The organism is Nostoc sp. UIC 10890, assembly GCF_054786515.1.
This window is the reverse complement of record NZ_JBSGKF010000004.1, coordinates 173,015-230,685: the sequence shown is the minus strand read 5'-3', so window position 1 is coordinate 230,685 and position 57,671 is coordinate 173,015. Positions and strand designations below refer to the sequence as shown.

Below are 57,671 nucleotides of genomic sequence, written 5' to 3'. Positions count from 1 at the left end.
TCAACAAACAGAATCGTTCGCCAAGAGTGAAACTTTCGCTGTTGCTGTGCGGTTTCTATTGCCGAGCGAATTTCTTTTACTCCTGATAGCACTGCATTGATGGCAATAAAATGAGCGCTAGTTGTATTCGCTATTACACGTGCCAGTGTTGTTTTTCCTGTCCCTGGCGGGCCACAAAAAATCACTGAGGATAACTGGTCTAAACTAATGGCGCGTCGTAAAAGCCTGCCTTGACCAATAATATGATCTTGACCAACAAATTCATCCAAGGTTCGTGGACGCATCCGCGCTGCCAGTGGTGCTTGGGTTTCTTCTATTTTCTTTAGATGTTGATCAAACAAGTCCATCTCTTATTCGGTAGTCATCTTGGGTAAATCATTGCACTAACTCCTCTATTCTAATTTTAACGTGACTGCGATAACTCGTCTGGCACTTTGAATAACCATTACTTAGGGCAAGATTTTTTCGCTAACAAAGCCTTTTTAGACGCACCAATACAAAGTTAAGCTTGCACCTGGGCATGGGACATTACGCCTTTACAAAGAGTGCAAAGGCGCAAGCTCAACTTTAAAGAAACTCATGGGTTGACTGAAGCTTGAAGGGGCGCTTAAGTCTCGGACTATTCTATAGTTTTCTGGATGCCAACAAGTATCACTTAAATGTTTTATTTAGCCATTCTTTTAGCTGATTTTGTAGCTCTAAATAATTCTGAATCAACTCTTTTTGTTCAGTTGTCCATTCTTTTCCAATCGCGTCAGAAACAGCTTCAAAAATGGAGTAGTCTAATTGTTTCGGATTCATTTGGATGTATCAGTTTAAGAATTTTCACTCTCTTATTCGCAAAGCGATGGCGTAACCGCCTACTGGAGATGATCGCCCAGAAACTTGTGTAAAATACGCTCAATACACGGGTACAACTTAGTCCAATGCTCGATTACGTCAGTGCAGCAATGGCATTTTATATCACAATGCTTCCAGTGCAGGAGTGGATATTGGAATTCCGCCTTGGTTATTTGGGACGCTACTGGAGTTTGATAAACGCTGCTGGCTTATTTTATTAATCGGCTTCTTGGTCTGTGCGCTGATATTTGTGCCACTGATTATCAACATGACATTAGATCCGTTCAAGTTCCCAGATCATATTGTCATGAGTGCGTTCGCGTACTCGCGTGCCGGAGGCAATCGCTGCGGTGATTTTTGGTGCAATACTTTGGCTAGGACAGTGGCTAATACTGCGACAGACTGAGATAACCCCCAGAATTTTCGCGCTCATAAATACAGTAGCTGGAATTTTTGTCTATTCTTTGCTGGTGTGGTTTAATCAAAAAAGTTTGGAGTGGAGCGGTGGCCCTATCCGAGGCTGGAAAACTGGACTCATCTTTCTAGTGGGTGGTGCAGTTACTGGAGCCGCAACGGGCAAAGCTTTAGATTTCTACTGTTGGCAAATCGAGCAGCGATTAATCAGAATTGAGAAAGAGAAGATAGACCAAGAAACCCAAGAGCGAGAAAGGCTGGAGCGAGAAAAGTTTGAGAAGGCAAAGTTAGAGCAAGAAGCAATAGAGGCAGAAATTGCGGAAAGAAAAAGAATACAGCGAGAGGCGGCTCAAGAAGAAGAACGTTTGTGGTACGAGCAACACGGGAAAGACTATGCAGATTATGAAGAGGAGGAGGAGGATGATTGAAGGAGGCAGGAGGCAGGAGGCAGGAGGCAGAAGGCAGAAGGTTTTTTCACTTATAGGATTCAAACCCCTCCTGAAAAAGAGCCACCAAATTGAAAATTTGGAGTTCTTGTCTTAAACCCTTGCTCCCTATGGTCGCGGGCTGTTACAGAGAGCAGTTTTCCTCCTGCCTCCTGCCCTCTGCCTCCAACATCCTCGATAACTTTTGTGGTTTGAACAAGAAGATGAGTACGATTCGTTAAATTAGGACGGTGTTAATTACTAAAAGCCTTGTAAGTATATTGATTTATACTCAGCACTGGCTCAACGCCCCGCTACCGCTAACAGCACTCAAAACTTTGCTATATCTATCGTTTGCTAAGAATCTTTCCATTGAGATTAACAGTGTAAGTCAGTGATTTCTGAAAATTTGTCACCGTGACGTTCCAAGCATCAAGGCGCTGCGTCGGTAAACAAGGTTCATTGGGTGCAGCTGTGGGACTGCGGAAACAATTGAAACTTAGTGCAACTTGGGTAATGCTGAGATTGGCAATGGGTTGCTGCAAGTCTGATTGCGCCGCGTTGAATACTGTGCGAGCGATCGCAGTTGGTAGCTCATCAGTGCGGGTGGGAAGTCCGGCGAGTGCTTCGGTGCGAATATGAACTTGATCATTGCTAATGCGATATATTTGCCGTGCTTGCGATTTTCCCGCCACCGTCACCCGATAGCCCCGGATTGTTTGTTGAGGGCAGGATTGGGCTAAATTCCCTAATCCTAAACAGCTATCAGTAAAAGTCTGAGGCTCGATTTTAGTAATGAGAACAATTGAGGGTAAGATTTGCAAGTGATAGCTTGCGATGCGCTTGATTTCGTTACCCACCTGAATCGGTAAGCCGCGTTCAATAACAGGATTACTACGTGCAATCAATTGTAAATCGTCGGCTGTTTCACCTTGAAACACCCAACGCGAGCGTTGGTGGGGAATGGTAATTTTCCAGCCTTGGCGAACAATGGGATCGCAAGCATAAGGAGCCGAAACATTCTCACAACCGCTTGCCCAGGTTGTCTTTTCAGAAGAAATATTAGTTAATAAGGGTTGTCCAGGATAGCCCCATTGTTTCGCCTGGTGAATCGCTGCTGTCACCATTGCCGTTGGCGGAACTTTTTGGGCAGGTTTTTCCAGAGAATGGATGTTTTGCCCGTTCATTTGCATCAAGACTCTAAAGTTACCATTATCAGTGGTGAAATAGGCCAAGCTTTGACGTTGATCGGCGATCGCAATTTTCCAGTAAGGTACAGGATTGTACATCAAGATATCGCCCTTAGCAACTTGCTCAACTTGAATGACTTTTGCAGTGTTATCGAGTTTCTCTTTGGCGATCACATCTTGAGGCACTTGTTGAACAATCGTTTGAGGGTTTGCTGGTTGCGTGGTCAAAATTTGCGGATTGGCGACCGTAGATTGTAAAGGAATTATGGAAATAGAAACAAGCAGACATCCAAAAATAGTTGATTTTACTAAAGCTTGATGGGAAAAGTGTTGCAGCATAGAATATTGATTGAGAAATATAAGTAAATCTTGCAGTCTCAAGTTAGCCAATAAATACTAAGACTCAGGATTGAGTTACAGATTTGGAAACAAAATACACAAAGGTGGAAATTCCGACCATCGGATGCTATTAAGTGATTTAGTTATTTAAAAATGGTGATCATGCAGACGAAACTATTTCCAGAAGGAAATCAAATTGTCATTAGGATAATACTCTTGTTTTTCTTCTCCAAATTTGACATGGTTTATTTACTATAGTTGTAATTATTTATACTAGAGAATAGTTAATTTGAACTCAGGTTGGTTGAGTAAAGCACTTCATAGATACCCTATCCGTGTAAAAATAAGAGACTCTGACTTACTTTGCTGATAAAAAATCGTGCAATCTTGTAATTAGTCATCATAAAGGTTTCGATGCTTGCTTGGTGTATTCTTGTAAAGCACTTTTTTTTCCATCCGCTCTAACATGAAGCTCTATCAACGTCAAATTTTCTTGTAACTTTAATCCAGATGCCTCTAACGGTGGATGACCATCATTGGTTATAGAACTACGTACTGCCGAGCAATAATCTTCAATAATGTTTGCCAAATCCTTATCTTCATTGGTAACACTACGTTCAATGTCTCGTAATCCTCTAACTTTTTTCTTTAATTCCTTTTTTGCATGTCGATCCGCCTCATATATGGGTTTATAAGTGAAAAAACCTTCTGTCTCCTTCAATTTAGTTTTCAAACCATCTTGTGATCGCGAATATTTATCATTCGGCAACTAAGTTATTAAACTAAGAGTCTTATTCATTATCTAATTGACTTTGCTCTATGAATAATTTGTATGAATCAAAAATGGAGAAATTGCCACAAGTCGCATTGAATCCTTTAATAATGTCTGATTTGCGTTCTCTGTTTTCCTCACAATCGGAGTTTGGGGAATAGCTGCATTAATAATTTATAAATATTTTATAGGAAATAAGGAAATCACATCATCATGGCGAAATTTAACTACAAATCATCTCGTTATCTCTTCAAGACAATTTTTCTGATTTCCCTTACTGCTTTGGGAACAATGGTAATGATACCATTTGCTGTTGAATCTAAGGTAGCAAAGAAAACCTTTAATTCCATCTCTCCTTTTTGCAAAGTATTATCGGAAAAATTTAGTCCCTTCGGTGCTGCTCCCGATTTATCAGTAGCATTAGGTAAGGCGATCGCCGAAGGAGGTAATCTGAATCAACCTTGCGATATCTTTGGTGAAAAGTGGCTACCGCTCAACGTTTTACTATCCACAGACGAAGCACTGGCTCAACGTTTAATCCAAACTGGGGTAAATGTAAACGCCAAGGATGGGAAAGGAGATACTCCCCTACATTATTTAGGAAAATCTGAGAAAAATGCGCGATTACTTCTTAGTAGAGGAGCAAAGGTCAATGTCCGCAACCAAAACGGTAATACCCCACTCCATAATGTTTTTGGTGAAAAAACCGCTGCTGTAATCAAACTTTTGATAGATGGGGGTGCTAAGGTTAATGCTAGAAATCAAGAGCAAATGACACCGCTACATCTTGTTCCCAATTCAGGAAAAGCAGATATTACCGAGCTATTGATTCGCAGTGGTGCGGATATAAATGCCCGTAGCAATCAAGACTGGACACCACTGCACTACGCAGCATCTCATCTAGAAATCGCCAAGAAACTAATCGAAGCAGGTGCGGATCTAACTATCCAAAATCGTCAAGGGGCTGTGATTCACTCTCAGGGTATTGAACCAGCAGTAATACAACTCTTACTAGATCGGGGAGTTGACGTTAATCTCCTCAATGCTCAGGGGCAAACTCCTCTCCACGTACATCGCTTCCAAGCCACTTTAGTTAAACTGCTTTTGGAGCGAGGAGCAAAAGTTAACTTACAAGATGCTGAAGGTAAAACCCCTTTATATGATGTTAATCTGGAAGTAGCTCAGTTACTGGTTGCGGCCAATGCAGATTTAAATGTTCAAGATAATTCAGGAAGAACACCTCTGCACCAAGCAGTATTAGAAGAACAAAGTTTTTTTGGACCGGAATTGGTAACACTATTTCTCAGTAAAAATGCTAGGGTTGACCTCAAAGATAAGCAAGGTAAGACTGCTCTAGACTTGGCTCGACAACTTAATAAAACCCAAATCATTAATTTGTTAGAGCGACATATCGCAACTAAAAATTCTGCTGGTAGCGGAACAACCACAACCAAAGCAACAGCAAAACTCCAGCAGTTGCTCAATTCTAAAAACTGGAGTGCTGCCGATCAAGAAACCCGCCGTCTCTTATCACCTCAAAAAGACCTCTTTGGGCCGAACGCTGCCACTATACCTCTAGATTTAATTCAAGAGATTGATCTAGCTTGGTTAGTAGCTAGTGATGGACGATTTGGACTCAGTGTCCAAGCAAAGATTTGGCAAAAGGTAATAGCATCTCATCCGAACAAAGAAGAAACTGCCGCCAATACCTTTGGCGATCGCGTCGGTTGGAAACTCAAAGTTCCTCGAACCGAAAACGATTTTATTAGCAGCGACTGGCTGAATGAATCCGAACTCAATTATTCACTGCAAGCTCCTGTCGGACACTTACCCTGGGCTGGTGTTTCAGATGCAGCTGTACTATCGGTTGCAGTTCCTCCCCCTGGAGAACACTGTGGTAGCTGTACCATCGATGCAATGTTTCTGCGAGATGGGCGATTCTATAAATATCTGCCTCAACTCTTTGCACGGGTTAAAATGGCATTGAATATTTCTGTGCCGAAAAAATAATCTTCCGCGTGCAAGTAGCAATTGAGCTTGATAAGCGTTATTGGCTTATTAATTGGCTTTTTGCTCTGTGGGCTGATATTTATGCCATTGATTATTAACAAGCAAGAAACCCAAGAGAGAGAAAGGCTTTTGAGAGAGCGGTTGGTAAAGGAGAGATTAGAGCAAGAAATCCTAGAAGCAGAGGTGGCAGAGCGGAAAAGGATACAGCGAGAGGCAGCTCAAGAAGAAGAACGTTTGTGGTACGAAAAACACGGGAAAGACTATGCAGATTACGCAGATTATGAGGAGGAGGATGAGGATTATGAGGAAGATTGAAGAATACTTTAGAAGTAAGAATGGTCTACATTGCGATCTCGGTATTCTTGGTTTTGGCGAAAATATGAGCAATCCTTTACTTTTTTATACAAGTAATTCTGTGATAGTTATCGGTGCAGAATGTGGATTATTAATTCTGTCCCCTCCCAATTATTTCGATCAGCCTTAAGTTAATCGCTTCTAAGCTGTTTAAAGCTGCGTTAGTAGTGCGTTGATGCTCTAGAAAATCACGTCTATGTTCTGACAAAGTACGTTGATGTTCTGCAAAATTACGCTGAAATTCGTTGAAATTAGCTTGCATGAGTTGCTGATTTTCTTGTAGTTGTAAAACCACATCATCAAACACAGCACTGCGAGCTAAAATACGATTTGTATCACTAGTTAATTCTTGTACAGTAGCGTTTGTTTCTCTTACTGCTTCCTGTGTTGCTCGGATTTCTTGCTGCGTTTGTCGCATCTGTTCTTGTGTTTGTAATTGACTCCGGGTAAGTTCTGCTAGTAGCGCTCTCATCTCATCGTTACTATTGTTTGTGTCGGTCATAGTTTCCACTTACTTTTTGATTATTAATATTATTTAGTATAATTCGTTAGTCAAATTTTCTTATCTGGAATTTTTGGCGTTCAGTTTTAATAATTAAGCCTCTTTCAGATTATTTAGTCTGATTAATCCCTCAATTCTATTTTTCAGAATGTTTAATTCGGTTTGGGAAGTATCGCATTCCTTATCAATACCCAAACCAAGAAAACATTTCAGGGCTTTATTAATTATGTCTGATTCAGATATATCTAACTCGGTTGCCTTATCTTTTAAAGCCTTGATGACATCATCAGAGGTTCTAAAAGTTTTAGGTTGCAATGCCATTTGAAAAAAATCCTTATAGTTACTACTTGGCACTGTAACACAAAAGCGAATACATTCGTAAGCGCTAAATTACTTACTCAATTGCTCCCGCTCCCAACCCGGATTTCTCACCGCATCTCTCAAAGCCTGTGCTTGTGCAGGGGTGCAGGGGAGTAGAGGAGCAAGGGAGAGTTCAAATACTAAGTTCTTTCTCCTCTGCCCCTCCGCTCCTCTGCTTGATCAAACGCCTGAAGGTTGTGAGAAATGCGGGCCAAGAGTCCCAACCTCACACCACCCACTCCGTCCACTGGGGCGCATCTGTCACCAACTGAGCAAACTTTTGAGGGTCAACATCCTCAAACTCCAGCATCACGCCGCAACGCTCATCACTCGTTAGGGTACTGAGTAATTCTTTGACCGGATCAACCCCGTATTCAACCCGTTCAATATTATTTAAGGATAATGAATCATGTCTGCAAGAATATTTAGTAAAACACGAGATAGCTTGACAATAATGTATTTGATGAAAACTATTTTTATCTGTACAGTTACAATCTGCACAATTTGCATTTACCTGATTAGCAGGGTAAGCGCATTTAATTTCGTAGCTAAAAATAGAGATTATTTTACTAAGATATGCATATTTGAGTATTCAAGACGTTAGGTAGTACTCTAACAAGCAAAGCATTTATTATACATCAGGGTCAGTCTCATGGTATTGGTTTCAAGTCTGCTAATAATTCTCTGGCTAAAAGCTCAAAGGCTTTAATTATAGCGAATGCGACTGCGTTAACAGAAAAGATGTCATCAATTTTTAGCGATATCAAAGACCCTCGTGTAGAAACAAATCGTGTGCATTTATTAACAGACATTTTAATCATTGCCATACTATCAGTAATCGCAGGAGCTAAGGAATGGGAGGACATGGAGAATTATGGATTAAGTAAATACGAGTGGTTGGAGCAGTTTTTAAAATTACCTGAAGGTATCCCTTGTGCGGATACATTTTGTCGGGTGTTTGAGCGTATTAATCCAAAAGTATTTGAACAATGTTTTAGACGTTGGGTTGAATCGATAGTTGAGACAGTGGGAGCGCAGGTAATCCCCATTGATGGTAAAACCCTCAAAGGTTCAAATGAATAGAGTGCTAGGAAAAACAGCTTTACACCGTATTAAATTTAACTCTAATTCCACTGCTTAATGTTTCGTCACAGACTTGGGAATTTTCCCACCCACCTACTTAGTAGTGATCGCTATTAACCATCATCCTATTAAAAAGTTTGCTATTGCTTCCAGTTTATTTGCCTGACATTGCATTGCTATACACAAATTATCTCCATCTAGAGGACGATAAGAAACCATAGCAATATCGATACCATAATTTCTAAGTGCGTATGTCATGTAACCCCAAATAAGCTCAGTTGTCTGCTGAAGCTATCCATCAAAAAAATAATTTGGATACAAGATTTCTGCTCTTCTGCATAAATATTTTCTCGTGTTTTGTGGTATCTCAAAACACAAGCTATCCATTTCTGTCTGAAATATAAACCTCATGAATTAGGAGTACTTACCATGAAAGCAGTTGTTTTTCACGGGATCGGAGATATTCGATTAGATAACGTACCAGAACCAAAAATTAAAGAACCAACCGATGCCATTATTCGGCTGACCTCTAGTGCAATTTGTGGCACAGATTTACACATGATTCGGGGAACATTCACAGGGATGAAACCCGGTACTATTCTAGGACATGAGGGGGTCGGTATTGTTGAAGAGATTGGCTCTAATGTAAGGAATCTTAAAGTGGGCGATCGCGTTGTCGTTCCCTCGACAATTGCTTGTGGTTACTGTTCTTACTGCCGCACAGGTTATCATGCCCAATGTGATAACGCCAATCCCCACGGACATAACGCCGGGACAGCTTTTTTCGGAGGCCCAAAAGCAGCAGGCCCCTTTGATGGATTGCAGGCGGAATATGCTCGAATTCCTTATGCCAATGCAGGGTTAGTAAAATTACCAAAAGAGGTTACAGACGACCAAGCAATTCTGTTGTCTGACATCTTCCCTACGGCATACTTTGGAGCCGATATTGCAGAGATCACACCAGGAGATACAGTTGCCATCTTCGGTTGTGGCCCCGTTGGGCAGTTTGCGATCGTTAGCGCCAGATTGTTCGGTGCAGGACGCATCATTGCAGTGGATACAATTCCCTCACGTTTAGAAATGGCACGTGATTTAGGTGCAGAAATAATTGATTACAATGCCGAAGATCCAATTGAAGCAATCCGCGAACTGACTGGGGGAATTGGTGTAGATAGAGCGATCGATGCAGTTGGTGTAGATGCGAATGCTCCTGACAGTGGCCCAGCAGCCGAAAAAGCACGACAAGAAGCACAACAATTTCAACAACAGTTACAACAAATTGCCCCTAAAACCAATCCTCAAAACGGGAATTGGCATCCGGGTAATGCTCCATCTCTTGTATTAGAGTGGGCAGTTCAAGCATTAGCCAAAGCTGGTACACTCTCAATTATTGGAGTTTATCCCCCCACGCATAATTTTTTTCCCATCGGCACAGCAATGAACAAAAATCTCACAATCAACATGGGCAATTGTAATCACCGCAAATATATTCCTACGTTGGTGGATTTGGTTCGTAATGGCACAGTAGACCCCACAAAAGTCTTAACACAAGTCGAGCCGCTAATGTCAGTTATTGATGCATATAAGGCATTTGACCGACGACAACCAGGTTGGGTGAAGGTAGAATTAGTCCCTGGAGCAGCTTTAGCTAATGTTTAGAGTCTTTACCAAGGTTGTATTGTGAACTAAAAACTTTTTTGATATCAGCAAGTTACCCTACTTGCTGATGGTTTTTGATTTTAATTATAGGAGGTTGTACAGCACGACTTAAATTTTTTATGCAAGAATCTTTGCCTATTACTATTTTGATCAGTGTAACGGTTGTAGCTGGTATTGCTGCTCAAGTTTTAGCTGGTTATTTTCACATTCCTAGTATTGTCTTGTTACTTCTGTTCGGGATTCTTCTGGGGCGAGATGGTTTTGATTTTTTAGATCCATCATTATTGGGTGTTGGTTTAGAAGTTCTGGTTTCGCTGTTAGTAGCGGTGATTTTATTCGAGGGTGGTTTAAATCTACAGTTAGGAGAGTTAAAAGAGGTTTCTAGCAGTCTTCGCAATCTTGTCACTTTGGGAGTAATGATTACCTTAATGGGTGCTGGAATAGCTGCACACTTGTTAAGTGAATTTCCTTGGCCAATTGCTTTTCTTTATGCCTCTTTAGTAGTTGTGACAGGCCCAACAGTTATTAATCCCCTCCTCAAACAAATTAGTGTAGAAAAACAAGTCTCAACACTTTTAGAAGGAGAGGGGGTTTTTATCGATCCAATTGGTGCAATTTTGGCTGTAATCGTGCTTCATTTTGTGTTGAGTGGAAATGTGGAGCCTCTCATTTTAATTAAGGGTCTAGTTTTACGTTTGGGTCTAGGCATAGTTATTGGTGTAGGCGGAGGCTGGTTGCTATCCCAACTCCTCAAACAGGATCAATTCTTGTCTCAAGAGTTAAAAAATTTAGTTGTTTTAGCTAGTGTCTGGGGTTTATTTAGTTTGGCACAGGCGCTACGTGGTGAGTCTGGTCTAGTGGTTGCTGTAGTTATGGGGATAGTTTTAAGAGCTAGTAACCTGCCTTCGGAGCTTTTACTGCGTGGGTTTAATGAACAGTTGAGTATTTTAGCCAATTCGGTTTTGTTCATTCTATTAGCAGCAGACTTATCAATTGCAAGTATTTTCGCTTTGGGTTGGGGTAGTGTTCTGGCAGTTCTAGCGCTGATGCTGATAATACGTCCTATTAACATTTTAATATCTACCTGGAATCAAGATTTAAACTGGCAACAGCAGTTATTTTTATCTTGGGTTGCTCCCCGTGGAATTGTAGCTGCTTCTTTAGCTTCATTATTTGCAGTTTCACTTACAAAACAAGGTATTAATGGCGGTGATTCAATTAAAGCCTTGGTATTTTTAACAATAATGATGACAGTTTTGCTCCAGGGATTGACGGCTGGGTGGGTTGCCAGTTTACTCAATTTACGTTTAACTAGTCAAAGTGAACAGGAGTGTTTGCAACCACTAAATAATGATATTAGTACGCAAGAAAATGGAAAGGTAAGTAGGATTAATTCAGAGTGATTTTAGTCATAATGAATTAAATTTTGTTATCCGCTACTTTTATTGTTGCTTAATATAGTGTTTCAAGTGATATATAATGACTAAACCTATAAAGAAACAAACTGTTTGGCTGAAATTGGCTTTGAGAATTTTTAGTATAGGGTTGCTACCTACATTAACTGCAAATCAGGCTTTAGGTGCAGAGCGGATAAGATTTAATTACGGTGTTTTAGAAAGGTCTATCCCAATTAGTTCACTCGAAACCTATGCTAGAACAGGCAAAGTGGACAATAATTTAGCTGCATATAGAAAGTATCTAGGCAAAAACCAACTAGCTCAACTGCGGAAAGTTTTATTAACTCGCATTCCCCTAAATCAAGTAGAAGTTTCGCAGTTCCTTTATACACCCATTGGCGAACGATTATTAGAAAAGTTAGGGAAAGTTATTCAGACAGAGTCTAAATTATCAGGGTTTTATGCAATTCGTGCAGCACTGATTTTGTCAGCCGCAGATCAAAAAGATTTTACGCTTTTAAATGTATTAAGCAAGTTTCCAGCAAGTGCAATTTCAATTAACTTGAACCAGAGTTTAGCAATTGCAGAGGCATTACAGAATTTAGTCAATCAAACTCAAAATGCAGTAGCACTAGTTAATCAGCAATCTCAACAAGAGGTAATTACAGTTTCTACACTTAATACTGTTCCATTGATGGATTTAGGAAAAAACGGAAGTTTTCATTTCTTAAAGCAAACAATCACACTCAATGACCTATCGCGTAAGAGGATATTTCCTGCTGATATTTACCTCCCAATTGCTCAAACTCCTCGTCCAATAATTGTCATTTCGCACGGACTTGGTTCCGACAGAACAAGTTTTGCGTATCTAGCTGAACATCTGGCTTCTTATGGTTTTGTGGTTGCTGTTCCAGAACATCCTGGCAGTAATTCAAAACAACTACAAGCATTATTAGCAGGTATAGCAGATAGAGTTACCAATCCTAGAGAACTAATTGACAGACCTTTAGATATTAAATTCTTGCTAGATGAACTCAGTCGTTTATCAAAGTCTAATTCAACATTTAGGAAACGCTTAAATTTAGAACAAGTTGGTGTAGTAGGGCAATCATTTGGTGGATATACGGCATTAACATTGGCAGGTGCAAAGATTAATTTTGAGCAACTGAAAGCCGACTGTCCAGCTTTGGAAAATACGTTAAATGTTTCGCTTTTACTTCAATGTTTGGCGGTCAATTTACCAAACGCTCAATACAACTTATCTGACTCCAGGATAAAAGCAGCAATTGCCATTAATCCAGTTAATAGCAGTATTTTTGGTCAAGCTAGTCTCAGCCAAATCAAAATTCCGGTGATGATTGTATCTGGTAGTTCTGATACTGTTGCTCCAGCTTTAACAGAGCAAATTGAGCCTTTTACTTGGCTAACAACTCCAAACAAGTATTTAGCACTCATCAATGGCGGCACACACTTTTCTACTATTGCAGAATCACCAAATGCCGCCGTACCCTTTCCTACACAGGTAATCGGTTCAAGTCCAGCCTTGGCACGTCGTTATGTTAAAGCTTTGAGTGTTCCTTTCTTTGAAACGTATGTTGCCCAACAGTCAAGTTACCTTCCCTACTTGAGTCCAGATTACGTTAATACAATTAGTCAGCAACCACTACCGTTAAGTTTAATAAAATCTTTGACATCTGAACAGCTACAAGAAGCGTTCAAATAAGGATTTTGAAGCTAGGTAAACCTACAGAATGATGAAATAAACACTAAATACTATTAATCTGAAAAAAAAGGGGTTAATAATTAGCAATAATTATGAATACAGCAACTCGCAATGAGCCAATTTATGTATTTCGCTTAACTCCAGAAATATCACTGATTTGGACTACTTTAGGTTTATTGCTGTTAATATTGTCAGCAGCAAGTGCAAGCTGGTATCATAGCATCATTCACAAACAAGCAGTAATTTTTAGTGTAGAAAGTGCTGGAGGTGGAGCTTGGGAAGGAATCCTTGCTTTTGTAATTTTACTGGCCATTACTTTTGTCACCATCATTGTTCATGAATTGGTGCATGGAATAACGTTTGCTGCCTTTGGTGGTTCGCCACGTTATGGATTTAAATTTAAGTATTTTTTACCCCTTGCTTACGCCACTTCACCAGGTGACTTGTTTCGCCGGAATGCTTTTATTTTCATTGGTTTAGCACCATTAATAGTCCTTGATGTTTCCTGTTTGTTACTGCTAGTAATTTTTCCGCAAGCAAGCTGGTTAATTTGGGTAATTGCATTCAATACAAGCGGTGCAATTGGAGATATCTGGATAGCAGTACAATTGCTACGTTGTCCACAGTCAATTCGAGTCGAAGATAGAGAAGAAGGCATAGCAATTTACGCACCTCCTAGTGTGACTTGCCGAGAACTTCCTTTTGCTGTAACTGATAAAACTCGTAAGCGTTCAGGTGTAAAATATTTGTTAAACTTCGCCTTTATGGCTTTGGCGTTGGTGCTGATTTCTAGCTTTTTACTAATACCAGTATTGAAAACCTTAGAAGTTCCTTCATTTATTATCGGTAATAATTCTTTCTGGATTTTCCGTTGGATAAATAACACAAAAGGATTTAGTATTGAATTTAACTGGATATCTTTTGTGATAGTTATTTTTACATTATTGTTACTAAACTTTTTAACTAATATGGTTCGGCGAAGGAACATTTAATAATTAAAGAGCTAATAAAAGAATTGCATAGCCGAACGCACCGAATGTAAACGCCCAAAAGCGGCTTTCTCGCTGTTCTGGTAATTCTTCCTTAAGGACATTGAGTACAATACCTCCCGACAAAAAGGCGAAGAGAACCGCAACAGCCGCCTGATGAATTACCGTGCCAATGCCAATTACCCAACCAACAATGATCGCAGCTACTAATAACCACCGCCCAATCCGATCATATATTTGTTTGTGGTTTTCGCGTAAACCATTATCGTTGACTACAAAATGTAGTGCCATCGCAAAAAAATAGAACAATAAACTCTTGATACTTGATTCTTCTCGGTGTACTAATAAGTAGCCAATTAAAGCGTTATAAACAGCAAAAGAAGCAATATGTATCCAAAAAACGTCTAAAGCAGTAACATCTCCCTTCCCTGCTTTTTGATTGCGTTGACGCGACTTGCTTGCAAATCGCTCTAAGCCATAAAACACTGCTAAACCTAAAAGTGCCACCAAGTAAACGTGATGCTCTAAAAAAGTGAGTCCAATATCCAAACTGTTTTGGAGTGTTAGTTGGGCTTTACTCAGTTCTGGCAAAATGTGGACGAACACATAAGCAACAGATACCCCACTGCCAAATGAGAGCCAACGACTACGCGGTTTAGCATTGAGGAATCTTAGTTTACCTGAAAATAAATGTATGATGGCTAAGGCGATCGCACATATTGCAGTGATCATGCTTTTTATTTAACGCGAAACCAGCGATAGCCGTATGCTTCTATTGGGATGGAAGGCAAATTAACATCCAGAGGTTCATTAATGGCAAAATAACCAGCTTTACAAATGCAGTAAAAATTAGCGATGTCTACAACGGGCTACGCCAACGCGTTAAAAATTATAAATTAGCAATATGCCGATAGCGAGCCTCTATTCCTGAATAGATGCCATAAGCAATCAAACCCAAACCCACTATACCCAGAAGCCAAAGACCAAAGGGGTGTTGTGTCAGAACTGCTAATGCACCACCCAACCCTCTAGCCTGAGTGCCATCAGATTGGATTGCCGCCAGCATCAAAAAGATGCCGATAATGCCAAAAACAATGCCACGGGCAGCAATGCCAAATCTACCCATACGCACTGCCCAATTTTGCTCAGTTAGACTCATTTGAGAAAGTTTTAAATGGTAACGAAATTTGCCTTTGTACGCTCTATAAAGGTAAAAAAGACCAACACCAACTACCATCATCCCTGCCAGTGCTACTAGCCATCGCCCAAGGGGTTGAGCCAAGATATATATTGTCCAATCTTCAGTTGAATCGCTATCGCCAACGACTGAACCCATAATCAGCTTTACAGATGTCAAAGCCAAACCTGTATAAGCTAAAGCACTGATAGCATAACCAATCCGTTGGGCAATTCGTTTAGCATTAATTGGTTTTCCATTTTTTTCAGGATCAAAAAACGTCTGAACTAAACGCCAAAGTACGTACCCAATAATTCCGAGGGTAACGATACTTAGCAAAAATTTTCCAAAAGGTTGGACAACAATTGCCTTTAACGCACCAGTTGTATTTGTGGTTTTACCACCAGAACCAATGGCTGCTTGGGTTGCTAATAACCCAATAATAAAGTAAACAACACCTTTTGCTGCGTATCCTAATCGTGCTAGTCGCTCAAACCAAGGGAGAGAAGTTATTTCTTTACCTGGTTGTTTAATTGGTTCTAAGGGTGAATTGGGTAGTGTCACGTCGCTTCTCTACGAGACGCCAAGGGCGAACGCTCCGAATTCAAAATTCAAAATTAATAATCTCCATAAATAAATTTATTTACTCTGGTTCATGAGTCTGTTTTGGTCATACGGCATAGTAATTATCTAGAATTCAGAAAGATGAAACTGCTCTCTACACTATATTTATTAACCTGAACCGCCACCTGAGCCAATGATACCAAGCAGTTGCAACAGATAAATAATTGCAAATACACCAAAAAATATGCCAGCGATCGCTGTTCCACCAAAGATTATTTTTGATGGTTGCAGTTCCTTGGGTAACATTTTGATTTGTTAGAAAGCACGACGACGCACGGGTGGTATACTACTGCGTAAAGCTTGCCATGTTAGCGCTCCTACCCTACCATCACCAACCAATCTTTGCGATCGCTGAAAGGTAGCTACTGCTGTAGCAGTTCTAGGGCCATAGATACCATCAATAGCTCCTTTATAAAATCCTAAATATTTCAGGACAGCTTGCACGTCTCTCACAGGCTGTCCGCGAGATCCAGGCGTAAGAAAAGGAGCTCTCACAGGAGAGTATTTTGAAAGCCTACCTGTAATTGAGGTTGTATTCGCCTGAGCAGGTGCAAAACTAAAGGGTAACATCCCCAAAAAGAATGCAGAGATTAAGCCCAATGGTAAAATTATTGAGTGCATAAATCGAGTATTCATAAATTTATCATCCTCTGATCAAATTTTTGCTCTGTTTGGATTTCTCCCATTTCTCAGGTTTTCTTCATAGGTTCTGAAGTTGGGATCGTTCAGTTCGTAAAAGTAAGGCTCTAGCGTGTAATTATAAAGAGCAGGAGTACCTAACATAGCCGGCATTATTGATGGCACTAAAGGTCGGTAAACCCCTCTAACTTTCTCTTCATAATCATTATCGATTGCTAAATCTTCGCTAAATTCAGGTAGATTTTTTACTTGCTCTTTGGTCAGTTTAGGAACAAAAAGATGTTTTTTATCATAGTCAAGACGAGCTAAACCCACCGGGAGCAATACTTTTTTGCCAAAAATCCAGAAGCCTGTATCAATGATGAAATACCGGAAACGTCCATCATTTTCATCAACTAATATATTGACAACAAAACCAACCCTGTCATCATCAGCGTAAACATCAAAAGTTTTAATGCCATTGCCATTAAAAATTTCATCGTTGTAGTTGGGGTTGTATTCGTCAAGTTTGTACAAAGCCATGTTTTTTCCTCCTGTAAAAACTGTTTAATTTTATTAGTAACTAACTTAAAGGTTGAATTTTTGCCTCATAAGCAGCATTGTTTAAACCGCCACCTCTATAAGCTTTTTGAGAATTAATATCACTTCTTAAGGCGGTAATGCGATCGCTTGTTGCGGGATGAGTACTCAAAAATGTCGGCAGCGATCGCTGTTGGAGTAACTTTTGCATAAAAGCAATCATGGCAGACTGAGCATAAGCAGCACGTCCTAAAGTCCTCAGTCCTCTTTGATCGGCTTCAAATTCATCTTGGCGACTATTGGGACGCTGTAATGCCAAATCCACACCAATCTGAACTGCTGTACTGCGTTCTAATCCGGCTACTGTGGCAAAACCACGAGCGATCGCTGTTTCTCGCATCTGTTCTATTGAATGCCGACTAGCAATATGACCAATTTCGTGAGCGATAACGCTGGCTAATTGAGCTTCATTATCTGCGGCTTTCAGCAATCCGGTAGTGACATAAACATAGCCACCCATTGTGGCGAAGGCATTTATACTCTCATCTTGAACTACCTGAAATGTATAAGGAATATCAGGGCGAGTGCTATTTGCTGCCAATTTCTGACCAACTTGGTTGACATAGCGATTCACATTTTGATTACGATAAAGCTGAATTTCACTATTAACTAACTGTTGATTAATCTGCTTGCCTAGTTGGACTTCTTCTCGATCAGAAATAGTGGATAGCTGAAATATTTGGATTCCTTGATTCAAGAGATCAAACAATGAAATTGCCTGTGTCTTTTGGGGTGAACCCACACCAATACCAACTGCTACTAAAACTGACATAAATAAATACAACCAGCGACGATAAATAAAAAATAAAGAATCTAACATAAGCTGATTCAAGTTAACTACGATGTTCAAAACTGGTGAACACTCCCTGCTACGGAACTTGCTCAAACTGCTCTATATCCAAGCATTCCAGACTTGTTGCGGCTTAAACCCGTGGAGGGATAGTTGAAAAGCTAAATGGCAATCTCCATAAAACCTTACAGAAAGTACAGCATTTAATACGGTCATGACAAACTGATAATTTCTAATTAGGGTATACAGTTTCAGCAACTAAAATAGGTCTGTTGCCGTACTCAGCCTCTAACTCTCTTTTGACATTTAGATCCCAGGTGAAATTATATTCTTGCTCAATTTCAGCAATTACAAAAGGACGAACTTCGCCAGTTATCGATACTGTCTGATCCTGATTTATTGCTACTTTGGGTGGTGCTTTGAATAAAACTAGCAAATCTTGCCCACCAAACAATTGGTTTTCATCTAGTGTTAGTAAAACCGGACTGCGGATATTGTCCACTTCCCCCGTAACTGTAACTTGACGACGATAATATTTTTCGGGACGTTGTGTTATCTGGCCAGGTTCAGGCGCTAATACAAGGTATCGAGCAATGATTGCAGGTTTATTGATGTAATCTTTGTAATATTCATCCTGCATATTGAGATTAAACTCTTGCTCAATCTTGGGAATTACTAAATTACGAACCTGACCAGTAACTTGAATTTTGATATTTTGGTCAGATGGCAGATTAAAAGGCACACCTGAAGCATTGACAACTACAAGAGGTTCACCGCGAAAGAACCGTGCATCACTAACTGTGAATGAACTCGAAGCAACTTTCTGAATTACTCTGCTTTTAATTGTTACAGAGTTACCCATGAATTCGTCGGTGTTTTCAGCAATTTCAGATGTATTAGTGATAGTTGCCTTTTCGTCAAAAAAGCTACAACTTCTCACTATTAGAGCCATGACTACCAGGAAAACTAATACCCCTGCTTGACCTAATGCCTGTAAGAAATTTCCCCTTTGAGAATTGTCACTCATTACCTTTATTCTTATTTATCTTGAGGCTATTCATGAAAAGTTTTCCTGATAGACAATGCTGTAGAATCCCTTATTGCGGAATTGCTGAGGGATAAACCTCTGTTGCAACTAACACAGGTTTATTGCTGTATTCTGCTTCTAGCTGCTTTTGTAAGGTTAAATCCCATTTCAGGTTATATTCTCGTTCTAGTTCAGCTACAACAAACGGACGTAACACACCCGTGACTGCAACTTTCTCACCTTCATTGACAACTCCTTTCGGAGTACCAGCGCGGATCACTAACAAGTCCTGCCCACCAAATAATTTGTCTTCATCTAAAGTGAAGGAATTGGCATTTCTGATGTTTTCCACCTCTCCTGTCACTGCCAATGTTTTACCGTAGTATAGTTTAGGGTTTGTGGTAAGTTCACCTGGTTTAGGAGCAAGTGCAAGCGATTGAGCAATAATTGCGGGTTGGGTTTCGTACTCTTTGTACAAGTTTGGATCTAAGCCCAAGTTGTAATCTCGATTAATATCTGCAATCACAAAGTTACGAACTGGGCCTGTCGCTTGAATTGGTGTATTTGGGTCAGTAGGCAGGGTGAAAGTTTTACCCGAAGCATTTACAACTAAAATTGGTTTAGCACTAAAAAATTGCTTATCGGCAATTGTAAAAGTTGACGGGCCCAATTTTCTGACGGGTGTACTTCTAATTGTTACAGTTTTACCAATTAGTTCGTTTGTATTGTCTGCGACTTCTTCTGTAGTCACATTAGTTTCTGGTACTCCGGCTTGTTGATCTAAGTTGTTGGTACAACTTCCAAGCAGCATTGTAGATATTGCTAGAGCAATTGTTCCTTTAGAACTCCATTTATTTTGTATAAAGTTGATCATTTCAAAATCTCCATCTGGGTTGACTAATTATCAGGTTCAGATGATGAGTTATTATGCAAAACTCTCTACGTTTTTATGTCAGTCTTAGTGATGATTTTTCAACTGAACCTGATATTGTTGAACGACTAAAAAACTTTTTGTTTGTTGTAATCAGCATTTAAAGCATTCACCATTTTTGTGGTGAATTATATTAATTCAAAAAGACTTGACCATCTTTTTGAATTCTCAATACGCCTTGATTGTTATCAAAATTGGTTGTTTCATCTAACGAAACTGCGAGTGTCCCTTCAGAGGTAGATGTGGGCATAACTTTAAGCAGTCCACCATCTTGACGTACCAAGGTAATACTGATAGGTGTTGGTAAGTTTCGTAAGACAAATTCTTGTCCACCTGCAAGATATCGAGGTTGGGTCTGACCAATTGCTTGATAAGAAATACCAGCGTTAGTGTTATTTTTCAATTTTACATCGACTGTACCTGCTGTTGGTGTAATAGTTGCAATCGCACTTTGCCGACTTTCTGGAGCAGGTGGTTGTATAACATTAACATTTGTGCGTCTTCCATTCATAGGATAGGCAGGAACCATAATACTCTGGGAACCAGTAGTTCCCTGTTGTCCTCCGAATCTTAAAGTTGCAGCATTCGGTGGACATCCTGCTGGAACCATAACTCGATTACGGTGTGGTTCTTCATAGAAAATACTAGGGCAAGGATTAATTTGAGAAATTCGCGGCTGTGCTACTGCTGATTGAGTAATTGCAGAGAACCCGACTAGCAAACTTCCAAAAATTGTTCCTACTAATCCAATTTCTTTTAAAGAAGAATGATTTAACTTGTACATAAATACCTCCTGAGATTTTCATTTTGCTTGTTATTTGAAAATTCCAATAGTGACATCTACTGAAAGATTAGAGAATACTTTTAGTTAGCCTCTTACTTTTCTTGCAATAATCCAAATTTTTGAGCGTGTATTTTAGGTTTAGGGAAAGTTGAGCTGCTCAACCAAAAGAGGAGAATGAAAACAGACTGTCTGTATTTTGAGGTTAAATCTCAATGGTGGAAAAGTCGAGGAGAATTCTAATACATTTGGCAAACACTACTTTAGATATAGGTTAGTACCTCTATAGCCATAGGTGGCAAAATCAAATCAATACTGCGCTTATTACTCTTCTAACCAATAGAGTAGACCTAGAGAAGTAACTCCCCCAAAAAAGTGAGCGCCAATCATGTTGACGTTTGCTAACATTACAAAAATGTCTAGTGAACGAATTACATTTTCTGGCTGATAAATTGCGACACCTTGAGGTTGTGCTACTGCTTTACCCAAAATGATTGAAACGGTAACTTCAGAAGCAATAAAAGCTATTAATAACCCTACCAAGCTCACTAGTAATCCAATTCGTAAATTTTGAATTACGTCTTCTTTCTTGGGATGGTTTTGAGAATTTGGTGTTTGTAAAAGTTTAGCCATTTTTCGATAACGCAAAGCCCAATAGACTCGAAAACACAGCAATAAAATACCAACAATAGCCAAAAATATCCCAAACCCTATACCTGCATTGCTTGTCTGAGTAGTAATGTTACGACTAAAACACGCCAACAATACAGCAATGCCAGAAATACCACCAAGTATTAATTGCACCCAAAAACTAATTCGACTTACTAAACGCAATGTAGCAGCAAATTTTTGTTTGCTTGGTGGATGTGAAAGTGATTCTAAATTATTTATCATATATACTCTACTCCCTAAGTAGATATTTTAAGTAAATCTAGTAAATTAGAGTTTGATTTCAATCTATATGATAAAACTCACCTCACCAATTAATGTATTTACTTCTTGAAATATTAGTTGCTTTACTGAAAAGAATTTATCTTGACCTCAGAACTAATATTTATTGATTTAGTTATAAATTTAGAGAGTAAAAGTGGAAAACTAGTGGAGAATATGTATTTTCGGAAAAAACTACGACTTCAGAAAGAGACTACCAAAACTATAGATAGACTTTTTTCTAAGCAAATCTATCCTAAAGTGGAGAGACTACAGTAATCCTATCTCTGTCACCTAAATTCCCATCAATAATTTAGGAATAGCTAAACTGGAAACACCAGATTTTGTAATATACTTTAGCTCAAGGCTGCTGCTACTTGAACAGCTAGTTTCTGAGGATTAAATGGTTTACTAATTATGCCTTTGACACCTAGATTACTGAATAGACGTTCGTTATTAGTGCGTCCTCTAGCTGTAAGCAAAATTACAGGTATATGTTTAGTTGTTTGATTAGCCTGTAGTTTTTGAAAAGTTGTCAAACCATCCATATCAGGCATCATTACGTCTAAAAGGATAGCATCGGGTTGAGATGACTGAGCTAAGAATAATCCTTGATTACCTGAAGTAGCAGTCAACACCTCCCAGCCCCCCATTATTTCTAGACAAGTCTGAATCAATTGACGGATGTCATCTTCATCATCAATAACTAAGATTTGCTTAGAGTCCATCGTTATTATTTTCCTGTTTTAAATTATTATTACTTAGTGCTTTAATTCTTCCAATGTAATGAGGGGTATTGTTTAAAGCTACCATCCTCTTAAGATTAGTTTTTAATGGTAAAACTTGAAAGTGGAAAACTAGGGTAGAAGTTTAATAAATAGATGGCATAACCAGAAGTAATAGACCAAAAGTAATAGAAAATGTGGAGATTGACACGATGGGCTTTGCCCCACCTTCCCTACGGAACGCTCCGGGAACGGCGATTCTCGCAACTACAACGCTACAGCATTGCATTCTTAACGGTTTTACTAGCTTTACTGTTGACATTGCTTCTATGGCAGCTACACAGGCTGAATTCTATTTATCCACTGTTTTTAGCTGCTGTCATGGTTAGTTCCTGGTATGGTGGCTTAAACCCAGGATTGTTGGCAACTTTTTTGTCTGCCATAGTCTGCGCCTACTTCCTTTTGCCCCCTTTTTATTCTCTGGCTATTAGTGGGTTCAGTGTGGTGGGGTTGCTTCAGTTTGTGCTAGTAGCATTGTTGATTAGCTTACTTAACTCCGCACTGCGCCAGGCGCGATCGCAAGCTCAGAAAAACGCACGAGCCGCCCAGGATAATTATGAGTGTTTACGTCAAATTCAAGACAGTCTGCGTCAAAGCGAAGAACGTTATCGATTGCTAGTAGAAGGAGTAACTAATTACGCAATTTTTATGTTAGATCCAAACGGTAACTTTACCAGTTGGAACATTGGAGCCGAGCGTATTTTAGGCTATCAAGAAGCAGAAGTGATTGGTCAACCTTTTGAGCGAATTTTTTCACCCGAAGCAATTGAGCGCGGACAACCACAACAAGTATTAACAAAAGCCGTAACTGAGGGGTTTTCTAAAGAAAATCGTTGGCATCTCCGTAAGGACGGTAAATTTTTCTGGGCGCATTGTGTAATCACACCTTTACGAGATGAAAATGGAAATCTGCGTGGATTCTCTAAAATTATGCAAGATATTACTGAGCGCAAACAAGTTGAAGAAGAAAAAGAACAACTGTTGCTACGAGAACAAGCTGCACGTGCCGTTAGCGAAGCGGCACAAAGTGCAGCAGAAGCCGCAAACCGTTCCAAAGACGAATTTTTAGCAATAGTTTCCCATGAATTACGTACTCCCATGACTGCAATTATTGGTTGGGCGGGGATGTTGCAAACGGGTGCGCTAGATGAAGCTAAAGTAACTCTTGCATTAGAGATAATCGAACGCAATGCTAATTTGCAAATGCAACTTATTGAAGACTTAATTGATATTTCGCGGATTGTTAGAGGAGAACTTTCACTCTCTATTGATTTGGTAGATTTAGTAGAAGTAATTACAACTGCGATCGAGGTTGTACAAGCACTGACAGATGCAAAGGATATTGAAATTGAAACTATATTTGATACTTCAATAGAAAAAATTTCGGGTGATTCAGACCGCTTGCAACAAGTTGTGTTAAATCTACTTACCAATGCAATTAAATTTACACCCAACGGCGGACGGATTAAGGTGCGGTTGTCAAAGGAAGTGGGGAATAGGGAGTGGGGAGTAGGGAGTGGGGAAGAGTTTTCCCAACCCTCAATTCCTAACTATGTTCAAATTCAAGTCAGTGACACGGGTAAGGGTATCAGTGCTGACTTTCTACCTCATGTATTTGAGCGCTTTTGCCAAGCAGATAGCAGTCATACTCGGTCAGATAAAGGACTAGGTTTAGGGCTAGCGATCGCCCGTCATGTGGTAGAACTGCATGGTGGCATAATCCAAGCCCAAAGCCAAGGAATAGGACAAGGTGCAACATTTACAGTCAAGTTGCCCATTTTAGAAGAAAGCAAAGGAGAAAGTCTTTCCCCTTCATCTCCTCCATCTCCCTCATCTCCCTCATCTCCTAACCTCCTAACCAACTTGCGAATCCTGGTTGTAGATGACGAGGCGGATGTGCGACAGTGGATTACCGCAGTACTCGAAGAGTGTGGAGCGAAAGTTAGTACTTTTAGCTCTACAAGACAGGTACTTGAAGCATTAGAAGAATTACATCCAGATGTTTTGATTAGCGACATTGGGATGCCAGGCGAGGATGGCTATGCGCTGATGCGTAAAATCAGAGAAATTGAAGCAGAACGAGGTGGGCGGATTCCTGCTGTTGCATTGACGGGGTATGCCAGGGTAGAAGATTACAAAGAGGCCTTAGCAGCAGGGTTTCAGTTACATGTTGCTAAACCAGTCAGAGCAGCTGAGTTAATTGCAGTTGTTGCCAGCCTGGGTAAAATGTCTGGTAAAATCTGAGTAATTTTAAAAATATTCTTCATATTCACAACCACAAGTTTTCCAATTTCTCAAGATAACTTCAAAAGTGTAATTCAGACAAAAAATGGTGTTATCTATGCAGTTGTGCAACTTAGATTGCATGACAGATGAACACCAAAATTCCTATTTTTTATGTGACTAAGGGCGAGGAAACTGAGAAGGTTGCTTGAAGTTCTCGACTGGTACATTTTTAAGTGCATTTTGCATAAAATCACGCCATATAGGAGCAACCGTACCACCACCTGTTGCACCGTGACCTAATCTTCTGTTGTCGTCTCTTCCTACCCAGATAGCAGTTGTCAACTGTGGTACAGTACCCACAAACCAAACATCTCTTTCTGATGAAGTTGTTCCCGTCTTCCCAGCAGCCGGACGACCTATAGCAGCAGCTCTAGCTGTACCGTTATTAATTACAGACTGCATTACATTAATCACAGATGCAGATGCCCAAGGATTTAAAACCAAACGAGGTTTAGGTGTATTGTCTATCAAAACATTGCCATTGCTATCAGTGACACGCATGATTAATGTAGATGGTGACTGCCAGCCATAATTAGCCAAAGTAGCATAGGCACTCGCCATTTCCAGAGGTGTTATACCAATTGCACCTAAAGGCAAAGAAGTTACAGGTTGCATCGGGCTCGTAATACCCAAAGTCCGAGAAGTTTCAATAACTTTATTTAAACCTACAGTTTTGCCAAGTTTGACTGCGGGAATATTCCGAGATAGTGATAAAGCTGTGCGAATTGGTATCGCTCCCATGAAACTATTATCATAGTTGCGTGGAGAGTACCAACGGTTGCCATCACGATACTTGACTGGAGTATCTTGCACTATTGTATTGGGTGTGAACTTGCCACTAGCAAAAGCAGTATAGTAAACAAACGGCTTAAAAGAAGACCCTGGCTGACGATGTGCTTGGGTTGCTCGGTTGAACTCGCTAGTTTTAGCATCTACGCCACCGACTAAAGCTTTAATAAAATGGGTGCGCGGATCAACAGCTACTAAAGCTATTTGATTATTTTTTAACCCTTGAGATGTCAATTTTTTATGCCAACGCTTGACAGTTTTTTCTGCCATCATTTGGAAATTAGCATCAACGGTTGTTTGCACCCGCATTCCCCCTGTGAGCAGTGCATTACGTCCAAACTTTTTCGCCAACTCCTGCGCTACGGTATTAGTTATATAAGGTGAAGCGCTACCTTGTAATGATCTATTTTTATTCAGTTTAATCTTTTGCTTGAAAGCTTGATTGTAATCCTTCTGGTTAATCCAGTTTAATTCCATCATCCTAAAAAGCACTTCTTTCTGCTTTTGTTTTGCTAATTCCATGTTAATAAAAGGACTGAAACTTTCTGGTGCTGGAAGCAACCCTGCCATCATAGCTGATTCAGCCAAATTTAAATTTGTGGCTGACTTGTTAAAGTAATAACGTGCCGCCATCTGGACACCATAATTGTTATCACCCCAATAAACTTGATTTAGGTACATATCCAATATCTCATTTTTATTGAGAACTTGTTCTAAACGAATTGCCAGCACTGCTTCTGCTATTTTCCGTGTAAAAGTACGTTCTTGAGATAAAAACAGGTTTTTCACCAATTGCATGGTGACAGTCGAGCCGCCTTCTTGCACTTCTCCGGCTTCCAAGTTAACTACTAAAGCACGTGCCACGCCCACTGGATTGATGCCTGGGTGATCATAAAAAGAACTATCTTCAGTGGCTAATACTGCTCTTTTCAAGTGAGGAGAAACTTTCTTTAAAGGGACTACTTCACGATTGGCTTCCCCGTGAATACTTGCCAATAGCCTACCTTTAATATCATAGATATAGGTTGTTTCCGCAGGTACAAAGTTCTGTATTTGTCTAACACTTGGCAAATCACGGAAACTAATAGCTAAACCAACCAGGCCTCCAGCTAGGACAGAACTTGTCAGCGTGGTAATTGATAAAAGGGTACAACTGGTAACTTTCCCCACGCCTTTCAAAAACTCTAAACTAGGAGAAGTCTGGATTTGCGGCTGCTGATCTTCAAAATTTCTTAACGAAGACACGGCAATTTTATTTCCTCGTTGATAGGTGTAACTACAATTTATTCAGCAAAGCCAAGCAGATAATTTTCGGCTGCTGATGATAGTTTGATAGTTATGAAAATTGATATATAGGAATCCGCTTTGATTTTTTAACTTACTTGTGTAGATAGGCAACAGTCAAGAAAGCTTTTTGAGTTGTACGGAGTTTGTTCAAAAATTAAATATGAGTCCTATATTTCTAGAAAACATAACTCAATCAATTTCTAAATTATACAGAATACTGAGTAGCGCAGCTTCTACTAAGAGGTATAATTTTGCTACACCGCAAGCTTGGATGAAATACAAAATATCCATCAGCAGCATTCACGCTACAGCGCTTCCGGCTATTATGCAATATAGTTTTATCCTTGCCCCTCTCCTATCATTGCTTTCAGCTTTTAGGATGTACCTCATAGCTGCCGGAAGTGCTGTAAAGAATGTGGAGAGAGGCAAGCAAGGCTTGTTTTCCCCACAAAGCTGATGCGGATTTATTTATATACTAGGACTTATTGACAGTCCGACACTACTATATTTCAACCTCTAAAAAACTTTTATCTTAGCTGAAACTCTCTTGGGACAGTTTTTTTACTACCTTTTAGCCTAAGTATAGTATTGCCTTTGATAGATGTCATAAAAAATTGAAAATGGCATAACCTAAGTTATATAAATTTGATTACAGCGCTCAGGGTCGCTTCTACAAGCAAACATTTTCATGAGAATTCTGTTGGTTGAAGACGATGATTTGCTTGCTCAAGCTGTAGCAAGATATCTTACCAAACAAAATTATGTGGTTGATATTGCACCTGACGGTGAAGCTGGTTGGGAGTTAGTTAATGTCTGTCACTATGACCTGATTGTGTTAGATATTGTTCTGCCAAAGCTAGATGGCATAAGTCTTTGTCGGCAATTACGGCAGTCAGGTTATCAAATGCTGATTCTGCTTTTAACGGCAAAAGACACTAAAACTGATAAAGTTATTGGTTTAGATACTGGAGCAGATGATTATGTAGTCAAACCATTTGATTTTCAAGAGTTATCAGCTCGGATTCGTGCTTTATTACGTCGAGGAAATACTTCTTTACCTCCTGTTTTGGAATGGGGAGCCTTGCGTCTCGATCCTAGTACTTGTGAAGTGACTTATGCAGACATTGCTCTAAATTTAACAGCGAAAGAATTTAGCCTTTTAGACCTTTTTTTACGCAACAACCAGCGCATCTTTAGCCGGAGTGCCATTGTAGATCAACTTTGGAGTACTGAAAAAGATCCACCTGAAGAAAATACGATTAAATCTCATATCAAAAGTTTACGGCAAAAGCTAAAAGCCGCAGGTGCTAACTATGATTTTATAGAAACTGTCTATGGAATGGGTTATCGTTTAAAAGCTTTAGATCATGAGGAAATTTGTCCGAAACCTGAGCCGGAAATAGATTTAAAACAGCAGCAAATTCTACTAACAGCCATTGCTCAAGAGCGGGAAAATTTCAAAGCTAAGGTTGGTTCGCGTATTGCAGTATTGAAACTAGCAGCTGATGCTTTAAGAAAAGGTAAACTTGACGCTCAATTGCGGCAAAAAGCAGAGCAAGAAGCTCACAAACTAGCTGGTTCTTTGGGTAGCTTTGGCTTTCCAGAAGGTTCGTTATTAGCCAATGAAATAGAAGATTTATTTCAAACTCAAAAATTTATTAGCCAAGCTAAATGTTTTTATTTAGATAAGCTCTTGATGGAGTTGCAACGAGAGCTAGAAAAAAGCACAGTTGAACAAACCCAAAATCTACTATTAGTAATTAGCAACGATCGCCAAATAGTTGAGGAATTGATCGAGGAGGCTGAGAATCAAAAAATACAAATTAAAGTTGCTACTAATCTCACCGCCGCCAGAAGTATAATCTCATCTTTAAATCCCCATGTAGTGCTACTCGATCTTGATATTGAGAAAGACAGCTTGAAATTAATAAGAGAATTATCTCAGCGATCGCCTACGGTAGGCGAAACGCCAACGTCACAAATACCTGTGTTAGTTTTTACAGAGCGAGATAATTTTAGCGATGCCTGCGGCGGGCTTCGCCTACGCCTAGAAGTTGCACGATCTGGCGGACGTGCTTTTTTACAAAAATCCATGCCTCCTAACGAAATTTTGGAGTCAGTCACCCAAGTATTACAGCAAACTCGTATTACTAAAGCGAGAATCATGGTTGTAGACGATGACGCACAGACATTAATTGTCATACAACAATCTTTAGAAGCTTTAGGACTTACTCTAAAAACTCTTGAAGATCCACGCTACTTCTGGGATACTCTGACAGAATTCTCTCCAGATTTGCTAATTCTAGATGTGGAAATGCCTAATATCAATGGCATTGAACTTTGTCAGGTAGTACGTAACGATCCGTACTGGAAGTTTTTACCAGTACTGTTTCTGGTTGATAATTTATCAGCAGATATTGTTGAGCAACTATTTGCGGTCAGAGCCAATGATTGTGTGAGCAAAACTGCTAAGAACTCACACCTAATCACCCGTATATTGAACTGTCTAAAACTAAGATAACTAGTTAGAAACATAGCTTTAGTAAATAAAATAACCAAATATATGAATAACCCACAACAACAGCCAACTAAAAAAACTTTCTGGAGCAAATTTAGTACTAATACACTAGTCCGTTTCTTACTGTTTGCTGCTTGTAGTTGGGTATTAGTAAAAGTTTTTTGGTATTTCAAGGATGTAGTTTTTATATTTACCTTTGCGACAATTTTAGCACTCATTCTTAACTATCCTATACGCTACCTGGAACGTTTTTTGAGGCGAGGTTTTGCCTTGGGTACAGTCATAGCTATCAGTTTATTAACAATCATTCTTCTATTTGTATTTGTTGGTAATATATTGATTACACAGCTACAAGAATTAACAGGTTTGTTATTACAAATAATTAGTTCTACAAACAATCCTATTAATCAATTACAAAGCGCATTAGCTACTCGAAATGTTCCAATAAATTTAGAGGCAATAGAAACACAAATTCGCAACTGGTTTGTGTCTGGTATGAACATGATTTTAGGCTTTTTACCCAATATTTTAGAAAGTTATGTCGGATTTATCATTATTATTGTAATTGCCTTTTTCATGCTGACTGATGGAGAAAAAATCTGGCAACTGATTCTTAAGATGATTTCCCATAATCAACGCGATCGCTTTTCAACAGCTATTCAGAAAAACTTCATCGGTTTCTTACGAGGTCAATTGCTAATCTCATTTATTCTGAGTATTGCCACTTTTTTAGTTTTCGCACTTTTTGGTGTTCCATTCCTATTTCTGCTAGCTATAACTGTGGGAATTTTTGACTTAATTCCTGGGATAGGAGCTACACTAGGAGTTACTTTAGTTTCTCTAATTATCTTAATACAAAGTGGTTGGATTGTTGCTATTAAAGTATTAATAGCTTGTATAGTTTTGCAACAGATTCAAGATAATTTACTTGCCCCTCGTGTAATGCAGAGTACAGTGCATTTAAATCCTATAGTAGTATTTTTTGCTCTTTTAATTGGTACAAAAATAGCTGGTTTATTAGGAGTATTTCTTTCTATACCCATTGCTGGAGTTATTGTAAGCTTGTTGGATATTGAGGAATTGCAAGCTAATTAGAAATTCTAGTATTGATTTTGCACTGTAGATAGCAAAAAATGGGGGTGCATTATGCGCTTCGGACAATTAATTGGATTTCTGGCTCTTGTTATCTCTCTTTACATTCTGTGGCAAATTCACCAAATCCTTTTGCTGGTATTTGCAGCAGTAGTTTTAGCGACAGTATTAAATCAACTAGTGAGTTTTTTTCAAAGATTTCGTATTAAGCGAGGAATCGCAGTTGCCATAACAGTTGTTCTTTTATTGGCCATTTTGGTCGGTTTTTTTGCACTGATTGTGCCACGTCTTATTGACCAATTGCAACAATTTGCTAATATTATGCCTATGGCATTAGAGCGGTTGCGATCATGGAACAACTGGTTACAAAATGTAATTCCTGACCAACTGTTAGAAAATATTCGCGGGCTTAGATATCTAACTCAAGGTTTGCAAGATTGGTTAAATCAGTTAATAAATAACTTTTTTAACTTGGTCAGTAGCTCGCTTTCTATTATTTTAGGCTTGCTGCTCTTCGTAGCTCTCACCATCATGTTATTAGCTAATCCCTCGCCGTATCGACAAGGATTTATACTGCTATTTCCTGCCTTTTATCGTCGGCGAGTTGATGACATTCTAAACAAGTGTGTAGTCTCGTTGACTGGCTGGATAAAAGGCACGCTCTTAACTATGCTATTCATTGCAACACTGAGCTATATTGGACTGTTAATTTTGGGAATACCACTGCCATTAGTTAATGCTATTTTGGCAGGATTATTAGAATTTATCCCAAATGTTGGGCCAAGTTTGAGTGTAATTCCGCCTGCACTGCTAGCATTGAATGAAGAACCTTGGAAAATCGCCGCTGTTATAGCTTTGTACTTTGGAATTCAGCAGATTGAGAGTCTAGTTTTAGTGCCTTTAGTGATGAAAAGCCAAGCATCTCTTTTGCCAGCAGTTACTTTAATAGCAGTGGTCTTTTTTGGCAGATTTTTCGGGTTTTTAGGTGTATTTCTCGCTGTTCCATTAGTAATTGTGTTTCAAACATGGATAAAAGAAGTTTTAGTCGAGGATGTACTCAACAACTGGCAAGAAAACAATCATTGATAATCAACTTTTACCATAAAAACTCATTTTATAATGTGTGAGTTGGATACTTGCTTGCGCTCTATCCGATATAAATTACTAAATTTATATCGCTTGGAGGACTATTTTCTATTTCTTAAAATAGATGCTCTTTTCTAAAAATTATGATTACCTATAGTTAGATGCAACTATATACAGCAGAATAGCCTACTACAAGGTCACGGCTACAGGAGTCAGAAGTTAGAATAGCTTTTGCTACGCAACACTATCGGAATGGCAAAGATACTCTTATAAGGTTATAACAGCGTTAATCTTTGTCACTCAAATCTAATTTGTTACTTCACTGAGTTGCAAACTGCTGTAGATAGTAATTAGCAATATTGCAAGGATGTGATCATGAAATCTAATCATAGTTATCGATGGCAAAAATTACCTATTGTTTCAACCACGCTTTTGTTAGCAGCAACGCTTTTTGCAACTCCTACTTTCGCCAATGATATAAACCAAATTCCAGGTTATGAATCTTCTGGTTTACAAGAAAGTAGCTATCTATTAGCACAAGTGCCTGCTAGCTGTCGCCAAGTGAGTGCTAGAGGTGGTCTTCGTGTTCGGGAAAAGCCTTCGGCCAACAGTAGGGTTGTAGGGACTGTACAAATTAACCGCAACGTCACAATTCAAACTGATGTAACAAATAATGGTTGGGTGCCTATTTCAACCCCGCTTCCAGGTTATGTCTATGCTCAATATCTTGGTATGTGTGATACAGCAGCAGCACCACCCCCAAGCAACTGTCGCCGTATTATAGCTAGTGCTGGCGCTCCTGTGCGACAACAACCATTAGATACTGCAACGAGTGTAGGAGTAGTTACAAATGGGCGGAGAGTCATCATTGATAGTTTAGGATTTGATGGTTGGGTGCCGATTACAGTTCCTATGCAGGGATATGTGCAAGGAAGTTATCTTGGTTACTGTCGTTAGTTGATAAGTTATTGTGCCTTGTTGCAATTCCCAAAGACTCTTTGAAGCTGCTCATCCAGCTTCAATAAAGTTTACTAGCAAATTGATAATTGTATGATGAATTTCAATTAATTGAGTGTTAAGACTTAAGGTTGGATGTTATTTGGAGATGGCAATGCTTCAGGTTGTAGTGTTAATTGTAAGGTCTGTCCGTTGCGTAGTACTTGGATTTGTAAGTTATTTAAGGTATTTTTTTCGATAACTGCTGAATTTCTTTAGATGGGGTAACTAATTGATTGTTAATTGCTTGAATAACATCAGCCTTCATAGTTTCCTACCCAAGTATCGAAAATTATGTAATCTAAATGTATGTCTCAGTTTGTCCATTAGTTGCATCTGTATGACGATTAGTCCATTTTTGCAATGCCCAAAGGCTAATTAAAGCTGCTAATCCAGCCCCCAAAGAGTCCATCATTAAATCAATAATGGTGTCATCCAAGCTTTCAATTACTTGAGTATTGAGAATTTTACCAGCAGACCATTCTGTGACTTCCCACAAAGCACCAATAGCAATTCCAAAACTAGTAATTGTCACTAAATACAAAACTGTATGATTCCGAAATATATTCAACATTGAACCATAGACTAAAAAACTAAGTGCTAGGGTAATTGCAGAAGTCGTATAAGCATGAACAATCTCGTCATAGGGGCCTGGCATACCAAATAAATTCCATACCCAACCAGTAGCATTGAGCAATGCAGCCAAGACAAACAAAAAATCAAATAAAGTGGGTAATTTATCATCTCGGATGACAAACACAAAGGATACAACAAGGAAAAAAGCGAGACCTAAGCCATTTGACCATTTACCTTGAACTGCTGCGGCTATGACAAAAATTGTTAGTAGAGCCTGTCCTATCCATGCGATAATTCGATAACCTTTCCAATTCAGAATTTTCATAGTTATTACCTCAAAAATATTAATTTAAAATGCCATTCTTCTGATTAATCCCAATCCTTATTAATGTCATCATTATTTAAATTTTTAATGACCTGATAATAATTTTCTTCTACATCTTTGCGGTCTTGTTCTTGTGATAGTCCTTCACGGCTATCTTGTAAAATCATGTCAGCATGATGGCGCAGGCTTGCTTGATATTTAGAATTATTGGTGTAAGTGGCAATAGTAGCTATAGCTTCTAACAAACGAATAATTACTCCTGCATCCGACTTTCCATACTGCCGAATTTGGTTAAAAGCACGATCAACCAATTCTTGAAAATCTACTCCTTCGGCAATGAAGCGCAATTTTTTATTTTTATCGTAGCGGTAGGGCGAAGGGAAATCTCGTTGAACTAAATGGCACAGCCCAGCGCTAATTCGGTCAATACAGCGAATTGCAGTAAATGGATCATTTATTCCAGGGGAAATGGCACGTAGAGCAATTTCTACTAATTGATCAATTGGAAACTTTATATCCTGTTGTTCTGTACGTTCTTTGCCCAAAATAAAAGCATCATTGATTTGTTTGGTAAGTTTTTTATTTACTTTGTTTCCAGGAAAAACCAATGCTAAATCGCTACCTTGAATTAGAAATTTCCCTGGTCTAATCTTAAGGCATACTAGTAAATTATGTTTACAAGCAATTTCCATCAATTCTTCGTCATCAATTGCTTGTAAATAACCAGTTCCACTAGCTCGAATTGGTAAAGCTTCCTCCTCAAAAGACATGGGAATTTCTTCAACTCCTTGTCTATCTTCTGGTTCACCATGGCCAATTCTTTCTGGAAATAGCCGCTTAATTGCTGAATGTAAATCCTCACTAACATTTTCGATTACGTAAGATGCCTGAATTATGGTTGAAGCATGATGGATAAAATAAATTAATACACCAATGCTAATAATTGCCAGTAAAGTGCCGACTGTAACTGAAAGTTGTGGCACATATTGTTCGTATCCATCTCCTTCTCCATGAATTGTCCGCAGTACAAGCAAGCAGTAGATGAACGTACCAATAAATGTGCCTAGTACAACTTGATTACCCGTATCCTGCATAAAATTACGCAGAAGTCGCGGCCCGAAATTGGAAGCAGCCAACTGAAGCGCCACAATTGTAATTGAAAAGGCTGTAGCAGCAACGCTAATCATCGAACCTGCAACCGATCCGAGAAGCGATCGCGCTCCATCTGCTCCACCACCGTAAACCCACCAATAATCAATGTCTACTTTGCCTGTGCGGTCAAGAGAAAGCATTGTGAAAGCTAAAGCAATAGCTAACACCGCCATAACCGCTGGTATGAACCAGTAACTTGAGTGGAGTTGATCCCACAATTTGCTTATCTTGACATTTCTCATTGTTCGTTGGTTTGAGAATCTACTTTACCGTTGTTATCTTGTGAGGAGCGTGCTTGAGCAAGTAACCTGAGTGAATCGCTGATGCGGCGAGGCTTTGGTACTTCACTTTTACCCGATGGCCAACCTTCACGCTGACGGGAACGGTTTCCATCTGTCTCTTCTGTCTGGTCGTGGAACAGAATTTGTTGAGTTGGGAAGGGCAAATCAATGCCGTTTGCAACGAGCATTTTCTTAATTGCAGTAATCACTTTATCCCGTGATTGCAGATCATCTGCCCGTCGTGGTGGATGAACCCACCAACGGACACGGATGTTAACAGTGCTTTCGGCAAGTTCCATTACCAATACATCAGGAGCCGGATCTTTTAAAACTTCATTTACACTGAGCATTGCGTCTAGCATTAACTGCTTGGCACGGTCAATGTCGTCGTTGTAGCCAATGCCGACATCGTATTCTAATCGCCGATTTTCAAAGGCAGTGTTTACAGTTACCGAATTAGTAAACAATTCCGAGTTCGGAATGACAATCCGCCGACCGTCATAAGTTCTAATTGTTGTTGCGCGTGTTTCAATATTTTCGACCGTTCCTTCAAAGCCTTTAAAAACAATTTGGTCATCAATTTGAAAAGGTTCAGTCAGCAGAATTAAAATTCCAGCTAAGAAATTTTGTAAAATATCGCGGAAAGCAAAACCAATTGCAACACCACTAATTCCTAAAAGTTGTATCAAATCACCGGCTCTAAATGTAGGAATCACAATAGAAAGGGCGATAAACAACCCAATCAAAATTGTTAGTCCTTGTGCTAACCTTCCTAATACTAGTCCCAGATTTCGTGCAGAACGACGATTGCGAGTTAACCGCTTGACCAGTATTTTAATTCTGCTAGCAATAAACAAAAATAAGATAAAGACAATTAATCCTAAGACAATGTTTGGTAGCAAAGCTATGAAACCATTTATCATGCTTTGAATATTATCCCAAGCTGTCGAGATTTCTGCATTCATGAACTTTCTTCACTAAGTAATTTTTGCTAAAGTCAACGCTCAGAATTTTGATGCAATAATTCTTGAATTTCCCCGCGCAATGCTGCGATTTCACTCTGAAGCATTTGAATCGATTTCGCTCCAGCTAACTCTGCTTCGTCATCATCGGCATCACGACCAATAAAAAACGTTGCCAGAGTTGCAGTGACATAACCAAACACGGCAAACGCATATAACGCTAAGAAAAAACAAAGCACCCGACCTTCGGGCGTTTTGGGCGAATAGTCAGAACCCATCGTTGTCATTAGCATTGCTGTCCACCAAAAAGCAGTGCTGTAGCTGTGCAGCCCTGATTCCACAGGAACTTCGTTTTCAAATGTATACATCCCTGCTGCTCCTACTACGGTAACGATCGCAGTTAACGCCACAACATAGCCAAACCCTCGACGGCTAATACTTGCTCCTAAAACCCGCATCCCTCGGTTAGCACGAGTCATAACTCGCAACAGTTGTAGCCCTCGTACAGCCCGTGCTGTTCTTAGTATCCGTAACACCCGTATAATCCGAAAAGTACGCAGTGCCGGTAACACCAAAGAAATAGCTGTTAGCCAGTTGCTTTTGATATATGAAGGTTTATGAGGAGCGATCGCTAGTTTAAGTAAAAAATCTAATATAAAAATAATCCAAATAGTGATGCTAAAGGCTTCCAGTAAAGAGTTTAATCCCCAGATGATCTCGATGATGAATAGTGCTAGCCATACAAAGCCCAGCACTAGCATGGGAATTTCTAGCCAATCTTCCAACTGGTGCAAAACTTCATTACGTTCTTTTTCTAGGGCTTGTTTTTCTGAAAGCTTTGAACTACTCATAAATGGGCTTATTGTTTACTAGCAGGGGTTTCTAGCACGTTGACATCAACTAGAGGTGTTACATTTAAGTCCTGTTTTAATAATTGGGTTTGAATTGATTGGGTGAGGCGTAAGCGAATTTCTTCACTAGACGCTGTAACTCCCGGTTGACGCTGCACATAAACAACAGATAGCAGAGTATCCTGCCCTTCAATATTGGATCGTGTAAAGCGTACATTCGACTCGACTAATTTTGCTAAACCAACTTGCTCTACAGTTTTCTGAACTTGGGCGTTGGCACGTTGAGCAAGGCTAGAGCGTTGTAAATTGGGAGAATGAGAAAACTGCCAAGTCAGCAAAAGAGCCAATGCGATGACAGTGATTGCTAAGGCAGAAAAGAATACCCGTTTTTTACCACGCCCATAGCGAGTTCCTTGAGCAGACAGCCCGAAGACTCGGAACAAAAGGGATGCTGAAAAGTTGATGCCGCATAGTTGCAAAAACAGTAAGAATAGCCCCGAAATTGCCATGTCCCATCTGCCAATTGCACCAGCCATACCTATGATTCCCGCAGGTGGGGCTAAAGAAGCGGCAACTAACATTCCTGTTGCTGCCCCAGATACTAAACTACTCCGTTCTGATTGAACTAAGTTCAGCGCCCCTGCTGCGCCGGCTGCCAATGGTAAAATCACTGCTACTGCTGAAACCTGGCTGCTGTCTAACATTAAACTGGTGGGAATTTCTTGCCGTAATATCAGGCTAAGTAGCCAAGTAGTGGCAATTGTGACTGCTAAAGCTGCAAAATATCGTAAGATACTCCGCCCCAGGAGTTTGCGATCGCCCCATGCAGTAGCGATCGCTGTATTCATTGCCGGGCCTGCAAACGGAGCTATCAGCATTGCCGCCACCAGCAAGTAAGCTGTATTGGTATACAAGCCAATCCAGACTACAAAGCCTGCCAGTGCTGCATAACTAAGAAAACCTCGCCAAGAGCCAACACTTTGCAAACCAGAAAGAAAAATCTCAATCGGACTGCGTTCTTCCACATCTACAACTTGTTGCGGCGCTTGAGATGCAGGGGGTTGCAGAGTCATCACACCAGTTGGTATGAGCGTGATCTGTACTTTGGGCAAGTCTTGCAACTTCTCCAGAACTTTGCCAACTTCTCCATTAGAAACGTGAACAATCACCACATCAATCGGTTCTTCTGCATTTCCTTCTAATCGAGCCAGATTTGTACCGTTATGAGATTTAGCAATATCGATAACAGCTTTTCCATTTCCCCGTGGTACTTGAATAATGAGTTGACGCATTCTAGCCTCCTACCGCTAACCATCTTGTTTTTTCAGACAAAAACTCTACTACCCAAAGAAAGATTTTTGGAAATATGTATCTCATACTCAATTAACACTTAATTTTTATTAGTAAAATTGCTGCATAGTAAAATAATTGCTACTTAAGCTAGTAAAAAAGGTTATATAAGGAAAATCTCATTAATTTATCGTTTAAGACTTAGATTAAATCTAAATAGTGGAAAAGCCGTGGAGAACTCCGCTATATTTTTCTTCTCAAAAACAAGCTATAAATTTTATGGCGTTGCATAAATGCGGGATGAATCATGCAAACACAGGTATTTCTCTATACTTTAAATAATGAAGTAACAATCGAATTGAATGTTTAAGCATATCTACGGATTTAGAATAGCAGAGTGTTTTTCGGTGTAGTCTTGCTAGGTAATGGCGCAAGCGGGTATTTTCGCCCTCGACCCTAGTCATATAGGTTTTGCTGACGATATGGTCTCCTGGGTCAATAAAGCAAGGATAAACCTTCCAACCGTCTGTGACGTAGAAGTAACATTGCCAATAGGAAACAATGTCCCACAAGAATTTAAATGTTTCTGAGCTGCGATCGCCGATTACCCAAGCTAAGATACCCTCTTGAAAGTGATTTACCGCCGTCCACAACCAAACTTTGTTTTTTTTGAACCGATGAATGTTTCTAGTTCATCTAATTCTCCAACTTCTGGTATGTCGTCGCTAGGCGGTACGTCAGGGAGTTGAGAGCCTATTTGTTTTAACCAATAAATTACGGTTGTATGGTGAACTCCTTTATCCCGCTCAATTGCGCGAAATCCCATGCCATTGACGTATGACCTTAAACATTCTTGCTTGATTTGATCTGAGTACCCTTTTGGTGGACTGTAAACATCGATAAATTGACGACCACAATTGACACAAATGTGATTTTGTTTACCTCTTCGTTTACCATTTTTTCTAATTTCGGTAGAGTCGCAGTATGGACATTGCACAGTAGATTACCTCAATTCATCCCTCTATTATGCAACGCCAATTTTATTACTTAAATTTATAGCAGTTCTAAATCATTCGTGACAATTATATCTCTCTTTCTTCTTTCCTTGGCGGTGGGAGCATCTCACCTTTGCAAATATATTAGGTGATTAGAAATCGCGGCTACACAAACAAAGTCCGCCTACGCGGACTCAAAGGATTTGAAACCCAAGGAGGTGGGTTTTGTCTGTATAGCCGCGTTCGCGTCAGCGTGCGGGAGGCTCTATTCCATTCGCTAGGGCAAACGTGTTTTTACAAAAGTGAGATGCTCTCTTGGCGGTTCGTTTCCTAATCTATATTTCGCACCACTAAAATCAGATTGCTATAAAATTCTTCTATTAACATAAGCTGTTACTAGAACATTGACATTTTTGAGATTTTCATTATTGCGTTATCTACATCTAAAGTAATAAGTCTAGTCAGTCTTTAGTAGTACTTCAAGCTGTAGGATAAATTTCTCCACTAAATCTCCACTATTTGTTAATAACTATTGAAGTATTAGAAATAATGAATAATTGAAAAAACAGGGGGCATGGATCATGACACAGTTAACTAAGTTCATTTCAGCAGGTGTATCTTTACTAACTTTAAATTTAACAGTACTAGCAGTTGGAGCATTGGATACCTATGCTCAATCTTCCCCTACAACTACCTTTAGTGATGTTCAACCTAATTACTGGGCACAGCCATTTATTCGAGGTTTGGCTGCAAGAAATATTGTAACTGGATATCCTGATGGTACATTTCGACCAGAACAGCCAGTAGACCGAGATGAGTTTGCAGCAATTATTCGTAAAGCTTTTGATCAACCAGCAATTCGCCAGATAGAAAGTGGTGGTGTATATAAAGATATTCCTACAAACTATTGGGCTAGTCGTCCCATCGAAGAAGCATATCAACAAGGATTTATGGCAGGTTATCCTGGTGGATACTTTCGTCCCAATCAATCGGTTTCTAAGGTTGAGGCTATAGTTGCTTTAAATAAAGGTCTGAATCTAACTACTGGTACATCAGCAGTTACTGTACCCACAGCCATGCAGAGAGTAGTTCCTCAAAAAACCGCACAAAAACCTGTAAAAAGGCGTATGATGCCACTAGCATTTACTACTTTAATGCAGCCTTTATTAATATCAAAAGCCCCAGCCGTAGCAGCTAATGCTGTAAGTCTTAACCGTCCTGCGTCATTTATTATTACTAACACTTACGCAGATGCCAATAATATTCCGCAATATGCAGTTGGAGATGTAGCAGCCGCAACTAAAGCAAATATAGTGGTCAACTATCCAAATCCTAAAGTTCTTAATCCAAATAAATCTGCAACTAGAGGAGAGATTACAGCTTTAGTTTATCAAACTTTAGTTTCCCAAGGAAAAATAGAACCCATTGCTACTAATTCACCTACCAATCAGTATATTATTGGTACTCCTATCAACAAGCAAAATGCTCAATAAGTGCGAATTCCTCAAAGACCTTTGCTGATTGCAGGTCTAACAACTTAGTTATAAGCCTCTATAATATTATGTTATGCAGAGGTTTACTTTTGGTTTAATTAACCCGAAATTTTTAAAACCATTAATTCCATAGGAATGATTTTTTAGACATTAATATCTTTCTTGAGAAAGAAGGAGTAAAAAATTACATCTTTACAATTGAAAATATAGATGTTGGAGGAAAAAGAATATGGCTTTATATAAACTCGAAGACTTTGCTGGTAACTATAGTGATGCAGATTTTGATAACTATGAAGTTAGGGATTTTGATGTCTACTCAGACATAGATGACGATAAAGTTGGGAGTGTTAAACACATCTTGGTCGATGATTCGGGTCATTTCCGCTATTTAGTTGTTGACACAGGTTTTTGGTTCTTTGGTAGACAAGTATTGTTACCAATTGGACGTTCCAGAATAAGCTATAGCTATCGACGTGTCTATGCTATTGGGCTGACGAAGGAGCAAGTAGAAAATTTACCAGATTTTAATGATTTGGAACAGATTGATTACGATTATGAGGAACAGGTGCGTGGAGTTTATCGGACTCCAGTAAGACAAGCACCTTTAAGTACCTCAACACCTGTAGAGACATCAACACCTGTAGATGCCCCACCAATCTCTAGGGATCGCAATGCATACAGGTATGAAGATGAACCAAATCTTTATGATATGAATCAGCAGGATCATCAAAACCTGAAACTATACGAAGAACGTTTAGTTGCTAATAAATCTCGTGTTAAGGCAGGAGAAGTATCTATTGGCAAACATGTTGAAAATCAGACGGCAAGAGTTTCTGTACCAGTTGAAAAAGAACGCGTAATCATTGAACGCACTACTCCAAACGAAGGTGGTAGAACTGTATCGCCTGCTGAGGCAAACTTCCGTGAAGGAGAAGTTACTCGGATGGACATTTATGAAGAAACCCCTGATATTCAGAAGGAAGCCGTTTTGCGTGAGGAAGTGAAAATTAAGAAAGTAGTTGAACAGGATACAGTTGAAGCCGAAAGTACTGTTCGTCGTGAGGAATTAGACGTTAATACGAATGATGAGCGGTTGCATGAGAGAAGAAGCTAAATGGCTTTGAGATAACTGCTAATGAAATATCCCCGCATTTATAGAAGCTAAGTGCGGGGCAATTTTTGACATTCAAATGTTTTTTATTTTCCGATGCCACTTGATGACTAACTCGCCTTGATTCACTCATTACTTTAAAGCATTGCGTGAAGCACGGGGCTAATCCCCTTTCTTTAGCCTTGCCAACTTCCTTTGACGATTACAAATCAAAATCAAGGCTGAATGTTTCCCCACCATAATCTTCTTCTTTCTCCTCTGGAAATGGAGTTGGAGTCCAAGAGGTGAGTTGGTTATCTTCAGTATTAATGGGTGTAGAAGCTAAAAGTTGTGCAGGTAATCCAGCCTTGATGAAAACAAAATAGCAATCAACTATAAAGTAAAGGGTGTCCAGGTAACTTTTATCTAGTTTTTGCGATTCTGCAAATATGCGCTCTCGGTAATTATCTTTGAGGCGAACTTTTTCCGGTGCTAAGTCTTTTTTATCTGCCATTGTTATAACTTTACTTAAGAGATGTAGTAGTTGGGTTCTTGGCAAAAATGGTCTTTGCCATCTCTAAAAGCCCAGAGACATTGGCTTCTACCGGATTGTCCAGGATTTTGAAGCCGTTTTTCTCCAACAGCTTCTTAAATCCTGGTAACAGACAGCCTCCACCAATCGCCCAGATTTCATCCCCCTGGTGCTTGGCATCAAGTGTCAGATTCACCACTTTCTTCAAGTATTTTTCATACCAATCTTTCAAACAAGCGCTGTATATATCTTTGATATCGATGTCACGGCTGTACCTGGTATGCCCCATTTCCAGACAAAATCGGATTTTGGAGGCATCCCCGATTTTTCCGCCATTCAAATGTTTCATCTTTTGGGAGATATCATCGATGAGAACTTCTACACCTATAGGGTAAGCAGTGTGAACTTCTCGCTGACCCCGGTTGTAACGAGAATACAGGGTCGTACCATTGCCAAAGTCTAAAATGGTTAATTTTTTTGGTAGTGGATGCCCAAACAATGCACCCATACCCTCTAGTACAACTTTCAGCACTTCTACTTTCACGTCTGATTGTTTGCCAGCAAGTATTGGCTGATATTCTCCATTGAGTACTTTTTGTAGTTCTGATGCCAGAGCAACATCATGTAAACTGACGACTAATTTTAAGTGCCAAGCTTTACGATGTGGCAGATGTGCCAATGCACCCAATAAAGTCAATAATGCGTTGTTGACTTTATTTTCATTATTGTCTGTGTTGCGGTCAAAATAATTTCCTGTACGGTAAGCTGATTCTCCAACGGTATAAGCAGTACCGTTGAAAACTACACGTCCTGGCACATCTTCCATCTCGGCATTGGTTATATAGCTCGGCACACGAACTACTTCAAACCCTTCGACTAAAAGTTTGAGACTTCCGTAACCGTTGTCGAAACCCGCAGGAAAAATTTTTTGTAAGGTGTGAATGTTTGACATAGGCTCCAAGTAATACACTTTAATTTGTGAAAATTATTTGTTCAAGTGATCTGCAAGAGCAAGAAAAAGAAGAATAAAATAACTTCACCCTTATTTTCCCAACTCAAGAGCTTATCATAACCCCTTGGGGGCTAAATGGGGTATAAAATGTCAGTCAGTCAAATATACCCCATTTAGCACCTATATGCACCCTATATAGGGGTCAAAATGTCACCAAAGTCCTGAGCTATTGTTGGGGTATATATAGCCCCTATAAAGCCCCCATCAGGATTTTTTGAAATCTTTTTTATCAAGGCAGCAGAAATTAAATTAGATCGTTGTTAACTCTTTGATTTATACTCTACTGTCAAGGTCTAAATTAGCTTTACGCAACGCAAGATGTCTAGCCAAAGCTCTGATACACTTGAAATTTACCTACGAGAAATTGGTCGCATTGATAGGCTATTACCTGAACAAGAAATTTTCTATGCAAGACTTGTAAGGTCTATGCTGGCAGTTGAGCAGCAAAAGAATCTTCTTGTGCAACGGCTAAAGCGTTCTCCAAATGGGTCTGAACTCTCTGCCGAGGTGAATAAAACAGAAGCAGAATTAACCCAAATGCTTGAACAAGGGCAACTGGCAAAACATTTAATGATTACTGCCAACCTCCGTTTAGTGGTTGCAGTCGCTAAAAAATATCGTTGGAGTAATCTAGAATTATTGGATCTGATTCAAGAGGGAGCAATAGCCTTACTTTCATGCGGTAGAAAAATTTAAGCCGAATCGCGGCTATCAATTCTCTACTTATGCAAAAGGCGTGGATTCGGCAGTCAATTATTAGAGCAGTTGCAGAACAATCTCACACTATTGGCCTATCCCATGACCGAACAATTCGCAATTCGTAATTTGCAATTGTGGAGAAAAGTGTCAATTGACTTATTTAGGGTACAAGCCCCCACTAATTTAATTGCGAATTGTCAATTGCGAATTGGAGATGACACATCACCTAAACAAGTTTCCGAATGCCTAAACGCTTTTCGTCCGCTAGTTTCTTTGGAGTTAGGAATTGGAGAAGGGCAAGAAAACCAACTACAAGAGATATTACCCGACGAAAGAATCTCCGCACAAGAGTATGTTGTTCTAGTAGTTCGCTTTCCCCAAAATTGCGCTTGTGGAGGTCGGCAGAGGAGGAGGGGAGCAGAGGAGAGATTTGTACAAGTTCTTTCTCCCTTGCCCCCGTGCTAGTTAGAACAATAAATGGTACAGTAACGCAACATTAACTATATTACTCAGACGCATGAGGCTACACAGACAATTGATATTTTTTTGTCCCTTGTGGCTAACACTCGTAAGTTTAAGATTAATTTTTTGAGTCTGTGCGCGTAGGCGCAGCCCGCCGTAGGCATCGCATCACTCTGGACAGAAAAATAGAGTCGCTAGCTCAGATGACTTTGGATAAAACTGTTCTTAATCTGCTCGACTATTCTTGCTAGACAGAGCAACTGGCTTCCCTATGTTTTTGAGACAATACCTTGCATCCTTATTAAGTAAGGCTTTTTGCTGATTTTCCAACATAAATTGTGAGTAAAATATTTTCTCATTTATAGTCAACACTTAAGATGTACTATGACCCTAAATATACTCTTCGTTAAAATTTACGTTTAGCAAGGAGAACGATACTAAAGCTGACTTCCTTGATTTCGCTTATTTAAAAATAGTAGTGGCGAATAACGTTATTCGCTTCTGATAGTCTCTTATATAAATCTCAGGGACTAACAGTAAATCATCGTTTATTCTCAGTAAGAACTATGACTCGAAGAATTATCGCACTGTTCAACCAAGCCGGAGGTGTAGGAAAAAGCACTCTTACAATGAATCTTGGTTATCATTTAGCACAACGAAATAATAAAGTACTACTTGTTGATATGGACCCACAAGGGTCATTGACGATGTTCATGGGACTAGAAGCATCAGAGTTGGAAGATACAGTTTACAATGCAGTTGTCGATGGTGATGCCTTACCTATCAGCAAAAACATTCACGGTATGGATCTTGCACCATCCAATATTGACTTGAGTGGTGCTGAACTGGGACTGGTTATGGCTGATATGCGAGATTTTAAGCTAAAGCAAGCCTTAGAACCAGTAGTAAATAACTATGACTTTATTTTGATAGACTGTCCGCCTAGTCTAGGAATATTAAGCTATATTAGCTTAGTTGCGGCTACTCATGTCCTAATCCCTATTCAGACACATAACAAAGCACTTCGAGGAACAGAACTACTATTCCAAACACTTGCTCGTGTTCAAAGGGGAGCAAACCAACAGCTTAAAGTTGCTGGCATCATTCCTACCATGTATGATGGCCGCACCGCACAAGGTAATAGAAGCCTTGATTCCGTCCGCCAACTAGGAACGCAAATTCCTGTTTACGAAACTATTCCTATTGCTATAGCCTTTGCGGATGCCTCTGAAAAACACATGCCTTTGGCACTTTATAGTTCAAGCCATCCAACAGTAAAAGTTTTAGAAAAAATCGCTAAAAGTCTGGATGCTTTACAATGACTAATAAGAAAAGCTCTGAGCCTGCCTATAAAGTAAAGGGTGTTGATTTACTATTTTTACAAAAAAATGAAACACCTCTAGAATCAGTTTTATTATCAGCTATTCATCTCCCCTCAAAACAACCTAGACGCTACTTTGATCTTGAGGCAATGGAAGCACTCACAGCATCAATTAGACAAAAAGGGGTGTTACAACCCCTTCTTGTTCGTCCCAAGGGGCAAAATCAATATGAACTCGTTGCAGGTGAACGACGTTATCGCGCTGCCAAAGAAGCTAAGTTGGAAACAGTTCCAGTTATCATAAAGGATTTTTCCGACGAAGAAACTTTTGAAATCGCTCTTGTGGAAAATATCCAACGAGAGGATTTAAACCCTCTTGAAGAAACAGAAGGGATTTTAGACTTGTTATCCTTAAAACTTAATCAGTCAAGAGAAGCAGTCATCTCAGTGTTTCACGTAGTCTCTCACCCTGAGCGGGAGTCGGCGAATAACGTTATTCACAGTGATGAGTGGAAGGTAGTTTTGGATGTTTTTAACATCATAGGAAAATTTACTCCTAACAGTTTTCGTACTAATCGCTTACCATTACTCAATCTTCCAAAAGATATTTTGGAATATCTTCGCCAAGGAAAAATAGAATATACAAAAGCAAGAGAAATAGCCCGAATTAAAGACGATAGCCAGAGGGAAGAACTGTTAACAGTAGCAATTACTGAAAAGTTATCTTTGAATCAAATTAAGGAGCGTATTAGCAGTATAAATACAGCCGTTACTAAAACAACGTCTGAAAAAAGCGCATTGTATCAAAGCCGTCTCAAGGCTATATCTGCGAAAGCCAAAAAGACTAAAGTATGGGATGACTCTAAAAAAACACAGAAGTTTGACAAGCTCCTCGCAGAAATAGAAAAACTTCTTGCAGAAGAATAGGTAGCAAAGCATAACCGATATTTACTCCTCCAACCATCTCCTCCTGACGGAGGTATTCTTTGAAAATGAGTTTTCGATGACACTAATACTGGGCGTGCATCTTAGTATTTATGTACTATAATTGACGGAATTCCAGTATTATAATGATGTGCGGCATCTGATGATAAGCAATGTCCACTCCCCCTAATCTTTCCCCTCAACAAGTAAGCGCCTTTCCTCAACACGAAACAATCACCGGAGTCGTAGAACGCCTAACTTTTTACTCTGCTGAATCGGGTTACACAGTGGCAAGGCTGACTCGTCCCCGTAGCAACGAACTGACAACAATTGTTGGCAGCTTTGCTAACATCCAGCCAGGGCAGACTTTACAGCTAACTGGGTTCTGGCGTGACCATCCACAATTTGGCCCCCAGTTCCAAGTAGTCAACTACAAAGAAACCAAACCAGCCACTCTCACCGGAATTGAGAAATATTTGGGCAGTGGACTGATCAAAGGTGTTGGCCCAGTCACAGCAAGACGCATTGTTGCCCACTTTGGTTTAGAAACCCTGGATATTATCGAAAACCAAATTGACCGGCTCATTGAAGTTCAAGGCATTGCCAAAAAGCGGATTAAGTTAATTAAAAATGCCTGGGAGACACAGAAAGCCATAAAAGAAGTAATGGTATTTTTGCAAGGGCACGGTGTTTCAACAACATATGCAGTCAAAATTTACAAGCAATATAAGGATGAAGCAATTGCCACTGTTACCAAAAACCCCTACCAGCTAGCAGCCGACATCTACGGTATTGGCTTTCTAACTGCTGACAAGATTGCGAGAAATATCGGAATTGCGCCTGACTCAGAATTTCGTTACCGTGCAGGGATTATCCATTGCCTAAGTGAAGCTGCCGAAGATGGCCACTGTTACCTGCCACAAAGCGAATTGATTGAGTCGGTAATAAAACTACTGACTACCGAATCTCATCAGCCCACAGAAGAAGCAATCGCACAAATCATCAAAGACATGGCTCTAACAGATGAACTGATTAGAGAGTGGGATGAGGATAAAACCCTACTTTGCTACAAACCGACTTACTTTCATACTGAACAGAATTTAGCTCAACTGATCCGCCAACGCTTAGAAAAGCCTGTTGGTACTGACATTGAGCGCGTGCGTGATTGGATAGACCGCTTCACCGCTAGCCGTAAAATTCAGCTTTCAGAACAGCAACGCCAAGCTGTAGAAACAGCAGCCTATTCCAAAATCATGATCCTTACTGGTGGCCCTGGCGTTGGAAAAACTTTCACCACCCACACCATTGTCTCACTTTGGAAAGCAATGGGTAAATCCATAGCCCTAGCTGCACCCACTGGACGCGCTGCTCAACGTTTGGGTGAAATGACTGGGCTGGAAGCTAAAACTATTCATCGGTTGTTAGAATTTGACCCGCGCTCAAGGGGTTTCAAGCGTGATAGCGAAAATCCTTTGCCCCACACAGCAATTATCGCTGACGAAGCTTCGATGCTTGATTTGTTTCTGGCTTACTCCTTAGTTAAAGCAGTATTAGCTGGCGCTCTACTATTGTTGGTGGGTGACATAGACCAGCTACCATCTGTAGGGCCAGGTCAAATACTTGCTGATTTGATTAATTCTGGGCGAGTTCCCGTAGTACGGTTGACCCAGGTATTCCGTCAAGCTCAAACAAGTGCAATTATCACTGCTGCTCACCAAATTAATCGAGGAATTTATCCCACGATTGAACCGATATCTGATAGTCCCATATCCGACTGTATTTGGCATGGCGGAGGTCATCAGCCAGAACATGGAGTGCAAGCGATCTGCGAGTTGATTACAGACTTGCTCCCTCGCCTAGGTTTTAATCCTGCTACTGATGTCCAAGTACTTTGCCCGATGACGCGGGGTGTAGTTGGGACTCGCAACCTAAATACTGTGTTGCAGCAGTTGATTAATCCACCCAGCCCCAACAAGATGGAGATTAACAGAGGTGGAAATTTATTACGCGAGGGCGATCGCATCATCCAGCTAACCAACGACTACAACCGCGAAGTCTTCAACGGCGACTTGGGAATAATCCAAGCCATTGATACTGTCGAGCAGGAAGTTACAATACTGTATGGTGAGCGGACTGTGGTTTACGATTACGCTGACCTGAATGAAATTGCCCTTGCCTGGAGCATTTCGATTCATAAAAGCCAGGGGTCAGAATATCCGGTGGTGATTTTGCCAATCTATATGCAGCACTATATGATGTTGACCCGGAACCTGTTTTACACTGGTATAACTCGTGCCAAGAAGTTAGCGATCGTGGTTGGCGCAAAAAAAGCGATCTCTCTGGCGGTGCGCTCTACTGATGACCAACAGAGGTACACAAGGTTAAAGCAGAGGTTACTTCAGGCAGGACTGTATTGCTGATATGTTTTGGTTCTTCAAAATAGAAAACTTTATTGAGCTATTTGATTTGGGTGCGGCTCTTTTGAAAAGACGCTTTTTGTCTGTCCATAAAGCCTAAAGTTATTGTGGAGCAGTAATTACAGGCTTTAAACAGTCTCAAAAGACCTCCGTTCAAATTTAAAAAATAGAAACATAACTTTATTGTAGCATCATATTACACGCTAAAAGCCTGTTTTTAGGTTTGATTTGTCTGCGACCGCTTAATTTTACGTATTTAGCCTAGAGAATAGAAAATTAGATATAGAGCAGATTAGAACTATGTAAGACGAATGTAGTTTATCGTCTTCCTAAAAGAGTCGCACCCATTTGATTTATACTTTTAAATCCCCTGGTTTAAAAAAGTCGAAAAGTTTGTATGTCCAGCCTGAGTTCCGACATGGTTCGCATCTATTTGCAAGAAATTGGTCAGTATCCTTTATTAAAGCCAGAGGAAGAAATCGCTTATGGTAGACAGGTACAAGAAATGATTGTCATTGAGCAATCTAAAAATGAACTCACTCAACAGCTAGACCGCGAACCAACAATGACAGAATTAGCCAACGCTGTTGAAAAAACCGAAGCACAAATCCGAGCAGCACTACAACTTGGTCAAAAGGCTAAACAAAACATGGTGACAGCTAACCTGCGACTAGTAGTTTCTGTTGCCAAGAAATACCAGAACCGCAATTTGGAATTTTTAGATTTGATCCAAGAAGGAGCAATTGGTTTACAACGGGGTATAGAAAAGTTTGATCCCAACCGGGGCTATAAGCTATCGACTTACGCTTATTGGTGGATTCGTCAAGAGATTACACGCGCCATAGCAGAACAATCGCGCACTATTAGATTGCCTGTTCATCTCACTGAAATACTTACCAAAATTAAAAAAGTACAGCGAGAAAGCTTTCAAAAACTCGGTCGTCATGCCACTGCATCTGAAATTGCATCAGCATTAAACATAAGCACAGATAAGCTTCGAGAATATCTCACTGCTTCTCGCACAGCCATTTCTTTAAATAAACAAGTGGGAGATGAAAAAGAGACAGAATTGGGCGAAATTTTAGCCAGCGATGCCGCTTCACCAGAAAAACTCCTTAGCCAAGAACTTCTATCGCAAGATGTAGCTAAATTCTTAGAACCATTGACACCTATACAGCGTCAAGTGTTAACTTTAAACTTTGGGCTAGAGAACGATCAGCATTTCAATCTAGCTCAGATTGGCCAACAGCTAAACCTCAGCCGAGAGCGGATTCGTCAAATCCAGGTCAAGGCGATAAGTATTCTCCGCCATCGACAAAGCGACATGCAAGAGTACTTAATTGATTAAGTAGAATTACTTTCGTCAGATGATGCACGGATCTTGTAGAACTAAGACGAAAAACTATATTAAAGAAGTAAGTCCCCAACAGTAATCAGTCAATGCCCAGTAAAACAATTGATGTCCGAGAATACACCGTCAGAGCGCACAAACGAGAAATTCACACTCGCGTTTTCAACTTCGTATGTAAGCAGTGCGAACAGCCCACCCAAAGAGAAACTTTTGGTGTGCGACCGCTCTATTGTGAAATATGTCGTCCCCCACAAGCACCTAAGCAATCGAAATTAGTCCCTATAGGCAAGAGGAAACCTAGAGCTATGAACTACTTGAGTGGGAAAGATATAGCAGGATGATCACCAGTATGTTCATCCTAACCGTCAGAGCATAAGCTATGTCTTTACTTTTCCATTCCCGCATCAATCATTTTGGCTAAAGACTCAGGGTTGAATCTTGTGAGCGATTCTGCTAACTGCTGAAAATACTGATATTGCTCGTCTGGATATTCCCCAGGCTCTAATTCTAAAAGCTCACAAAACTTAAAGTAATCAACTTTCCAGTTGAATTCACCAATCGCGCTGGCAAACTTTTCGGCTATCTGGCGTGATTGAGTGCTGGCTGTTGATTGTTTGCTATTGTGGTTGTAAATGCTGCCCTGCTCTGTCATAAGCCTCCCTCAATAGTATATTTGTATTAATAACTATTTTAGTTCTCTCCGACATTTGGCGAAACTAGGACAGAGATCTCTGAATTCTTCTTCATTTCTGTCCAGCCTACTCCTTTAACCCGATGTCAGCGTCAATTTTTCCCGCTTCTTCCCGGAGTTAACCATTTTCACCAAGTGCTGATTCAAATAGCTTTGCGCGGAAATGTACAGACTTTCCCAAATTTCTTGGTTGCGGCTGATTTTCGTACCGACTGTATTCCCTGCTGTTTTCTCCGATATTAAGTATTTGCGGAAATAGTTCGTCCACACGTGTTGCAAAAAGTCTTCAGAGAATTCGTTAAACGGCAGAATCCATTTATAATCTTGATCCAAAAACACCCGATAGGATGCAATTATCGGTAGTGCCAAATCTGTTGGCGCACCAAACCCAAATGAGTATTTACTATCAGGTAATAATGTATTTTTACGTGTGTCTATTGATGCTAAGTCGTTTACACCTTTTCTTCTGGGGTTGCTGATATGTTCTTGGATTAGTTCGTAGAGTCTTTGCTCTATCCACAAGGCATGAGTCAAGAGAGGTAGCAAGGCAGTTAATCTTTCCCTTTCAGTATCGCTGATTTGAGAGGGGATACTCATACCTGCTGGGTGCTTGGTTCGTTTATTGCTGTCGGGATTGTATCTATTTCTGTCGAGGCAGTTAATCAACTTCAGCAAATGATTCACATTGCACTGGGCATTTCTGGGAGCGCCGCTTTGATTTTGGTAATAAGCAATGCGGAATTTCCTATCTTCTTCGATTTCTAACTGCGCTAAATACTGCTTGATGAATTTGTAATCTCCCCTGGCATTGACTTTAGAACGCGAATCTACTGGCGTTGTCGTATTGCTTGCAAGGGCGATATCTTTTGCTTCATCTTCCACCAATCCAATGTGGATGGTGACTTTGACTCTAGCTTGGGTTAGGTCATATTTGTAAGTTTTCGCTTGCTCAAATGCTAAAACTGTATGACCGCCATTTATAATTCCATCGCTTCCACCCTCACTAGCTTCTAAGACTTCGAGTTCAAGTTCAGTTTTGTTTTTATTGGGCTTAATTTTATTTACACACAGGGTTATTCCACTGTGACGCGAGAAAAATTTTTCAGGCTGAGTCGTCACTGAGTCGAAGATTTGCCTGTATGTCGCGCTTTTGCGGTTTGGTTCCCTGATATTTGGTTCTAGGGGTAGGTCTGTGGGGAATGTATCTACATGGGCTGTGGCGATGATGCAATTGGGGTTCGCTTGAAAATAGTTGTCTACTTTTAAGTTCCAAGTCTTGGGCATAGTTGATTAGAGTTGAGTTGGTCTTGAACTTGTGCAATCAGGAAATCAAAAATCTAAAATTATGTCAGAGGGACAGCTTATCCTTCACTAATTAACTGTAACAAGGCTTCCGTTGATATCTTGCCACTCATATCAGTACCTTCTAAGAGACTATCTGCTAAATCTCGCTTTTGGTGATGCAATTGCACAATCTTTTCTTCAATAGTATCTTTTGCAACTAGACGATAAATGGTAACAGGGCGTTGTTGCCCAATGCGATGGGCGCGGTCTGAAGCTTGGTCTTCCACTGCGGGATTCCACCAAGGGTCTGTATGGATGACATAATCAGCCGCAGTTAGATTGAGTCCTGTACCTCCCGCCTTGAGACTAATCAGAAAGACATCTCCTGAACCAGCTTGGAAGGCATCTACCCGTTTTTTGCGCTCTGCCACGGAAGTACTACCATCTAGATATTGATAACTAATACCTTGCTGTTCGAGGTAATCGCGGATGATGTGCAAATGGTCAACAAATTGACTAAACACTAACGCCTTATGACGATTTTCCAGCAGTTCACCCAGCACCTCACCAAAAAGTTGCAACTTGGAACTGGGTAATTCAGATGAAGGCATAACCAAGCTAGGATTACAGCAAGCGCGACGTAATTTCATAATCTCAGCCAAAACTTGCAAATGTTTCTTTCCCGCTTCGGCATCACTTTCGGTAAGTTTAGATATTGCTTGACGGCGCAATGCCTCATAAAATGCCTTTTCCTCTCGACTTAACTCTACATGAAGGAGAATTTCGGTACGAGATGGCAACTCTTCTAGTACCTGATTTTTTGTGCGGCGCAATAGAAATGGTTGAATAAGTTTTTTGAGTTTATTGCGTGCAAGTTTATCCTGATATTTTTCAATGGGGATGGCAAAGCGTTGATTGAAGCTTTCAAATGAACCCAATAACCCAGGATTGATAAAACGGAATAAATTCCACAACTCACCCAGGTGATTCTCAATGGGAGTCCCAGTAGTCAGCAACTTAAAATTAGATTTTAGGCTCATGGCTGCCTGAGAACGTTTAGTAGTCATATTTTTAATTGCCTGGGCTTCATCCAGGACAATAGTTTGCCACTGTACACCAGAAAGCATTTGCGCTACTTCTTCTTGCTGCAATAAACCATAACTGCATATCAACATATCCAAAGGTTGTAACCCATCCAATAATTTTTGGCGGTTAGCACCAGAAAATTGAATAATGTTTAGGGTTGGGGCAAACTTTTGCGCTTCACTTAACCAATTCATGCACACAGAAGTTGGGGCAATAATTAGGGTTGGCCCTTCATGGGCATTTCTGAGAATGACCGCCAATGCCTGCAAGGTCTTACCGAGTCCCATTTGGTCTGCCAAACAAGCTCCTACACCCCAATGTGCCAGACGCGCCAGCCAACAAAAACCCTCCATCTGGTAGTCACGTAGTTCTGCTTGAAGCGTAGATGGCAGTTCTGGCTGGAGGTTCTGCACCTCAAGAAGACGTTCTCTATGTATTTTCCAGTGTTTATCTGCTTTTACCTTACCTACTTCATCGACAAAATCCTCTAACCCTAATGTTGCTAAGGGGTGAAAACGAATACCTTTATTATGCTTTTCCGAAAACATCCGCAATTCGTCAAGGCGTTTCCGAAAAGCTTGAGTTAAAGCCAAGAATTGACCATCACCAAGGGGGATAAAACGGCTGGGGGTTTTTTCTAATAGTTCCAGGAGTTGCTGCATATCCAACACAAGGTCATTATTCAATTTCAACTCCCCAGTGGCTGCAAACCAGTCTTGCTGACGTTGAATTGATAAATTAAAGTCTTTCAGGTCGGCATTGTGGCTAACACGCAGCTTTTCTCCTTCTGGCCATGCCATGACTACTTTATTTCCCAGCGCTTGCAGTTCTAGCAGCAGTTCTAAACATTCTTCTGGTTCAACTATTACCCATTCACCATCTTGTTCTTCACTTTGAGCCAAGGTGGGACAGGCGGCTACAGTGTCGGCGGCAAGTTGCTTTTCTTGGGATAGATTTCGTCTGGTTTGGAGACGTTTACCGTCAATCTCAGCAATGACAGTTTCACCACCTGTACCAGGACGGAAGTAAGGGCCACCTTGGGCAAAGGGGCGCGACAACAGGGTGATTTTCAAGCCGGCATTGGCAGGTAAAAGGTGAATATGGGGTAGAGTCTGGGCGGGTACTTCTTCTGCACCTTCTGAACCGCCACCAATGTCAGAATGTACGGTGACGATGCCAGAAACAGCATTAATAGCTGCCAAAACTTGCTTCTCGGCGAAGGCAGGTACGTTTAATTTATTATCCTTACCTATAATCTCCGCGATGCGTCTGTGTTCTGTTGTAATTTCAATAACTTTGATGCGGGTTGGGGTTTCTTTGATATGCAGAATATTTTGTGATTCTAGTAATTTGGGAGAAAATTCCAAGGTGAGACGACCAAGTTTCTCTTTTTTAACCAGTAGTTCTGGTTCTCCCTTGACAATTTCTACACGAATATTAGGTGTATCTTCCCAAAAAACCAACGGGTGTCCAATTAAAGCAGAGATGGCTTTTTCACCGAAGGTATAATCAACTTTGCCATAATAGCCCTCACTATATATCTCAATACAACTACATACCCGCATATCTTGAGGCGTGATGTAATCAAACTCAGCTAATCCACTGCTCAAACGTTTGAGGGCTATGGGGCGACCTTTACTCCACTCCCCTTTAGCATTAACTTTCTGTTCCTTTGGTTGCAAGACACATCTGCTGGGATAGAAGGTAATGAACCATGCTAAACGCAGTTCGGATTCTGGTTTTAGGGATGTTTGTGGTTGTTTTTGGAGATTTGCTAGGGCATTGAGGCACATTTCCCAAGCTTCTTGGGGTCGAATTAGGTCTACGACGGAATGAATACCGCTATCTTCTCGCAGTGCTTCTGCTTCTTTTTGATACTTACTACTAGGTTTAAGCCGGGATAGGAGTTCTGCGGTTTCCATTGCCAACCAGTGATAACCGGAGGCAAGCGATCGCCGATATAATGGCTCTAATAAATTAGGTAAGCGTTTTTTCGCACCCTCAGCATCCATCCAATAAAGGCATAGGGAACAAAACAATGTTTGTAAGCTATTTTCTTCTTCCACTGAAGAGATATGGGCGCTAAGTACAAATTGTTTTTGAGTAATATCACCCTGGTGTACTTGCAGCACCATTTTCAGTCTGCCATAAATAAACCTAAGCCAATGATCTCCTTGACGAGACATCAAACTGGTGTACTCTTCTGCTTCTTTGAGGCGTTGCACTGAACCGTCTTTTAACAGTGCGAGGATAAAAAATAAGCCCCCCATTGTATCGAAATATATTTGGCGTTTGCCTGTCGCTTTTTTCAGCTTTTTCAGGGCATCTGTATAATAAGTAATTGCTTGCTCATTCTCACCCCGTAGAAAACTTAACCAGCCCCAAAAGACGGCGGCGTTATCTTGATATTCATCCGATATCCGCTCCAGACTTTCTTGTGCTTCTTCGGTACAACCTCGAAGCAACATTTCTTCTGTCAAAATCAAGTGCAGATAATCTGAGCAATGTTTTCCAGTTGAAGAACATTCTTCTTCTAAGAGTGTAAAGGCATCTTCAGATGCAGACAATTTTAATGCTGAATTTAGGAGGATGCTAGATATGCTACTTTCATATAATCCTTGTGGTAAGGTACTCAACCAATCTGCATCAAATGGGTTATTGCATATCTGCTCAAAGATATTTTGTATTACTATTTTTTCTTCGCTATCACCATACTTCTCGTAATATTCAATTTGCTGATTAATAAAATTAGGATCTTGGCGATAAAAACCTATACGAATTTCTCTGATACACTGGCGTAAACTATGGAATATTCGACGAGAATCATCGTTCCAATGAGTACGTATAGGTAGCTTTTCTTGAACTGCTGTAACAAGGATTTCAAACTGTTCAGTTTTTATAGCATGACGAGTAGCAATTTCTGTAAGTAAGGGGTGACATTCAGCACCTTGTCTGCCTTCTTGCACTAACAAGCCTGCTTTTAACAATTTATCAATTTGGGGACTGAGGGTTTTAGTACTCCAAGGTTTATTATTTTCATCTAAAGCACCCGTTTTACTAAGACAACTTATGAATGAATTTTTGTCTATCGGTGCATAAATTACCGAAAATAACTGGATAATCTTTTGTAAGGAAGGGTGTAGCTCGAAGTATTTCTTCTCAAGAAGTTTTGTTTGCAGTTTTGTGGTGTTACTTGTCAAATTAATCATATTATTTATTTAGTTGTTTAAATAATTCCATTAATTTACGTTTCCGTCCATGAGCGGCTTCTAATTGTGAACGATAAGCAGACCATTGAGCTTGTTGTCCGAGTTGAAAATAAGCTGTTTTTACTTTTTTGAGCCAATTAACCGCAGCGTCATAACGGTCAGCTTTTCCTTGCTCCATAATTGGTTCTGCGCGTCTCTTAGCATTATCAATTACCCAATCAGGATGATGGAAAACTGCCGCATCCATGACTCGATGAACCAATTCTGAAGCATAGTAAATATCTCTTTCTACTGTTTTAATTGCATCATCAATTAATCCTTCATGAAGGAAAATATCAACCTGAGCTTCTCGTATTCCCCAATCTGGCTGTTCTCGCAGGGTTTGAAGTAAATCTTGTTTGACACTCAACCAAGCTTCTCCTGCATAGTCTTGAATCTTACCATAGTCTCGAAACGATGGTCTGATTTTAAAAGCAATAATGCTAGCAGTTAACGCAGTAGCATTATCCTCTAATCCTTGGGCTAAGTCACTTGTCCAAGTAGCAAATTCATATAAACAGTTACCCGTTAAATTTATACCAGCAATACATATTTCTAACGCTTCAACCAAATATCCATCTTCTCGCAATATTTTTGCTAGAGCAAAACCCTCTTCTGCTCTTTCCATCAGGATTTTAGCCGCAGACATGGCCTCTTCTACTCTTCCTAAAGCTGCTAATTGCGTCAGGTATTGCAGAGTCATTTCTTCTGCTAAAGCTAGATTTAAATACTCTGTGTAACGATTTTGACGTTCAAGGATTTGCAAGCGAATAAATGCTAAATCATCAGCAAAGCTTGGTCGTCCATTTTCCCAAAGTTCTGCGCTATCATCCCCTTGCATAATCTGTTGGAGTGGTTCGTAATCCCAACCTTGACGCAATGCTTCTAAGCTCATACTAAAGTCTGCACTGATTTCGTCTTGCCATGATTCCAACATCACCTGCAAATCTACTATTTCTCCTGTAGACATTTCTGCACACAAAATTGCTTCTGTCCAAGCGCTATCAAGAGGTTCTGCAATGGAATAACTGTCTCCACCATAATCTAGCAACTCGTTCCATTCTTGGGCATAAGTTGAGGTGATAGTTTCGAGAATTGCGATCGCATTATTTCCATCTCCATTTTCTGCCAACTCCCGCGCTTTCTCAATTACAGCCAGCAAATCATCTGTGAATGGGTCTTCTTCTGAACCATACTCTAATTCTTTCAATCCATCCCGCAAAATCCGCAAGACATGAGAGCGAAAAGGTGATGT

52 protein-coding genes and 2 pseudogenes (2 of these 54 running past the window's edge) are annotated in these 57,671 nt (G+C 40.1%); 24 read left to right on the top strand and 30 right to left on the bottom strand.

All coding sequences use genetic code 11. The features are described from left to right. Nucleotides 1-347, bottom strand: the 5' portion of a protein-coding gene (locus ACWATR_RS33485) for an AAA family ATPase (RefSeq protein WP_460342587.1). It extends 1,873 nt beyond the left edge of the window; 347 of the gene's 2,220 nt are visible here — the first part of the coding sequence; the start codon lies at nucleotides 345-347; its stop codon lies beyond the left edge, outside the window. A 304-nt stretch (nucleotides 348-651) separates the two neighbouring features. Then, entirely contained in the window at nucleotides 652-801 is a 150-nt protein-coding gene (locus ACWATR_RS33480; protein WP_460342584.1) for a hypothetical protein, read from the bottom strand. Between the two features lie 125 nt (nucleotides 802-926). On the opposite strand from ACWATR_RS33480, the gene ACWATR_RS33475 reads away from it, so the two are divergent. Beyond that, on the top strand, nucleotides 927-1,061 hold the full coding sequence (locus ACWATR_RS33475; protein ID WP_460342581.1) for a hypothetical protein: 135 nt from the start codon (nucleotides 927-929) through the stop codon (nucleotides 1,059-1,061). A 90-nt stretch (nucleotides 1,062-1,151) separates the two neighbouring features. Further along, nucleotides 1,152-1,682 carry a hypothetical protein gene (locus ACWATR_RS33470; protein WP_460342578.1) on the top strand — a complete coding sequence of 177 codons (531 nt, stop codon included), beginning with the start codon at nucleotides 1,152-1,154 and terminating at the stop codon, nucleotides 1,680-1,682. 344 nt (nucleotides 1,683-2,026) lie between these two features. Here the strand turns inward: ACWATR_RS33470 and ACWATR_RS33465 are convergent, their stop codons facing one another. Beyond that, a complete protein-coding gene (locus ACWATR_RS33465; protein ID WP_460342575.1) occupies nucleotides 2,027-3,208 on the bottom strand; it encodes a hypothetical protein in 1,182 nt (393 codons plus the stop codon). A 445-nt stretch (nucleotides 3,209-3,653) separates the two neighbouring features. Continuing rightward, nucleotides 3,654-3,899: pseudogene (locus tag ACWATR_RS33460) on the bottom strand (ISNCY family transposase); the annotation flags it as partial. A 294-nt stretch (nucleotides 3,900-4,193) separates the two neighbouring features. Between ACWATR_RS33460 and ACWATR_RS33455 the strand changes: the two are divergent. Then, nucleotides 4,194-5,990, top strand: coding sequence for an ankyrin repeat domain-containing protein (locus tag ACWATR_RS33455; protein WP_460342572.1), 1,797 nt, complete (start codon nucleotides 4,194-4,196; stop codon nucleotides 5,988-5,990). An 81-nt stretch (nucleotides 5,991-6,071) separates the two neighbouring features. After that, on the top strand, nucleotides 6,072-6,305 hold the full coding sequence (locus ACWATR_RS33450) for a hypothetical protein (RefSeq protein ID WP_460342569.1): 234 nt from the start codon (nucleotides 6,072-6,074) through the stop codon (nucleotides 6,303-6,305). Between the two features lie 130 nt (nucleotides 6,306-6,435). On the opposite strand, the gene ACWATR_RS33445 is transcribed toward ACWATR_RS33450, so the two are convergent. Then, nucleotides 6,436-6,846, bottom strand: coding sequence for a hypothetical protein (locus tag ACWATR_RS33445; RefSeq protein ID WP_460342566.1), 411 nt, complete (start codon nucleotides 6,844-6,846; stop codon nucleotides 6,436-6,438). A gap of 93 nt (nucleotides 6,847-6,939) precedes the next feature. After that, the gene (locus tag ACWATR_RS33440) at nucleotides 6,940-7,167 is read right to left on the bottom strand and encodes a hypothetical protein (protein ID WP_460342563.1); all 228 of its coding nucleotides are present in this window, start codon (nucleotides 7,165-7,167) and stop codon (nucleotides 6,940-6,942) included. Between the two features lie 243 nt (nucleotides 7,168-7,410). On the opposite strand from ACWATR_RS33440, the gene ACWATR_RS33435 reads away from it, so the two are divergent. The 6 genes and pseudogenes from ACWATR_RS33435 (at nucleotide 7,411) to ACWATR_RS33410 (ending at nucleotide 14,060) form a co-directional block, all read left to right on the top strand. Next, entirely contained in the window at nucleotides 7,411-7,551 is a 141-nt protein-coding gene (locus ACWATR_RS33435; RefSeq protein WP_460342560.1) for a hypothetical protein, read from the top strand. A 396-nt stretch (nucleotides 7,552-7,947) separates the two neighbouring features. Further along, entirely contained in the window at nucleotides 7,948-8,289 is a 342-nt protein-coding gene (locus ACWATR_RS33430) for an ISAs1 family transposase (RefSeq protein WP_460342557.1), read from the top strand. A 429-nt stretch (nucleotides 8,290-8,718) separates the two neighbouring features. Continuing rightward, on the top strand, nucleotides 8,719-9,948 hold the full coding sequence (locus tag ACWATR_RS33425) for a zinc-dependent alcohol dehydrogenase (RefSeq protein ID WP_460342554.1): 1,230 nt from the start codon (nucleotides 8,719-8,721) through the stop codon (nucleotides 9,946-9,948). Between the two features lie 119 nt (nucleotides 9,949-10,067). After that, nucleotides 10,068-11,252, top strand: a pseudogene (locus ACWATR_RS33420) (cation:proton antiporter); the annotation flags it as partial. A gap of 175 nt (nucleotides 11,253-11,427) precedes the next feature. Continuing rightward, a complete protein-coding gene (locus ACWATR_RS33415; protein WP_460342551.1) occupies nucleotides 11,428-13,068 on the top strand; it encodes an alpha/beta hydrolase in 1,641 nt (546 codons plus the stop codon). A gap of 92 nt (nucleotides 13,069-13,160) precedes the next feature. Continuing rightward, complete coding sequence (locus tag ACWATR_RS33410; RefSeq protein WP_460342548.1) at nucleotides 13,161-14,060, top strand: DUF3267 domain-containing protein; 900 nt, start codon at nucleotides 13,161-13,163, stop codon at nucleotides 14,058-14,060. A gap of 3 nt (nucleotides 14,061-14,063) precedes the next feature. Here ACWATR_RS33410 and ACWATR_RS33405 read toward each other — a convergent pair whose 3' ends face one another. The 11 genes from ACWATR_RS33405 to ACWATR_RS33355 all read right to left on the bottom strand — a co-directional run bounded on the left by ACWATR_RS33405 (nucleotide 14,064) and on the right by ACWATR_RS33355 (nucleotide 22,263). Continuing rightward, nucleotides 14,064-14,789, bottom strand: coding sequence for a hypothetical protein (locus ACWATR_RS33405; protein ID WP_460342545.1), 726 nt, complete (start codon nucleotides 14,787-14,789; stop codon nucleotides 14,064-14,066). Nucleotides 14,790-14,946: 157 nt separating this feature from the next. Next, the gene (locus ACWATR_RS33400) at nucleotides 14,947-15,798 is read right to left on the bottom strand and encodes a DUF1206 domain-containing protein (RefSeq protein ID WP_460342542.1); all 852 of its coding nucleotides are present in this window, start codon (nucleotides 15,796-15,798) and stop codon (nucleotides 14,947-14,949) included. A 168-nt stretch (nucleotides 15,799-15,966) separates the two neighbouring features. Beyond that, complete coding sequence (locus tag ACWATR_RS33395) at nucleotides 15,967-16,104, bottom strand: hypothetical protein (RefSeq protein WP_460342539.1); 138 nt, start codon at nucleotides 16,102-16,104, stop codon at nucleotides 15,967-15,969. Between the two features lie 9 nt (nucleotides 16,105-16,113). Then, on the bottom strand, nucleotides 16,114-16,494 hold the full coding sequence (locus ACWATR_RS33390) for a peptidoglycan-binding domain-containing protein (RefSeq protein ID WP_460342536.1): 381 nt from the start codon (nucleotides 16,492-16,494) through the stop codon (nucleotides 16,114-16,116). A gap of 18 nt (nucleotides 16,495-16,512) precedes the next feature. Further along, nucleotides 16,513-17,019, bottom strand: a complete 507-nt coding sequence (locus ACWATR_RS33385) for a PRC-barrel domain-containing protein (RefSeq protein ID WP_460342533.1) — start codon at nucleotides 17,017-17,019, stop codon at nucleotides 16,513-16,515. Between the two features lie 40 nt (nucleotides 17,020-17,059). After that, nucleotides 17,060-17,896, bottom strand: coding sequence for a M48 family metallopeptidase (locus ACWATR_RS33380; protein ID WP_460342530.1), 837 nt, complete (start codon nucleotides 17,894-17,896; stop codon nucleotides 17,060-17,062). A gap of 202 nt (nucleotides 17,897-18,098) precedes the next feature. After that, nucleotides 18,099-18,893, bottom strand: coding sequence for a hypothetical protein (locus ACWATR_RS33375; protein ID WP_460342527.1), 795 nt, complete (start codon nucleotides 18,891-18,893; stop codon nucleotides 18,099-18,101). Nucleotides 18,894-18,963: 70 nt separating this feature from the next. After that, complete coding sequence (locus tag ACWATR_RS33370) at nucleotides 18,964-19,767, bottom strand: hypothetical protein (RefSeq protein WP_460342524.1); 804 nt, start codon at nucleotides 19,765-19,767, stop codon at nucleotides 18,964-18,966. A gap of 190 nt (nucleotides 19,768-19,957) precedes the next feature. After that, nucleotides 19,958-20,608: a hypothetical protein gene (locus ACWATR_RS33365; RefSeq protein WP_460342521.1), complete on the bottom strand. Its 651-nt coding sequence runs from the start codon at nucleotides 20,606-20,608 to the stop codon at nucleotides 19,958-19,960. 321 nt (nucleotides 20,609-20,929) lie between these two features. Beyond that, nucleotides 20,930-21,499, bottom strand: coding sequence for a DUF3611 family protein (locus tag ACWATR_RS33360; protein ID WP_460342518.1), 570 nt, complete (start codon nucleotides 21,497-21,499; stop codon nucleotides 20,930-20,932). Nucleotides 21,500-21,891: 392 nt separating this feature from the next. Continuing rightward, complete coding sequence (locus ACWATR_RS33355) at nucleotides 21,892-22,263, bottom strand: response regulator (protein ID WP_460342515.1); 372 nt, start codon at nucleotides 22,261-22,263, stop codon at nucleotides 21,892-21,894. Between the two features lie 192 nt (nucleotides 22,264-22,455). On the opposite strand from ACWATR_RS33355, the gene ACWATR_RS33350 reads away from it, so the two are divergent. Next, the gene (locus ACWATR_RS33350; protein ID WP_460342512.1) at nucleotides 22,456-24,564 is read left to right on the top strand and encodes a hybrid sensor histidine kinase/response regulator; all 2,109 of its coding nucleotides are present in this window, start codon (nucleotides 22,456-22,458) and stop codon (nucleotides 24,562-24,564) included. A 159-nt stretch (nucleotides 24,565-24,723) separates the two neighbouring features. On the opposite strand, the gene ACWATR_RS33345 is transcribed toward ACWATR_RS33350, so the two are convergent. Further along, nucleotides 24,724-26,640, bottom strand: a complete 1,917-nt coding sequence (locus ACWATR_RS33345; RefSeq protein ID WP_460342509.1) for a transglycosylase domain-containing protein — start codon at nucleotides 26,638-26,640, stop codon at nucleotides 24,724-24,726. A 730-nt stretch (nucleotides 26,641-27,370) separates the two neighbouring features. Between ACWATR_RS33345 and ACWATR_RS33340 the strand changes: the two genes are divergently transcribed. From ACWATR_RS33340 to ACWATR_RS33325, 4 genes are all read left to right on the top strand, one after another. Further along, nucleotides 27,371-29,203 (top strand): response regulator, encoded by a 1,833-nt coding sequence (locus tag ACWATR_RS33340; protein ID WP_460342506.1) that lies wholly within the window; start codon nucleotides 27,371-27,373, stop codon nucleotides 29,201-29,203. Nucleotides 29,204-29,245: 42 nt separating this feature from the next. Next, complete coding sequence (locus ACWATR_RS33335) at nucleotides 29,246-30,295, top strand: AI-2E family transporter (protein ID WP_460342503.1); 1,050 nt, start codon at nucleotides 29,246-29,248, stop codon at nucleotides 30,293-30,295. A gap of 51 nt (nucleotides 30,296-30,346) precedes the next feature. Further along, on the top strand, nucleotides 30,347-31,378 hold the full coding sequence (locus ACWATR_RS33330; RefSeq protein ID WP_460342500.1) for an AI-2E family transporter: 1,032 nt from the start codon (nucleotides 30,347-30,349) through the stop codon (nucleotides 31,376-31,378). A 375-nt stretch (nucleotides 31,379-31,753) separates the two neighbouring features. Next, entirely contained in the window at nucleotides 31,754-32,335 is a 582-nt protein-coding gene (locus ACWATR_RS33325; RefSeq protein ID WP_460342497.1) for an SH3 domain-containing protein, read from the top strand. A gap of 340 nt (nucleotides 32,336-32,675) precedes the next feature. On the opposite strand, the gene ACWATR_RS33320 is transcribed toward ACWATR_RS33325, so the two are convergent. The 6 genes from ACWATR_RS33320 to ACWATR_RS33295 form a co-directional block, all read right to left on the bottom strand. Next, complete coding sequence (locus tag ACWATR_RS33320) at nucleotides 32,676-33,275, bottom strand: DUF2238 domain-containing protein (protein WP_460342495.1); 600 nt, start codon at nucleotides 33,273-33,275, stop codon at nucleotides 32,676-32,678. A 44-nt stretch (nucleotides 33,276-33,319) separates the two neighbouring features. Then, on the bottom strand, nucleotides 33,320-34,669 hold the full coding sequence (locus ACWATR_RS33315; protein WP_460342492.1) for a DUF2254 domain-containing protein: 1,350 nt from the start codon (nucleotides 34,667-34,669) through the stop codon (nucleotides 33,320-33,322). Beyond that, nucleotides 34,666-35,673 (bottom strand): mechanosensitive ion channel family protein, encoded by a 1,008-nt coding sequence (locus ACWATR_RS33310; RefSeq protein ID WP_460342489.1) that lies wholly within the window; start codon nucleotides 35,671-35,673, stop codon nucleotides 34,666-34,668. Before ACWATR_RS33310 ends, ACWATR_RS33315 begins: the two co-directional genes overlap by 4 nt. Nucleotides 35,674-35,705: 32 nt before the next feature. Continuing rightward, the gene (locus tag ACWATR_RS33305; protein WP_460342486.1) at nucleotides 35,706-36,521 is read right to left on the bottom strand and encodes a potassium channel family protein; all 816 of its coding nucleotides are present in this window, start codon (nucleotides 36,519-36,521) and stop codon (nucleotides 35,706-35,708) included. Between the two features lie 8 nt (nucleotides 36,522-36,529). After that, nucleotides 36,530-37,813, bottom strand: a complete 1,284-nt coding sequence (locus ACWATR_RS33300) for a TIGR00341 family protein (RefSeq protein ID WP_460342483.1) — start codon at nucleotides 37,811-37,813, stop codon at nucleotides 36,530-36,532. A 303-nt stretch (nucleotides 37,814-38,116) separates the two neighbouring features. Beyond that, nucleotides 38,117-38,808, bottom strand: a protein-coding gene (locus ACWATR_RS33295) for an IS1 family transposase (RefSeq protein WP_460342480.1) whose coding sequence is annotated in 2 segments (ribosomal slippage) — nucleotides 38,117-38,470 and nucleotides 38,473-38,808 — 690 coding nt in all. Because the reading frame shifts where the segments join, the coding sequence is not laid out codon by codon here. A gap of 579 nt (nucleotides 38,809-39,387) precedes the next feature. On the opposite strand from ACWATR_RS33295, the gene ACWATR_RS33290 reads away from it, so the two are divergent. Both ACWATR_RS33290 and ACWATR_RS33285 read left to right on the top strand, forming a co-directional pair. Beyond that, a complete protein-coding gene (locus tag ACWATR_RS33290) occupies nucleotides 39,388-40,299 on the top strand; it encodes an S-layer homology domain-containing protein (RefSeq protein WP_460342477.1) in 912 nt (303 codons plus the stop codon). Between the two features lie 229 nt (nucleotides 40,300-40,528). Continuing rightward, complete coding sequence (locus ACWATR_RS33285) at nucleotides 40,529-41,413, top strand: DUF2382 domain-containing protein (protein ID WP_460342474.1); 885 nt, start codon at nucleotides 40,529-40,531, stop codon at nucleotides 41,411-41,413. A gap of 199 nt (nucleotides 41,414-41,612) precedes the next feature. Here the strand turns inward: ACWATR_RS33285 and ACWATR_RS33280 are convergent, their stop codons facing one another. Next, nucleotides 41,613-41,903, bottom strand: a complete 291-nt coding sequence (locus tag ACWATR_RS33280) for a hypothetical protein (RefSeq protein WP_460342471.1) — start codon at nucleotides 41,901-41,903, stop codon at nucleotides 41,613-41,615. Between the two features lie 10 nt (nucleotides 41,904-41,913). After that, nucleotides 41,914-42,873 carry a ParM/StbA family protein gene (locus ACWATR_RS33275; RefSeq protein ID WP_460342468.1) on the bottom strand — a complete coding sequence of 320 codons (960 nt, stop codon included), beginning with the start codon at nucleotides 42,871-42,873 and terminating at the stop codon, nucleotides 41,914-41,916. Between the two features lie 378 nt (nucleotides 42,874-43,251). Here ACWATR_RS33275 and ACWATR_RS33270 point away from each other — a divergent pair, with 378 nt between their 5' ends. The 7 genes from ACWATR_RS33270 to ACWATR_RS33240 all read left to right on the top strand — a co-directional run bounded on the left by ACWATR_RS33270 (nucleotide 43,252) and on the right by ACWATR_RS33240 (nucleotide 50,448). Then, the gene (locus ACWATR_RS33270) at nucleotides 43,252-43,629 is read left to right on the top strand and encodes a sigma-70 factor domain-containing protein (RefSeq protein WP_460342465.1); all 378 of its coding nucleotides are present in this window, start codon (nucleotides 43,252-43,254) and stop codon (nucleotides 43,627-43,629) included. A gap of 102 nt (nucleotides 43,630-43,731) precedes the next feature. Beyond that, on the top strand, nucleotides 43,732-44,097 hold the full coding sequence (locus ACWATR_RS33265) for a sigma-70 domain-containing protein (protein ID WP_460342462.1): 366 nt from the start codon (nucleotides 43,732-43,734) through the stop codon (nucleotides 44,095-44,097). 563 nt (nucleotides 44,098-44,660) lie between these two features. Further along, nucleotides 44,661-45,416, top strand: coding sequence for a ParA family protein (locus tag ACWATR_RS33260; protein WP_460342459.1), 756 nt, complete (start codon nucleotides 44,661-44,663; stop codon nucleotides 45,414-45,416). Further along, nucleotides 45,413-46,342, top strand: a complete 930-nt coding sequence (locus ACWATR_RS33255; RefSeq protein WP_460342456.1) for a ParB/RepB/Spo0J family partition protein — start codon at nucleotides 45,413-45,415, stop codon at nucleotides 46,340-46,342. Before ACWATR_RS33260 ends, ACWATR_RS33255 begins: the two co-directional genes overlap by 4 nt. 170 nt (nucleotides 46,343-46,512) lie before the next feature. After that, nucleotides 46,513-48,759 carry an SF1B family DNA helicase RecD2 gene (gene recD2, locus ACWATR_RS33250; protein ID WP_460342453.1) on the top strand — a complete coding sequence of 749 codons (2,247 nt, stop codon included), beginning with the start codon at nucleotides 46,513-46,515 and terminating at the stop codon, nucleotides 48,757-48,759. Nucleotides 48,760-49,153: 394 nt separating this feature from the next. Beyond that, a complete protein-coding gene (locus ACWATR_RS33245; RefSeq protein WP_460342450.1) occupies nucleotides 49,154-50,104 on the top strand; it encodes an RpoD/SigA family RNA polymerase sigma factor in 951 nt (316 codons plus the stop codon). A 92-nt stretch (nucleotides 50,105-50,196) separates the two neighbouring features. Further along, entirely contained in the window at nucleotides 50,197-50,448 is a 252-nt protein-coding gene (locus tag ACWATR_RS33240; protein WP_460342447.1) for a hypothetical protein, read from the top strand. A gap of 44 nt (nucleotides 50,449-50,492) precedes the next feature. On the opposite strand, the gene ACWATR_RS33235 is transcribed toward ACWATR_RS33240, so the two are convergent. From ACWATR_RS33235 to ACWATR_RS33220, 4 genes are all read right to left on the bottom strand, one after another. Beyond that, nucleotides 50,493-50,759, bottom strand: coding sequence for a hypothetical protein (locus ACWATR_RS33235; RefSeq protein WP_460342444.1), 267 nt, complete (start codon nucleotides 50,757-50,759; stop codon nucleotides 50,493-50,495). Between the two features lie 114 nt (nucleotides 50,760-50,873). Next, nucleotides 50,874-52,082, bottom strand: a complete 1,209-nt coding sequence (locus ACWATR_RS33230; RefSeq protein ID WP_460342441.1) for an AIPR family protein — start codon at nucleotides 52,080-52,082, stop codon at nucleotides 50,874-50,876. 77 nt (nucleotides 52,083-52,159) lie between these two features. Beyond that, nucleotides 52,160-56,377 (bottom strand): DEAD/DEAH box helicase, encoded by a 4,218-nt coding sequence (locus tag ACWATR_RS33225; protein ID WP_460342438.1) that lies wholly within the window; start codon nucleotides 56,375-56,377, stop codon nucleotides 52,160-52,162. 1 nt (nucleotide 56,378) lies between these two features. Then, nucleotides 56,379-57,671: the 3' portion of an SWIM zinc finger family protein gene (locus ACWATR_RS33220; protein ID WP_460342435.1), read on the bottom strand. The gene runs 474 nt beyond the window's last position; only the last 1,293 of its 1,767 coding nucleotides appear in the window; the start codon falls outside the window, past its right edge — the gene reads right to left on this strand; it ends in the stop codon at nucleotides 56,379-56,381.

Excerpts from the sequence above, each read along its gene's own strand:
- ACWATR_RS33350 (WP_460342512.1), top strand. The coding sequence starts at position 22,456 with ATGTGGAGATTGACACGATGGGCTTTGCCCCACCTTCCCTACGGAACG.
- ACWATR_RS33395 (WP_460342539.1), bottom strand. The coding sequence starts at position 16,104 with ATGTTACCCAAGGAACTGCAACCATCAAAAATAATCTTTGGTGGAACA.
- ACWATR_RS33445 (WP_460342566.1), bottom strand. The coding sequence starts at position 6,846 with ATGACCGACACAAACAATAGTAACGATGAGATGAGAGCGCTACTAGCA.
- ACWATR_RS33455 (WP_460342572.1), top strand. The coding sequence starts at position 4,194 with ATGGCGAAATTTAACTACAAATCATCTCGTTATCTCTTCAAGACAATT.
- ACWATR_RS33320 (WP_460342495.1), bottom strand. The coding sequence starts at position 33,275 with ATGAAAATTCTGAATTGGAAAGGTTATCGAATTATCGCATGGATAGGA.
- ACWATR_RS33280 (WP_460342471.1), bottom strand. The coding sequence starts at position 41,903 with ATGGCAGATAAAAAAGACTTAGCACCGGAAAAAGTTCGCCTCAAAGAT.
- ACWATR_RS33225 (WP_460342438.1), bottom strand. The coding sequence starts at position 56,377 with ATGATTAATTTGACAAGTAACACCACAAAACTGCAAACAAAACTTCTT.
- ACWATR_RS33385 (WP_460342533.1), bottom strand. The coding sequence starts at position 17,019 with ATGGCTTTGTACAAACTTGACGAATACAACCCCAACTACAACGATGAA.
- ACWATR_RS33255 (WP_460342456.1), top strand. The coding sequence starts at position 45,413 with ATGACTAATAAGAAAAGCTCTGAGCCTGCCTATAAAGTAAAGGGTGTT.
- ACWATR_RS33340 (WP_460342506.1), top strand. The coding sequence starts at position 27,371 with ATGAGAATTCTGTTGGTTGAAGACGATGATTTGCTTGCTCAAGCTGTA.
- ACWATR_RS33450 (WP_460342569.1), top strand. The coding sequence starts at position 6,072 with ATGCCATTGATTATTAACAAGCAAGAAACCCAAGAGAGAGAAAGGCTT.
- ACWATR_RS33480 (WP_460342584.1), bottom strand. The coding sequence starts at position 801 with ATGAATCCGAAACAATTAGACTACTCCATTTTTGAAGCTGTTTCTGAC.
- ACWATR_RS33235 (WP_460342444.1), bottom strand. The coding sequence starts at position 50,759 with ATGACAGAGCAGGGCAGCATTTACAACCACAATAGCAAACAATCAACA.
- ACWATR_RS33260 (WP_460342459.1), top strand. The coding sequence starts at position 44,661 with ATGACTCGAAGAATTATCGCACTGTTCAACCAAGCCGGAGGTGTAGGA.
- ACWATR_RS33405 (WP_460342545.1), bottom strand. The coding sequence starts at position 14,789 with ATGATCACTGCAATATGTGCGATCGCCTTAGCCATCATACATTTATTT.
- ACWATR_RS33365 (WP_460342521.1), bottom strand. The coding sequence starts at position 20,608 with ATGTACAAGTTAAATCATTCTTCTTTAAAAGAAATTGGATTAGTAGGA.
- ACWATR_RS33335 (WP_460342503.1), top strand. The coding sequence starts at position 29,246 with ATGAATAACCCACAACAACAGCCAACTAAAAAAACTTTCTGGAGCAAA.
- ACWATR_RS33360 (WP_460342518.1), bottom strand. The coding sequence starts at position 21,499 with ATGATAAATAATTTAGAATCACTTTCACATCCACCAAGCAAACAAAAA.
- ACWATR_RS33410 (WP_460342548.1), top strand. The coding sequence starts at position 13,161 with ATGAATACAGCAACTCGCAATGAGCCAATTTATGTATTTCGCTTAACT.
- ACWATR_RS33315 (WP_460342492.1), bottom strand. The coding sequence starts at position 34,669 with ATGAGAAATGTCAAGATAAGCAAATTGTGGGATCAACTCCACTCAAGT.
- ACWATR_RS33310 (WP_460342489.1), bottom strand. The coding sequence starts at position 35,673 with ATGAATGCAGAAATCTCGACAGCTTGGGATAATATTCAAAGCATGATA.
- ACWATR_RS33330 (WP_460342500.1), top strand. The coding sequence starts at position 30,347 with ATGCGCTTCGGACAATTAATTGGATTTCTGGCTCTTGTTATCTCTCTT.
- ACWATR_RS33300 (WP_460342483.1), bottom strand. The coding sequence starts at position 37,813 with ATGCGTCAACTCATTATTCAAGTACCACGGGGAAATGGAAAAGCTGTT.
- ACWATR_RS33415 (WP_460342551.1), top strand. The coding sequence starts at position 11,428 with ATGACTAAACCTATAAAGAAACAAACTGTTTGGCTGAAATTGGCTTTG.
- ACWATR_RS33245 (WP_460342450.1), top strand. The coding sequence starts at position 49,154 with ATGTCCAGCCTGAGTTCCGACATGGTTCGCATCTATTTGCAAGAAATT.
- ACWATR_RS33265 (WP_460342462.1), top strand. The coding sequence starts at position 43,732 with ATGACCGAACAATTCGCAATTCGTAATTTGCAATTGTGGAGAAAAGTG.
- ACWATR_RS33285 (WP_460342474.1), top strand. The coding sequence starts at position 40,529 with ATGGCTTTATATAAACTCGAAGACTTTGCTGGTAACTATAGTGATGCA.
- ACWATR_RS33430 (WP_460342557.1), top strand. The coding sequence starts at position 7,948 with ATGTCATCAATTTTTAGCGATATCAAAGACCCTCGTGTAGAAACAAAT.
- ACWATR_RS33440 (WP_460342563.1), bottom strand. The coding sequence starts at position 7,167 with ATGGCATTGCAACCTAAAACTTTTAGAACCTCTGATGATGTCATCAAG.
- ACWATR_RS33380 (WP_460342530.1), bottom strand. The coding sequence starts at position 17,896 with ATGTTAGATTCTTTATTTTTTATTTATCGTCGCTGGTTGTATTTATTT.
- ACWATR_RS33390 (WP_460342536.1), bottom strand. The coding sequence starts at position 16,494 with ATGAATACTCGATTTATGCACTCAATAATTTTACCATTGGGCTTAATC.
- ACWATR_RS33290 (WP_460342477.1), top strand. The coding sequence starts at position 39,388 with ATGACACAGTTAACTAAGTTCATTTCAGCAGGTGTATCTTTACTAACT.
- ACWATR_RS33425 (WP_460342554.1), top strand. The coding sequence starts at position 8,719 with ATGAAAGCAGTTGTTTTTCACGGGATCGGAGATATTCGATTAGATAAC.
- ACWATR_RS33230 (WP_460342441.1), bottom strand. The coding sequence starts at position 52,082 with ATGCCCAAGACTTGGAACTTAAAAGTAGACAACTATTTTCAAGCGAAC.
- ACWATR_RS33465 (WP_460342575.1), bottom strand. The coding sequence starts at position 3,208 with ATGCTGCAACACTTTTCCCATCAAGCTTTAGTAAAATCAACTATTTTT.
- ACWATR_RS33270 (WP_460342465.1), top strand. The coding sequence starts at position 43,252 with ATGTCTAGCCAAAGCTCTGATACACTTGAAATTTACCTACGAGAAATT.
- ACWATR_RS33305 (WP_460342486.1), bottom strand. The coding sequence starts at position 36,521 with ATGAGTAGTTCAAAGCTTTCAGAAAAACAAGCCCTAGAAAAAGAACGT.
- ACWATR_RS33475 (WP_460342581.1), top strand. The coding sequence starts at position 927 with ATGCTCGATTACGTCAGTGCAGCAATGGCATTTTATATCACAATGCTT.
- ACWATR_RS33435 (WP_460342560.1), top strand. The coding sequence starts at position 7,411 with ATGCGGGCCAAGAGTCCCAACCTCACACCACCCACTCCGTCCACTGGG.
- ACWATR_RS33275 (WP_460342468.1), bottom strand. The coding sequence starts at position 42,873 with ATGTCAAACATTCACACCTTACAAAAAATTTTTCCTGCGGGTTTCGAC.
- ACWATR_RS33325 (WP_460342497.1), top strand. The coding sequence starts at position 31,754 with ATGAAATCTAATCATAGTTATCGATGGCAAAAATTACCTATTGTTTCA.
- recD2 (WP_460342453.1), top strand. The coding sequence starts at position 46,513 with ATGTCCACTCCCCCTAATCTTTCCCCTCAACAAGTAAGCGCCTTTCCT.
- ACWATR_RS33240 (WP_460342447.1), top strand. The coding sequence starts at position 50,197 with ATGCCCAGTAAAACAATTGATGTCCGAGAATACACCGTCAGAGCGCAC.
- ACWATR_RS33375 (WP_460342527.1), bottom strand. The coding sequence starts at position 18,893 with ATGAGTGACAATTCTCAAAGGGGAAATTTCTTACAGGCATTAGGTCAA.
- ACWATR_RS33370 (WP_460342524.1), bottom strand. The coding sequence starts at position 19,767 with ATGATCAACTTTATACAAAATAAATGGAGTTCTAAAGGAACAATTGCT.
- ACWATR_RS33355 (WP_460342515.1), bottom strand. The coding sequence starts at position 22,263 with ATGGACTCTAAGCAAATCTTAGTTATTGATGATGAAGATGACATCCGT.